Source organism: Methylomonas koyamae (assembly GCF_001644025.1).
GTDB lineage: Bacteria > Pseudomonadota > Gammaproteobacteria > Methylococcales > Methylomonadaceae > Methylomonas > Methylomonas koyamae_A.
In genome coordinates this window covers 1-57,671 of the sequence record NZ_LUUK01000155.1, presented here as the reverse complement: position 1 = coordinate 57,671, position 57,671 = coordinate 1, and the positions used below count along the sequence as shown (strand labels likewise).

50 protein-coding genes (1 of these 50 running past the window's edge) are annotated in these 57,671 nt (G+C 58.5%); 41 read left to right on the top strand and 9 right to left on the bottom strand.

Annotated features, from left to right (window positions below; translation table 11 throughout):
- From A1355_RS10760 to A1355_RS26605, 5 genes are all read left to right on the top strand, one after another.
- Positions 1-356: the 3' portion of a PQQ-dependent catabolism-associated beta-propeller protein gene (locus A1355_RS10760; protein WP_064027856.1), read on the top strand. Its footprint begins 610 nt before the window's first position; only the last 356 of its 966 coding nucleotides appear in the window; its start codon lies off the left edge, out of view; it ends in the stop codon at positions 354-356.
- Positions 353-1,096 (top strand): ABC transporter ATP-binding protein, encoded by a 744-nt coding sequence (locus A1355_RS10755; RefSeq protein ID WP_064027854.1) that lies wholly within the window; start codon positions 353-355, stop codon positions 1,094-1,096. The genes A1355_RS10760 and A1355_RS10755 overlap by 4 nt, the downstream gene beginning before the upstream one ends.
- Positions 1,093-1,899 (top strand): ABC transporter permease, encoded by an 807-nt coding sequence (locus tag A1355_RS10750; RefSeq protein WP_064027852.1) that lies wholly within the window; start codon positions 1,093-1,095, stop codon positions 1,897-1,899. The genes A1355_RS10755 and A1355_RS10750 overlap by 4 nt, the downstream gene beginning before the upstream one ends.
- Before the next feature lie 60 nt (positions 1,900-1,959).
- Positions 1,960-3,015 (top strand): hypothetical protein, encoded by a 1,056-nt coding sequence (locus A1355_RS10745; protein ID WP_064027850.1) that lies wholly within the window; start codon positions 1,960-1,962, stop codon positions 3,013-3,015.
- Between the two features lie 356 nt (positions 3,016-3,371).
- Positions 3,372-3,581 (top strand): addiction module protein, encoded by a 210-nt coding sequence (locus tag A1355_RS26605; RefSeq protein WP_082885487.1) that lies wholly within the window; start codon positions 3,372-3,374, stop codon positions 3,579-3,581.
- Positions 3,582-3,787: 206 nt separating this feature from the next.
- Here the strand turns inward: A1355_RS26605 and A1355_RS10740 are convergent, their stop codons facing one another.
- The 7 genes from A1355_RS10740 to A1355_RS10710 all read right to left on the bottom strand — a co-directional run bounded on the left by A1355_RS10740 (position 3,788) and on the right by A1355_RS10710 (position 9,051).
- The gene (locus tag A1355_RS10740) at positions 3,788-4,210 is read right to left on the bottom strand and encodes a hydrogenase (RefSeq protein ID WP_064027848.1); all 423 of its coding nucleotides are present in this window, start codon (positions 4,208-4,210) and stop codon (positions 3,788-3,790) included.
- Positions 4,207-4,503, bottom strand: coding sequence for a HypC/HybG/HupF family hydrogenase formation chaperone (locus tag A1355_RS10735; protein ID WP_064027846.1), 297 nt, complete (start codon positions 4,501-4,503; stop codon positions 4,207-4,209). The genes A1355_RS10740 and A1355_RS10735 overlap by 4 nt, the downstream gene beginning before the upstream one ends.
- Positions 4,494-5,186 carry a HyaD/HybD family hydrogenase maturation endopeptidase gene (locus A1355_RS10730; protein WP_064027844.1) on the bottom strand — a complete coding sequence of 231 codons (693 nt, stop codon included), beginning with the start codon at positions 5,184-5,186 and terminating at the stop codon, positions 4,494-4,496. Before A1355_RS10730 ends, A1355_RS10735 begins: the two co-directional genes overlap by 10 nt.
- 2 nt (positions 5,187-5,188) lie before the next feature.
- Positions 5,189-5,884, bottom strand: coding sequence for a Ni/Fe-hydrogenase, b-type cytochrome subunit (gene cybH, locus A1355_RS10725; RefSeq protein ID WP_064027842.1), 696 nt, complete (start codon positions 5,882-5,884; stop codon positions 5,189-5,191).
- Complete coding sequence (locus A1355_RS10720) at positions 5,881-6,096, bottom strand: hypothetical protein (protein ID WP_064027840.1); 216 nt, start codon at positions 6,094-6,096, stop codon at positions 5,881-5,883. The genes cybH and A1355_RS10720 overlap by 4 nt, the downstream gene beginning before the upstream one ends.
- A gap of 70 nt (positions 6,097-6,166) precedes the next feature.
- Complete coding sequence (locus A1355_RS10715; RefSeq protein WP_064027838.1) at positions 6,167-7,963, bottom strand: nickel-dependent hydrogenase large subunit; 1,797 nt, start codon at positions 7,961-7,963, stop codon at positions 6,167-6,169.
- Between the two features lie 2 nt (positions 7,964-7,965).
- Entirely contained in the window at positions 7,966-9,051 is a 1,086-nt protein-coding gene (locus A1355_RS10710; protein ID WP_269454754.1) for a hydrogenase small subunit, read from the bottom strand.
- Between the two features lie 320 nt (positions 9,052-9,371).
- On the opposite strand from A1355_RS10710, the gene A1355_RS10705 reads away from it, so the two are divergent.
- The 7 genes from A1355_RS10705 (at position 9,372) to A1355_RS10675 (ending at position 22,847) form a co-directional block, all read left to right on the top strand.
- Positions 9,372-9,971 (top strand): histidine phosphatase family protein, encoded by a 600-nt coding sequence (locus A1355_RS10705; RefSeq protein WP_197471783.1) that lies wholly within the window; start codon positions 9,372-9,374, stop codon positions 9,969-9,971.
- A 41-nt stretch (positions 9,972-10,012) separates the two neighbouring features.
- Positions 10,013-12,814: a class I adenylate cyclase gene (locus A1355_RS10700; protein WP_064027836.1), complete on the top strand. Its 2,802-nt coding sequence runs from the start codon at positions 10,013-10,015 to the stop codon at positions 12,812-12,814.
- 49 nt (positions 12,815-12,863) lie between these two features.
- Entirely contained in the window at positions 12,864-13,904 is a 1,041-nt protein-coding gene (locus A1355_RS10695; RefSeq protein WP_064027834.1) for a hypothetical protein, read from the top strand.
- Positions 13,905-14,332: 428 nt separating this feature from the next.
- Entirely contained in the window at positions 14,333-16,318 is a 1,986-nt protein-coding gene (locus A1355_RS10690; protein WP_064027832.1) for a TonB-dependent receptor plug domain-containing protein, read from the top strand.
- A 74-nt stretch (positions 16,319-16,392) separates the two neighbouring features.
- A complete protein-coding gene (locus A1355_RS10685; protein ID WP_139306230.1) occupies positions 16,393-16,932 on the top strand; it encodes a YfiR family protein in 540 nt (179 codons plus the stop codon).
- 13 nt (positions 16,933-16,945) lie between these two features.
- Complete coding sequence (locus A1355_RS10680) at positions 16,946-22,012, top strand: EAL domain-containing protein (RefSeq protein ID WP_064027828.1); 5,067 nt, start codon at positions 16,946-16,948, stop codon at positions 22,010-22,012.
- Entirely contained in the window at positions 22,002-22,847 is an 846-nt protein-coding gene (locus tag A1355_RS10675; RefSeq protein ID WP_064027826.1) for an HDOD domain-containing protein, read from the top strand. Before A1355_RS10680 ends, A1355_RS10675 begins: the two co-directional genes overlap by 11 nt.
- Positions 22,848-22,912: 65 nt before the next feature.
- Here the strand turns inward: A1355_RS10675 and A1355_RS10670 are convergent, their stop codons facing one another.
- Positions 22,913-24,205, bottom strand: coding sequence for a PepSY-associated TM helix domain-containing protein (locus A1355_RS10670; protein ID WP_064027824.1), 1,293 nt, complete (start codon positions 24,203-24,205; stop codon positions 22,913-22,915).
- Between the two features lie 267 nt (positions 24,206-24,472).
- Here A1355_RS10670 and A1355_RS10665 point away from each other — a divergent pair, with 267 nt between their 5' ends.
- From A1355_RS10665 to A1355_RS10540, 26 genes are all read left to right on the top strand, one after another.
- A complete protein-coding gene (locus A1355_RS10665) occupies positions 24,473-25,711 on the top strand; it encodes an RNA polymerase sigma factor (RefSeq protein WP_064027822.1) in 1,239 nt (412 codons plus the stop codon).
- Between the two features lie 79 nt (positions 25,712-25,790).
- Positions 25,791-26,165, top strand: coding sequence for a YciI family protein (locus tag A1355_RS10660; protein WP_064027820.1), 375 nt, complete (start codon positions 25,791-25,793; stop codon positions 26,163-26,165).
- Between the two features lie 158 nt (positions 26,166-26,323).
- Positions 26,324-26,689 carry a YciI family protein gene (locus A1355_RS10655; protein WP_064027818.1) on the top strand — a complete coding sequence of 122 codons (366 nt, stop codon included), beginning with the start codon at positions 26,324-26,326 and terminating at the stop codon, positions 26,687-26,689.
- A 46-nt stretch (positions 26,690-26,735) separates the two neighbouring features.
- Positions 26,736-29,033 (top strand): DNA internalization-related competence protein ComEC/Rec2, encoded by a 2,298-nt coding sequence (locus tag A1355_RS10650; RefSeq protein WP_064027816.1) that lies wholly within the window; start codon positions 26,736-26,738, stop codon positions 29,031-29,033.
- Positions 29,034-29,092: 59 nt separating this feature from the next.
- On the top strand, positions 29,093-29,479 hold the full coding sequence (locus A1355_RS10645; protein ID WP_064027813.1) for a PilZ domain-containing protein: 387 nt from the start codon (positions 29,093-29,095) through the stop codon (positions 29,477-29,479).
- A 2-nt stretch (positions 29,480-29,481) separates the two neighbouring features.
- The gene (locus tag A1355_RS10640; protein ID WP_064027811.1) at positions 29,482-29,673 is read left to right on the top strand and encodes a YbdD/YjiX family protein; all 192 of its coding nucleotides are present in this window, start codon (positions 29,482-29,484) and stop codon (positions 29,671-29,673) included.
- 260 nt (positions 29,674-29,933) lie between these two features.
- A complete protein-coding gene (locus A1355_RS10635; protein ID WP_064027809.1) occupies positions 29,934-31,532 on the top strand; it encodes a phage tail sheath family protein in 1,599 nt (532 codons plus the stop codon).
- Positions 31,533-31,544: 12 nt separating this feature from the next.
- Complete coding sequence (locus A1355_RS10630) at positions 31,545-32,069, top strand: phage tail protein (RefSeq protein WP_064027807.1); 525 nt, start codon at positions 31,545-31,547, stop codon at positions 32,067-32,069.
- A 2-nt stretch (positions 32,070-32,071) separates the two neighbouring features.
- Positions 32,072-32,800, top strand: coding sequence for a hypothetical protein (locus tag A1355_RS10625; protein ID WP_064027805.1), 729 nt, complete (start codon positions 32,072-32,074; stop codon positions 32,798-32,800).
- Positions 32,797-33,594: a hypothetical protein gene (locus A1355_RS10620; RefSeq protein ID WP_064027803.1), complete on the top strand. Its 798-nt coding sequence runs from the start codon at positions 32,797-32,799 to the stop codon at positions 33,592-33,594. The genes A1355_RS10625 and A1355_RS10620 overlap by 4 nt, the downstream gene beginning before the upstream one ends.
- Positions 33,591-34,862: a DUF4255 domain-containing protein gene (locus A1355_RS10615; protein WP_064027801.1), complete on the top strand. Its 1,272-nt coding sequence runs from the start codon at positions 33,591-33,593 to the stop codon at positions 34,860-34,862. Before A1355_RS10620 ends, A1355_RS10615 begins: the two co-directional genes overlap by 4 nt.
- Positions 34,859-36,913, top strand: coding sequence for an ATP-binding protein (locus A1355_RS10610; protein WP_064027799.1), 2,055 nt, complete (start codon positions 34,859-34,861; stop codon positions 36,911-36,913). Before A1355_RS10615 ends, A1355_RS10610 begins: the two co-directional genes overlap by 4 nt.
- A complete protein-coding gene (locus A1355_RS10605; RefSeq protein WP_064027797.1) occupies positions 36,910-37,167 on the top strand; it encodes a hypothetical protein in 258 nt (85 codons plus the stop codon). Before A1355_RS10610 ends, A1355_RS10605 begins: the two co-directional genes overlap by 4 nt.
- On the top strand, positions 37,160-39,115 hold the full coding sequence (locus tag A1355_RS24540) for an eCIS core domain-containing protein (RefSeq protein ID WP_082885485.1): 1,956 nt from the start codon (positions 37,160-37,162) through the stop codon (positions 39,113-39,115). Before A1355_RS10605 ends, A1355_RS24540 begins: the two co-directional genes overlap by 8 nt.
- Entirely contained in the window at positions 39,108-42,266 is a 3,159-nt protein-coding gene (locus A1355_RS10595) for a DUF4157 domain-containing protein (RefSeq protein ID WP_064027795.1), read from the top strand. Before A1355_RS24540 ends, A1355_RS10595 begins: the two co-directional genes overlap by 8 nt.
- A 74-nt stretch (positions 42,267-42,340) precedes the next feature.
- A complete protein-coding gene (locus A1355_RS10590) occupies positions 42,341-42,562 on the top strand; it encodes a hypothetical protein (protein ID WP_064027793.1) in 222 nt (73 codons plus the stop codon).
- A complete protein-coding gene (locus tag A1355_RS10585) occupies positions 42,559-43,209 on the top strand; it encodes a hypothetical protein (RefSeq protein ID WP_064027791.1) in 651 nt (216 codons plus the stop codon). The genes A1355_RS10590 and A1355_RS10585 overlap by 4 nt, the downstream gene beginning before the upstream one ends.
- A 9-nt stretch (positions 43,210-43,218) precedes the next feature.
- The gene (locus A1355_RS10580; RefSeq protein ID WP_064027789.1) at positions 43,219-43,584 is read left to right on the top strand and encodes a hypothetical protein; all 366 of its coding nucleotides are present in this window, start codon (positions 43,219-43,221) and stop codon (positions 43,582-43,584) included.
- Positions 43,577-44,704 (top strand): hypothetical protein, encoded by a 1,128-nt coding sequence (locus tag A1355_RS10575; protein ID WP_064027786.1) that lies wholly within the window; start codon positions 43,577-43,579, stop codon positions 44,702-44,704. The genes A1355_RS10580 and A1355_RS10575 overlap by 8 nt, the downstream gene beginning before the upstream one ends.
- Positions 44,701-45,258 carry a phage baseplate assembly protein V gene (locus tag A1355_RS10570; RefSeq protein WP_064027784.1) on the top strand — a complete coding sequence of 186 codons (558 nt, stop codon included), beginning with the start codon at positions 44,701-44,703 and terminating at the stop codon, positions 45,256-45,258. The genes A1355_RS10575 and A1355_RS10570 overlap by 4 nt, the downstream gene beginning before the upstream one ends.
- 1 nt (position 45,259) lies before the next feature.
- The gene (locus A1355_RS10565) at positions 45,260-45,583 is read left to right on the top strand and encodes a hypothetical protein (protein ID WP_064027781.1); all 324 of its coding nucleotides are present in this window, start codon (positions 45,260-45,262) and stop codon (positions 45,581-45,583) included.
- Between the two features lie 7 nt (positions 45,584-45,590).
- Positions 45,591-45,953: a GPW/gp25 family protein gene (locus A1355_RS10560; protein WP_231883636.1), complete on the top strand. Its 363-nt coding sequence runs from the start codon at positions 45,591-45,593 to the stop codon at positions 45,951-45,953.
- Positions 45,950-48,487 carry a putative baseplate assembly protein gene (locus A1355_RS10555; protein ID WP_064027779.1) on the top strand — a complete coding sequence of 846 codons (2,538 nt, stop codon included), beginning with the start codon at positions 45,950-45,952 and terminating at the stop codon, positions 48,485-48,487. Before A1355_RS10560 ends, A1355_RS10555 begins: the two co-directional genes overlap by 4 nt.
- Positions 48,484-51,825 (top strand): putative baseplate assembly protein, encoded by a 3,342-nt coding sequence (locus A1355_RS10550; protein ID WP_082885484.1) that lies wholly within the window; start codon positions 48,484-48,486, stop codon positions 51,823-51,825. Before A1355_RS10555 ends, A1355_RS10550 begins: the two co-directional genes overlap by 4 nt.
- Positions 51,826-51,832: 7 nt before the next feature.
- A complete protein-coding gene (locus tag A1355_RS10545) occupies positions 51,833-53,980 on the top strand; it encodes a hypothetical protein (protein ID WP_064027775.1) in 2,148 nt (715 codons plus the stop codon).
- A gap of 26 nt (positions 53,981-54,006) precedes the next feature.
- On the top strand, positions 54,007-55,380 hold the full coding sequence (locus A1355_RS10540; protein ID WP_064027773.1) for a DUF6519 domain-containing protein: 1,374 nt from the start codon (positions 54,007-54,009) through the stop codon (positions 55,378-55,380).
- A 138-nt stretch (positions 55,381-55,518) separates the two neighbouring features.
- Here the strand turns inward: A1355_RS10540 and A1355_RS26110 are convergent, their stop codons facing one another.
- Positions 55,519-55,743, bottom strand: coding sequence for a hypothetical protein (locus A1355_RS26110; RefSeq protein ID WP_064027771.1), 225 nt, complete (start codon positions 55,741-55,743; stop codon positions 55,519-55,521).
- A 66-nt stretch (positions 55,744-55,809) separates the two neighbouring features.
- Between A1355_RS26110 and A1355_RS25710 the strand changes: the two genes are divergently transcribed.
- The 3 genes from A1355_RS25710 to A1355_RS10520 form a co-directional block, all read left to right on the top strand.
- The gene (locus A1355_RS25710) at positions 55,810-55,998 is read left to right on the top strand and encodes a hypothetical protein (RefSeq protein WP_064027770.1); all 189 of its coding nucleotides are present in this window, start codon (positions 55,810-55,812) and stop codon (positions 55,996-55,998) included.
- A 713-nt stretch (positions 55,999-56,711) separates the two neighbouring features.
- On the top strand, positions 56,712-57,047 hold the full coding sequence (locus A1355_RS10525) for a hypothetical protein (RefSeq protein ID WP_064027767.1): 336 nt from the start codon (positions 56,712-56,714) through the stop codon (positions 57,045-57,047).
- Positions 57,048-57,126: 79 nt separating this feature from the next.
- A partial coding sequence (locus tag A1355_RS10520; protein WP_197471782.1) for a RelA/SpoT domain-containing protein occupies positions 57,127-57,671 on the top strand: 545 nt, incomplete at its 3' end.

Below are 57,671 nucleotides of genomic sequence, written 5' to 3'. Positions count from 1 at the left end.
TCATCGATACCGCGACCAAGCAGATTGCCCAGAACATTAAATTGGAGGTGCCGGGCTTGAGTAGCGATTTGGTGCAACCGGTCGGCATCGCCATCGACAAGCAGCGCCGCTACGGCTATGTGGCGATGGGGCCGGCCAACCGGGTCGCGGTCATCGATGCTCAAAATTACAAAGTGGAGAAATATCTGCTGGTCGGTCAGCGGGTTTGGAATCTGGCCTTCTCGCCGGATCAAAAGCGCTTGTACACCACCAACGGCGTCAGCAACGACATCTCGATCATCGATTTGGAAAACCATAAGGTGACTAAGTCGATCGCGGTCGGCCGTTATCCCTGGGGTGTGGCGGTCAAGCCATGAGCGCCGCGCTGCAAATCGACGGCCTGAGCTTTGCCTACGGCGCCAAGAAGGCGCTGGATAATGTGGCGTTTCAGGTTGAGCCGGGCGAATGCACGATTTTGCTCGGACCCAACGGCGCCGGTAAAAGCACGCTGTTCGCGTTGATCACTCGGCTTTACGACGCCAGGGAGGGACGTATCGCGCTGTGCGGTTTCGACGTCAAGCAGCAAAGCCTGCAAGCCTTGGCCAAACTGGGCGTGGTGTTTCAACAGACCACGCTGGACCCGGATTTATCGGTGACCCAAAACCTGCGCTACCACGCCGCGCTGCACGGCATCGGTAAAAAGCAGGCCGACAAACGGATCCAGGAAGAGCTGGAGCGTTTGGCTATGTATGAACGGCGCGGCGAAAAGGTTAGGCAACTGAACGGCGGCCACAAGCGCCGGGTCGAGATCGCCCGAGCCTTGTTGCACAAACCCAGCTTGCTGTTGCTGGACGAACCGACCGTCGGTCTGGACGTGCCCAGCCGGCAGGCCATCGTCAAACATGTGCACGACTTGGTCAAACAGCAAAATCTGGCGGTGTTGTGGGCGACGCACTTGATCGACGAAATCGATGCCGACGACAGCTTGGTGGTCTTGCACAAAGGCCAGATCAAGGCCAATGGCAGGCTTGCCGAGATATTGAAAAACACCGGCTGGGCCGATCCCGGTCAGGTGTTTCAGAAGCTTACCCAATCCGATAAAGGAGGGACGGCATGAGAATAGTGCATTACTGGCGGGCCACCGCCGGCATCGTCGGCCGCGAACTGCTGCGTTTTCTGCATCAGCGCGAGCGTTTCGTCTCGGCGCTGGTACGACCCTTGGTGTGGCTGTTCGTGTTCGCCGCCGGCTTCCGCGCCGCGTTGGGCATCGCGATCAGTCCGCCTTACGAAACCTATATTTTGTATGAGGTCTACATTACCCCCGGCCTGCTGGGCATGATCTTGCTGTTCAACGGCATGCAAAGCTCGCTGTCGATGGTCTACGACCGCGAGATGGGCAGTATGCGCATGTTGATGGTCTGCCCGCTGCCGCGCTGGTTCTTGCTGTGCAGCAAATTGATCGCCGGCACCGCGGTCGGCGTGTTGCAGTGCTATGCCTTCCTCGGCATCGCCTGGCTGTACGACATTCAGGCGCCGCTGCCGGGCTATTTGTGGATACTGCCGGCGCTGGTGTTGGGCGGCATGATGCTGGGCGCGTTGGGCTTGCTGCTGTCGTCGTTCATCAAGCAACTGGAAAACTTCGCCGGGGTGATGAATTTCGTGATTTTCCCGCTGTTCTTCATGTCCACCGCGTTGTATCCGTTGTGGAAGATCAAGGAATCCAGTCCGTTACTGGCGACCCTGGCCGAGTACAACCCGTTCTCGCAAGCCGTCGAACTGATCCGCTTCGCGCTGTATGAGCAGTTCAACCAATTAGCGCTGGTCTTTACCACCGCCGCGTTTTTGTTGTTTATCGGTGCAGCGATCTTGGGCTATAACCCGAGTAAGGGGATGATGGTTAGGAAGGGTGGCGGAGAATGAGCTTTCATCGTTTTCGACACGAAGAATGTAGTTTTTCGTAAATAACAATAAAGTATATTGATGCCCGATAAAAGTCTTGATAGATCAAAAAAAACCGCCACAACAATTGCTGAGCTTTTAGCGAAAGAAGGGCTGAGTTCGGTTATTCCGTTCGGTGGCTTGCTTTATGACGCAAGTAAAGCGCTAATATTGCATACCCGAAATTATATTTCTGATCGGACTAATGATCGGATGGAAGATTTTTGTGAGCACTTAATCAGTGGTCGAGCAAGTGATGAAGAGTTAAAAGTTTTTTTGGAAAAGAAGTTTGATATGGATGACTACTATGCCGTCTTGTCGTCTTGTATGCAAGATATAGAGAATGAGAAGGTATTAATATATTCGGAGTTAATGAAGGGGTTAATCGAAGGTGACTTCAGTCCGGAAATCAGAAGGTATTTTATCAAGTCATGTAAGGAGTTGACTTTTGCGGAATTAAGTTTTTTAAGAGAGATTTATATTAATAGCGAATATGTCATGATGCCTCATTCAGGTTGCGTAACTGGTACAGCTCATCAAGTGAAGCAGATTCTCACGACAAATGATCCGTTTCGTCGGATTACCATTGAAAGATTGATTTCGTTGGGATTCGTTAATAATCAGCTTAATGAAATGACTCCGTTAGGTAAAAAGTTTGGATTGGTTTTATTTCCAAGTGAATCTTTAACGCCAGAATCGATAAATAGGAAAAGATTTTCAGGGCATCATGTTTTGATCGCGAGTTATCAATTGTCCGATCAAAACCACGTTAGTTTAGCTATGCAGCTCCAGGATCGTTTTATACAGAAAAATATTCAACCACAGATAGCAGTGTTGAAGTATGGTGTTTTTCCGTTTAGTGCGGCTGTAGTATTAATGGATGGTAAACTGATTGAGCGTGAATACTTAGAGTCCCTTAGGAGATGCTCTAACTTAATACCGATAGTTCGTTTGAATTTAAATTCAACGGCTAGTAATTATTTGGAAGGGGTCAGGTTTTTGTCCGAATTGTGTTTGGAAGAGGATCCCGATGAGGCCATAAATAAAACAGTTGAAATTATATCTGGGTTGTTAATAACAACTAAATGTGATAATTGAATAAAATTTAGATATAGTATTGCCTGACAATAACGGGCGTACTAGAGATCGACAATCTCATATTAACAGGCTATTGAAATTTAAAAATCTACTCCACTTTTGTACCCAAAAACTCATTTTCCGCAAAATAAAGTTTTGTAAGTCATTGATTTTTAGTTGCAGCCAAATAGCATTTAGGGAACCTCTGATTAATTCGCAACCTAGAATTATATAACTAATTAAATCAACGGCTTATGTTTTTAAATGTTTTGAAAAACTGAATTAATCAGAGGTTCCTTAGCGACAAATTGGAGAATTTTGGAAGACTTTTTCCACTGAGTTTCTTTTTTCAACAACCTATTAGGGACTAAGTTCGTATAAACAACATTTCCATTTCCGATATTCTCGAACTACCGATCCAGGAACGTATTCAACTCGTGGAACTGATTTGGGACAGTATCGCGGCGGTTCCGGAGGCCCTGACGGCTTCACCGGCGGTAAAGGGATGGTGGTTAGGAAAGTGGCCGGAACTAGTGATCGGTAACAGGCACGAGAGTCGGATAGGAGCCGGTTTACCGGCAAGCTAACGATCTCGTCCGCGAGGTCCGTGCCTTATTTTGATTCGGACAATCTTCACCGAGCGCATTCCGGTTTGCAACGACGCATCAGGCGTATCACGATGGCTTGCCAATCCTCAAGTTGGTCGCCTTGATCCCGGCTGGGATTTCACTTTAAATTCCGGATATCCTGTTCAAACAAAGGATGCGATTTCCAACCCCGGCGCTATCGAGAACTAAGCGTGTCCGACACCGCAAACCGTCCCAAAATCAAACTGCGGCGGTTGCCCCGCTTCACTCGTCAAAATCCTGGAAAATTCCTGCCCGTATTCCGCCCAATCCTTAATCCCGGTAATGACGCCCAAATATTCGCCACCGCGCAAAAATACCAGGGAAGGCCAACTGGTAAACCGAAATCTGGCTTGCAATTCGCGCTCGATGGATTTGTCGATCAGCGCGCCGTGCAAACGATCGGCAAAGGCTTTTAACAGTTCCGGCAAAATCACTGCCACGTCATGACTTTCCGGAAACATCAGCGGATCGTTGGCAAAGAACAACACAACCGTGTCATGACCGTGTACGAATAAGTCGTAACTCTCCGCATCCAACAGCGGCAGGCCGTGGCGGGTTTGCAGCTGTTCCAGCAAGGGCGTACTCATGTTCGTAAAAACTCCGGCAGTTCGGGTTCGCGGTCGACCAGGTCGGCGAATAAATGGTCGAAATCGGTTTGGCCGGCCATCGCCAGCCGCATCGCTTCCAGCGCGTCGTTGATTTGCGCGGCGCGCTCGGCACTGAGCACTTCGCGGGCGGTGTCCAGAAACACCAGCAGCCAAGTGCCGGCCGCTTGTTCGCCGACCAGCATCATATCGATTTGACTATGCTGACCGCGATAAGCGCAGATCGCCGTCTCGCCGCGCGATTCGACGATCTGCATCGGAATGCCTATACACATCCGTATTTCCCCCGATAGTCGACATCGACTTGTAAACTCGGTTGCTCGGACGCTTGCGGCGGCCGCACTTCGAAGGCATTCGACAACACGACGCGTTCGTCGCCGAGTCGGCAGGCTTGTTCGGGTGCCGGGCGCTCTTGTTCGTAGCGCTGGATGTCGAGGATGGGGTCGGCCAAATCCCTGGGCGCGTCGACGCGATCGGCGACCACGCCGAACTCGGCCAGGTAGGCAAGGGCAATGTCGATCACCGGCTGGATTCGCGCCTTCACACTCGGCCGCAAACTGCCGCCGTAGTCTTCCAGCTCTTCCGGCTGCACGCCGATCAGCAGCAGACGTTCCGGATAGTCGCCCAACATCTGGGCCATGGCTAATACTTCTTGAAAGCCGGTCTGGTGTAGGCTCATTTTCTTGGCGCCGAGAAAGTTGGGGACGTCCGCGTCCTCGACAATTTTCAAGGTCGCAGGCGGCAGGCCGTAGTCGACCGCGTCGAACACCACCAGCACGTCGGCGTTTTGCACGTGGTCCACCAAATACACGCCCTGAGTGCCGCCGTCCAGCACCGTGACCTGCTCGGAGAATCGATAGTATTTCTGCAGATGTTCGACGACGCGAACGCCGAAACCTTCGTCGGCCCACAGTAGGTTGCCGATGCCCAGCAACAGAATTCGCGGCGTAGAGGTCATGCTCAATGGGCGTCGTCGATGGGTTTGTCGTCCTTGAAAACGCGCCAGCCGGTGACTATCGTCGAAAGCATGCTTTGGCCGGACAATTTTTCCTCGCGTACCGCCACGTATACGTGAATGACCACGAAACAAACGATGAGCCACATCACCAAATGATGCCAGGTATGCACGGTCTGACTGTCGCCGAACAAGGGCAGCAGCCAACTGCTGAACAGCGCGTATTGCCAACTGCCTTGACCTTCGCCTTCGCCGTACAACGCGAATCCGGTGACGATCATGAACAAGGCGCCCCAAACGAAGGCAAAATGCATCGCCAGGATAGCCAGCGGATTGTGACCAACATAATGGCGCGGCTGCTTTTCCAGAAAGCAATACCAACGGATTTCACACCACACGCCGTCCCAAAAATGCGCTTTCAGCAGCGGCGGCAGAAAGATTTGCCGAGCATGCTCGTTGCCGGCATAGGCCCAGTAAGCCCGGCCGGCAATGCCTATCGCCAGCACGTAGCCGGCGGCGAAATGCGCGAAACGGATATAGCCCATCAGAAAATGCTCGGACGCTTCGCCGGATGGCGATGCCAGCGGCGAGGCGATGAGATATCCGCTAATCGCCAACACCACGATGGCCAAGGCATTCACTGAATGCCACAGGCGAACCGGCAATTCGTAAACGTAAACCGGAGCCGTCGGCGTGCTCATTTCGAGCTCCGACGGCTGTTGGTCCAGCGTTTGACGGCCGCGATCGCGACCAAGCTCAACGAGCCAGCGGCCGCCAAATAGGGCAGCCAGTGTTGATAGGACAGAATTAAGTGTTCGAGGCTGTGGCTCAGGTTGTCGATGCCGGGATGGCTGTGAGCTTCGGCCTGGCTGAAAGTCAATAATAAGGCGGCGGAGGCCAAAAATTTGTTCATTGTGTTCTCCTGAACTGCGGCATTTGATGACGGCGGATGACGCTGCGCTGATCCGCCCTACATTGTTTAATCAACGCACCTTCACTTGGGTTAGTTCCTGTCCATCCGGACTCATCACATGAGTCGAACAAGCCAAGCAAGGATCGAAGCTGTGCAGCGTCCGCAAGATCTCGACCGGCTCTTCCGGGCGCTCGACCTTGGTGTTCATCAACGAAGCCTCGAAGGCGCCGATATTGCCGTGCTCGTCGCGCGGCGAACCGTTCCAGGTGGTCGGCACCACGCATTGGTAGTTGGCGATCTTGGTGTCTTCGATTTTCAGCCAATGGCCCAGCGCGCCGCGCGGGGCTTCGGTGAAACCCACGCCCTTGACGCTGCTTGGCCAGGTGTCCGGATCCCAGCGCTCGACGTTGGCGGTCGCCAAATCGCCAGCCTTGACGTTGGCGATCAGTTTGTCCATGAAGTAACGCATCTTGCCGGCCGCCCACTGGGCTTCCAGGCCGCGCGCGGCGGTGCGGCCCAGCGTCGAGAACAACGCGCTGACCGGCACGTCCAGCGTTTTCAATACGAAATTGATTTGTTCGGTGATTTCCTTATTGCCCTGGGCGTAGCCGATCACGTAGCGGGCCAGCGGGCCGACTTCCATCGCGTGGCCGCGCCAGCGCGGCGCTTTGATCCACGAGTATTTGGCCGATTCGTCCAATTCTTTAATATGGGTGCGATCGCCCTTGGTATTCGAGCCGAGCTTGTAATTGGGATCGGTGATGCCGTCCCAGGGGTGCAGGCCGGCGGCTTCGTCCGGGTATTTGTACCAGGAGTGTGGTACGAACTCCTGAATCTGTTTCGGGTCGGTCAGATCGACTTCGTGGACCTTGCTCAGATCGCCGTTGATGATCGCGCCGCGCGGCATCAGCAGATTAGCCGCCGAATAGTCGTTGGCTTTATCCGGGATATCGCCGTAGGACAGTAGGCTTTGGCCGGAAATGCCGCCACCGTACAACCAGCCTTTGTAAAACTGGGCGATCGCCAGTAAATCCGGGATGTAGATTTGGTCGATGAAGGTGATGGTACGGTCGATGATCGACGAAATCAGGTTCAAACGTTCCATGTTGACCGCACCGACCGCGCCGACGCCGTCGATATTGATCGCGCACGGTACGCCGCCGACCAGCCAGTTCGGATGCGGGTCCTTGCCGCCGAATATCGTGCGGATTTTCATGATGTCTTTTTGAAAATCCAGCGCTTCCAGATAATGGGTGACCGCCAACAAATCGGCTTCCGGCGGCAGCAAATAGGCCGGATTGCTCCAGTAACCGTTTTTGAACGGACCGAGCTGGCCGGATTCGACGAATTTTTTCAGACGGTTTTGGGTGTCACGGAAATAGCCGGGCGAGGACTTGGGATTGCTCGGCGAAATTTGTTGTTGCAACGCGGACGTCGCGACCGGATCGGCTTTCAGCGCGTTGACCGGGTTGACCCAATCCAGCGCGTGCAAATGATAGAAATGCACCAAGTGGTCGTGCGCCTGCAAACTCAGTTGCATGATGTTGCGGATTGAGTTGGCGTTTTCCGGAATCTTGATTTTCAACGCGTCCTCGACCGCGCGCACCGAGGTCAAGGCGTGGGTGCCGGTGCAGACGCCGCAGATGCGTTGCACGAAGGCCCAGGCGTCGCGCGGATCGCGGCCTTTTAAAATCACTTCCAGGCCGCGCCACATCGTGCCGCTGGACACCGCGTTGCGAATAATGTTTTCCTCGTCGATATTGACTTCGCAACGCATGTGGCCTTCGATCCGTGTGACTGGATCGACCACCACGCGGCGGCCGGCGTCGTTCAGATGAAAACCGTTGGGGGTAGCAGTGACGGTCATGATTATTCGGCTCCGGGTTGTTTATCGGCTTGTTTGGCGCGGTTCAAGGCAGTCAGACCGGCATGAGCGGCGACGCCGGCGGTGACGATGCCGGCGGCGGTACCGCCGACCACGTCGGCATTGGCTTCGATGCCGAACTGGTTGATGCCGGTCAGGCGGTCGTAGAAACTGCCTTTATCCCAGAAACCGTCTTCCGAGCAGCCGATACAGCCGTGGCCGGACTGGATCGGGAATGAGGTACCTTCGTTCCATTTTACGGTCGAGCAGGCGTTGTAAGTAGTCGGCCCCTTGCAGCCCATTTTGTATAGACAATGGCCTTGGCGGGCGGCTTCGTCGTCCCATTGCTCGACGAACTGGCCGGCGTCGAAATGCGGCCGGCGGTAGCATTTGTCGTGGATGCGCTGGCTATAAAACATTTGCGGCCGGCCTTGTTTGTCCAAGGTGGGCAGCTTATCGAAGGTCAGCAGGTAGGCCACCACGGCGGTCATCACTTCGGCGATCGGCGGGCAGCCGGGCACTTTGATAATCGGTTTGTTGGCCAGACCCGGTACTTTATGCACCGGCGTGGCGCGGGTCGGATTGGGTTTGGCGGCCTGCACGCAACCCCACGAAGCGCAGGAGCCCCAGGAAATAATGGCCTTGCAACTCTCGGCGGCGTATTTGAGTTGCTCAACAAACGGTTTGCCGCCGATGATGCAATACATGCCGTCCTCGGCCAGCGGCGGATTGCCTTCCACGGCCAGGATGTAATTGCCTTTGTATTTTTCGACGATTTCATCAATGATGGCTTCGGCGTTATGACCGGCGGCCGCCATGATGGTGTCGTCATAGTCCAGCGATAGCATGGACAGGATCACGTCTTTCGCCAGCGGGTGGCCGGAACGGATGAAGGATTCCGAACAACAGGTGCATTCCAGACCGTGCAGCCACAACACCGGAATCCGCGGTTTGGTTTCCATCGCATGGGCGATTTTCGGCGCGAACGCCGGACTCAAACCCAGCGAGGCGGCGGTCAGGCTGCAAAACTTCAAGAAGCTGCGGCGGGTGATGCCCTGCCGGCGCATCACATCGTAAAAGGTTTCGATCATGGACACTCCTGGCGTTGCCATACGCGATCCGCGCGCGGATCGGCGGATTCGGCCGTCCCGGCTCGAATTCGCGGTTATTGTTTTTTCCGGCGGCGCTGCGGCCGGCCGGTTGAAGCCCGCAGAGCTTACGCAACATCCATGCCGGTCGATTTTTGGCGAGATTACCTTGAAGTTCCCGTGGGAAATACCGATGAGCTTGTCGAGATTACGACAAAATCGACAATCGACAGCGCTTAATGATGTGTATACGACAAGCTGGCTGGCGAAGTTAAGGTTGACCGCTTAGGGTAGAATCTCGAATTTTTGCGAGGAAGCGAGCGTTGACCGTCGAGATCACCACCGTCGATTTACTCCGGCACGGCGAGGCTTGCGGCGGCGCGGTCTACCGGGGTAGTCGCGACGACGAATTGACCGCGCTTGGTTGGCAAGCCATGGAAGCGCGCTGCGCTAGCGGCGATTGGGAAAGCGTGGTCAGTTCGCCGTTACTACGGTGTCGGGGGTTCGGCGAAGTCTATGCCGCCCGTCGAGCCTTGCCGTTTCATACTTTGCAGGAGTGGCGGGAGATCGATTTCGGGGCATGGGAGGGACGGTCCGCCACCGAAATTCAAGCGTCCGACCCCGCGCGCTGGGCGGCATTTTGCGAACGCCCGCACGCCTGCCCGCCACCCGGCGGCGAAGCCTATGCCGATTTCGCGGCGCGGGTCGGCGCGGGATGGCGGCGCGTGATCGACGACCACGCCGGTCAGCGGGTGTTGGCGGTTTGCCATGCCGGCGTGATTCGCTGCTTGTTCAGCGTTTTGCTGGGTTTGCCGGTGGAGCGCGGCTTCGCGATTTCGGTACCGCACGCCGGATTGACCCGTTTTACTTGTTACCGGGACGGCGGCGGCGAATTCGTTAGACTGGAAGCGCATCTGGCCTGAAGACTCTATACTAGACGGCAAACTCAGCGAGTTCGGCATCCGTGATCAATCGACTTCCCGCTATTCAATTGGGCGCTCCCGGCGAAGACATCAGCCGCAAGGATTTGCAAGCCGTCGTCCAACGTTTCAAGCATTTCAATCAGCAGCGCTTGCAACGGGTGCAGAGTTTGCTGCAGCCGCGGCAACAAGAGTTTTTGAAATTGTTGCCGTTGTTGTTTCATCAAAATCACCCCTTGTTGCCCGGTTTCATCGCGCTGGATACGCCGGCCGGGATTCCCGACTACGCGCCGTCCAAACAAACGCTGGACGCGGCGAAGCAGTTCAGCAAGGGCTTTGCGTTCAAGCGCAAGGCCTTGCGCCAACATCCGATCGATGCGATCTATCTGATGGGCAGCGTTGGCAGCATGGCCTTTTCCAGGGACAGCGACATCGATATCTGGTTGTGCCACGCGCCGGGTTTGGCGGCCGACCAACTGGCCGAACTGGAACAAAAGGCCCGCGACATCGAAAAGTGGGCAGCTTCGCTAAAGCTGGAAACCCACTTTTTTCTGATGGACGCCGGCCAATTCGCGCGCGGCGAAAATACCCCGATTTCGAAGGAAAGCAGCGGGGAAACTCAACACTATCTGCTGCTGGAAGAGTTCTATCGTACATCTATTTATATTGCCGGCCGAATTCCGCTGTGGTGGCTGGTGCCGCCGGAACAGGATCATCAATATCCGCAATATGTAAAGCATTTGCTCGAAAACCGTTTCGTCTCCGAGCCTGAAGTGATCGATTTCGGCGGCATGCATCAAGTGCCGGTTGCGGAGTTCGCCAGCGCGACGCTGTGGCATATCTTCAAGTCCCTGACTTCCCCGCACAAATCGCTGTTGAAACTGTTTTTGATGGAAAGTTACGCCAGCGAATTTCCGACGCCGCAGTGGTTGTGTCTGGCTATGAAGCGCGCGATTTATCAAGGCGAGTTTAGCGTCGATAGCCTCGATCCCTATCTGATGATCTATAGCAAGGTCGACGCCTATCTGCGCGGCATCGACGGCGGACGGCGCCTGGAATTGGCCCGCGAATGTTTTTACCTGAAAATCGTCGGCACCGGCGCTGCGCCGATCGAAAACCGAGCGCGCCAGATGCAGCAGGACTTCTTGCGGGAGGTGGCCGAGCAATGGCAGTGGCCCGACGATTTGCTGGACAATTTGGCGACCGTGCGTTTTTGGGATATCGCCAAGGCCGGCGCCGAGCACGCGGTGATCCGTCAGCAGCTGCAGCAATGCCTAAAAATGATTCTGCAATTCGTCGGTATGCCCTTGGATCAAGCGCAGCGCGAAAATCAAGATTTGAAATTGGTCGGCCGTAAGTTGAAAGTCGAGTTGGATTTGCGTCCCGACAAGATCGAAGTGCTGTCCACCCGCCAGGCGGTGCAGAACAAACCGGATTTGCTGGTTGCGGCGGAAGTCACGGCGGGTTCCGACGCGCCCGTCTGGTATTTGTTTACCGAACGGCCGTCCGCCAAGCAATTAGCGCTGGGTCGGGCGATCAAACAGGGCGACAGTCTGCTTGAATTGCTGTGCTGGGCCGTGATCAACGGGCTGTATAAAAAGAGCATCAACCTGCACGTATTGGAGAGCGGTAGTGCGCAAGCCGGCGGCGAAGCTCAACAGTTGCTCAATGAGTTAAACCAGTTTCTGACCCGGCACTTGTTGAGCCGGGAAGCCGATCTGGCGATCTATAACCGCCCGAACCGCGTGCAAGCCACCTTGCTGCTGGTCAATTGGCGGGAAAAATTGCCGGTCGACAGCAGTCATGCCAAACAGCTGGTGATGAGCGAACGCGCCGATCCGCTCAGTTACGGCGACAACCGTTTGTGCTTCGTGCTGGGGATGCAACGCCTATCGATCAGCGTGTGGGGCGAGGCAACCTTACACCGTTACAGCGGCTTGGAGGGCGTCTTCACCTGCTTGACCGAGTTATTCAACGACGGCGTCAAACCGCCAGCGGCCGATCAACTGCAGGTATTGTGCTATACCCCGGTGCGCGGCCGCAGTATCGTCGGCCGCCTCGAAGCGCTTTTCGCCAGACTGACGGCCATCGCCGATCGGCCGGTCGCGCCCTACCAGCGTTACGTCACGGCGGCCGGGGGTGGGTACGCGATGTTTGCTATGAGCGGCGAGCGTTTGAGTTATTACTTGCTGGACACTCAGCCGCAGCTGTTACAAGAGTTGGCCAAGCCGCACGGCGGCTACGCGCCGGTGTTTTTCGACGATTACGTACTGGAGCAGACCTATATCCCGTTCCTCTATCAATATAATCAGCCGGATACGGTCCAATTGTTCTACCACGTCACCAGCAAGCATGTTGGCGTTTATATCGTCGACGAGCACGGGGCGCTGTATTTGCGTCAGCATGCCAACGCCGGCGCGGAGCACGTGCTGGCCCATTATTCGGTATTTTTCTCGACCTTGATTGCCCAGGATCGCTTACCCCAGGTCCCACTCCTGAAATACTACGAGATATACCGTAACTCGGCCGGCGTGATTTCGTGCCATCCGGCCCAGCCCAAATTAAAAGCCAGCGCGATGGAACTGAGCGTGCGCATCGCCGGCGAGACGCCTAGCCGGTTGGGGGTGTATTGCAACGAGCGCTGGTTTCCGCTCGACGATCCGAGCGGCTATGGCGCGGTTCGTCAGCACATACTCGGCTACCGGAAGGCCAGCGAGAATTATCCCTTCCACATCACCGAGATCGAGGTGCCCTGTCAAGCGATGGGCGCCGAAACGCCGGATCGATTGCAAACCGTGCACTTTCTGAACTTCAAACAAAAAATCGAGGATAAATTAAACATATAGGTCGGCCCGCCGATAACTGGATCACACCATTTTTGAAGTAGGGGGCTTTATGATCATTGACAACTCCACCATCAAAATGCAAGGCCGGCATCAGCAGCAGCAAGTCAGCAATCGCCGGGAAGTGTTGAACATCCGCCATCCGGACCGACGCTCGGACGAAGCGCGCCGCCCGGTCGACGATCGCTTGAGTCTCAGCCGAGCCGGTCAAGCTAAACAAGCCAAACAGGCTAGCGCGACCAAGGCGCTGGATACCGAGACACCGGTCGAGTCGAAAGACAGTTTGATGATGCAAATCATCCGGCGCATGGTCAAGGAAATCACCGGCCGCGATCTGAAAACCTTTAGTCCCGACCAATTGACCGCCGGCACCGACCAGCCGACCTACCAAGATCAACAACCCGCGCCGGCCGCGCAAGCGGATAACGGCGGTCTGACCTATCAACAGACGCTGAGTTATTTCGAAAGCGAAACCACTTCGTTCAGTGCCGAGGGCACGATTAACACCCAGGATGGCCGATCCCTTAGTTTTTCGCTGTCCCTAAACATGAGTCGGAGCTTTTACGCGGAAGTCAGCAACACGATACAGGTCGGCGACGCGCAAAAAAAAGACCCCTTGGTCATTAACTTCGACGGCACGGCCGCTGAGCTGAGCAACACGTCGTTCCAATTCGATATCGACGCCGATGGCACGCCGGATCAGATTGCCGGGCTTAAATCCGGCAGCGGATTGTTGGCGCTTGACAAAAACAACGACGGCAGCGTCAACGACGGTTCCGAATTGTTCGGCGCGTTGACCGGCAACGGCTTCGCCGAATTGGCTAATTACGATCAGGACGGTAACCAGTTTATCGATGCCGCCGATGCTATCTATCAAAAGCTCAGAATCTGGCAGCGCAACGCCGACGGCAGTCAGCAATTGCTGGCCTTGGGGGCGAAGAATGTCGGGGCGATCTACCTGGGGCATCTGACCACGCCGTTCCAACTGAAAGACGACAACAATCAGTCGCGCGCCGAAGTTGCCAGCAGCGGTTTCTATTTAACCGAGCAGGGCCAAGCGGGTAGCGTGCAACAATTGAATTTCCTAGTTTGACGGGCTGTCGCTCCCGGCCGCCGTCGGGAGCGATTCACGCCGATTCGGGTAAAACAACCGCTTGAAGAGGCTTCCAACCGGCTTATCGACACAACAGAACTTCTCGCCAACGGACAAAAGGTTGGTCTAAGAGGTTTTCCTAGGTCTACGGTTTTCCGACCGAGCGGCCGTCGAAGAGGCCGCATTCTTTCTCGCACTGTTCTCCAATGCGTCGCTGTACGTCGTTTGAATTGATCCGCAACAAGGTACCCCCCAACCGACGCACACCGCATCGCTGCGGATCAAGGCATCCAGTCTCAAACCGGCCTGTAAGCGCTAACTAATTCGCATTTTTTTCACTATGCTTGCTATGTTGTTAGGGATTTTCTAAGTTTTTGCGGACGTGGACGGACCAAGCATTTGTCAATCTCGCTGGTAAAGTAATGGCTATGAGAAAAATAATCGCCGGTTTTCTGTTGGCAGGGGGGCTGGCGGTTGAAGCCGCAACAGAAGGTAAAGATGCGCTGGAATTGAATGTCGAGGATCTGCTCAATGTCGAAGTGACATCGGTGTCGAAAAAAGCTCAAGCGCTGAACGATGCCGCCGCCGCGATTTTCGTGATCAGCAACGAAGACATTAAACGGTCCGGCGCCACCAGCATACCGGAGGCTTTGCGGATGGCGCCGGGTCTGGACGTGGCGCGGATCGATGGCAACAAATGGGCGGTCAGCGCGCGTGGCTTCAACGCCCGCTTCGCCAATAAGCTGTTGGTATTGATCGACGGGCGCAACACCTACAGCAGGCTGTTTTCAGGTACCTACTGGGAAAATCAAGACGTCATGATGGAGGATGTCGAGCGTATCGAAGTGATACGCGGACCCGGCGCGACTCTGTGGGGGGCGAACGCGGTCAACGGCGTGATCAACGTCATCACCAAGCACAGTTCTAAAACCCAGGGCGGTTTGGTTGCGGCGGGCGGCGGTACCGAGGAGCAGGGTTTCGGTGCGTTTCGTTACGGCGCGGCGTTGGGCGAGAACACCACCGGTCGAGTCTTCGTCAAGGGCTTCAAGCGCGACCAAAACACCGATGCGCGCGGCAATGGCGCCGGCGACGATTGGGACCGAGTCCAGGGCGGGTTTCGTATCGATTCCCGGCTGACGCTGGCCGACGATTTTAAATTGCAGGGCGATCTCTATCACAGCCATCTGAATCAAACCCTGCTGGTGCCCAGTGTCGTTCCTCCCTATGGCGACCTGGGTCGCGACAAGGCCGAAGCCTACGGCGGTAACGTTTTGGGCCGCTGGCAGCACACGTTTTCCACCCAGTCCGATCTGTCGTTGCAGTTGTTTTACGATTACTACCGGCGTAACGAAAGTTGGATGTCCGAAGGCCGCGATACGCTGGATTTGGATTTCGAGCACCGCCTCAACGTCTTCGACAAGCATGAGTTGATTTGGGGCTTGGGTTATCAACTCACCGCCGACAGGCTCGGTTCCAGCGTAATTTTCAATATGTCGCCGGCCCACCGAAAAAATCAACTCTATAGCGCTTTCGTCCAGGACGAGATGGAGCTGATCGATCAAACCCTATGGTTTACGCTGGGTTGCAAATTCGAGCACAATGATTTCACCGGCTTCGAAGGTCAGCCGACCGCGCGCCTGATGTGGGCGCCCGACTTGAATCATCGGTTTTGGGCGGCCATGTCGCGAGCGGTGCGTACGCCCTCTCGCGGTGAAGCGAATATGCGCTTGACGACTACCGTGGCACCGCCGACCGCACCTTTCTTCGTGCCGGTGGACTTGACGCTGCAAGGTAACCGAAATCAGCTTAGCGAGGATGTACTCGCCTACGAGATTGGCTACCGAACGACGATGATTAAGTCGTTGTCGGTGGATGTGACGGCGTTTTATAACGACTACGCCCATTTACGCGACGCCGTGCAGGGCACGCCTTATTTCGATCCGTTGCGCGGCGTCGTAGTCCAACCCTTGCTGTTCAGCAACAATATAAAAGCCAAGACTTACGGCGTCGAGCTAGCGATGGTCTGGCAAATGTTGGATTGGTGGCGCTGGGACGCCAATTACAGTGTGTTGAAAACCGAATTGCCGTCGGCGGCAACGGCGGTGATCGGTGTGAGTCCGCAACAGCGGGTCAATCTGCGCAGCGCAATCAACGTTATCCCGGAGCTGGACTTCGATGTCTGGTTTCGCTACGTCGATACCAATGCCTCCGCGACGTCCGGCGGCGACCGCTATATTCGCGACTACGTGACCATGGACGCCCGGTTGGCTTGGCGGCCGGCGGCCGGATTGGAAGTCTCGCTGGTCGGACAAAACTTGTTAACGAGCAGTCATTTGGAATATGTACAGGAGAATTTGGTGGTCCCGACGCTGATCGATCGCGGTATGTACGGCAAAATCAGTTGGAGTTTTTAAAATGCGTCACGTGGCCAATATCCCCGCGTTTGAATATTTTAAACCGATTTTTGGACGCCGATTTTAAGCGCGATATGTCGAATATCACTAGAACTTGTGCAATCGCCGTGATGCTGGGCTATCTGCGTATCGCGTCCGGGGAGCCGGTTGCGTTCGAACAATATGCGGTGTTGGCGGCATTGACATTGAATTTCGCTCGTTTTACGCAATGGCCCGATCAGGCCTTCACGGATTCCGACAATCAATTGAAAGTCTGCCTGGTTGGCGATAATGTGTTATTGCAATCTTTCGATTCCATAAACGGTAAAGCGGTCGGGAATAAAGCGATTAAGACGTTAAACTCCGAGAAATTGAGGAATCTAAACCAGTGTCATATTTTGTTTATTAGCGAGATTTCCAACAGTCTACTTTCTCAAGTATTTTTGGATATTCAAAACAGGCGGATTCTGACGATTGGAGAAAGCCTGGATTTCGTCAATGCCGGCGGAATGGTGGCGATGCTGAACGTCGACGGTAAAATACAATTGTACGTCAATAATCACGCCGTCAAGGCCGCCGGACTGGCGATCAGCTCCAATCTGCTGCGCTTGGCGAAGATAGTCGGCGAAAATTAAACAGGGCGACAGCATGTTCAAATGGTTTAACAATGCGCCGATCAAACTGAAATTAGTGTCGATCTTGACGGCGATCGCTATGATGACCTTATTTTTAGCGACATCGGTCATCGTAATTAACGAATATTTTGCCAGAAAAATTGAAACGGAACAGCAATTGGTATTAATCGCCAATATTGTCGCTTCGAATATTTCCGCGTCCTTGGTGTTCGACGATCCCGTGACCGCCAACGAAATGCTCAAGAGCTTGAAAACCCGCGACAGTATTCTAAATGCCGAGTTATATAATCGAAGCGGCAAATTATTTGCCGATTATCACTCCGAGAAAAATCCAGCCAGCCATTGGAATTTCGACCAGGCTTACGCGGTTTTGCGAGAAGCCGGACCCGCCGATAAATCCGTTCATCCGTTCAAAATCTTGATGACGCTTTTTTCCGAGTGGTACGACAGTCTGTTTCATTATTTTAGTGTCGCCGATGTCGGCGGAAAATATGTCGTCGAATATGACGCGGAGAATAATCTGCATTTTGTCAGGCCAATTTATTTGGACGGCGACATGATAGGCGTATTGCATCTGGTGGACGATCAGAGCGGGTTTTACGCCATATTGAAAAGTTTTTATTTGATTATCGGGCTGATCGTGGTGTTCACGATGTTGTGGATCGCCATGCTGACGTCCAAGCTGCAACATATTTTCTTGGCGCCGTTATTGAATTTGATGCAAGCGATGAAATCGGTGGGCAGCGAAAAAGCCTTTTACCATCGCATAGAAAAAACCAGTACCGATGAATTCGGCGATTTAGCCGAGGTGTACAACGCGATGCTGAGCGAAATTCAGGTACGCGACCAGCGTCTGGAACGGCACCGGAATGAATTGGAACGACAGGTCGCCGAGCGCACTGCCCAGCTCGCCGAAAAAAACGAGGAACTGGAACGAACCGTGGTTGAAACCGTCGCCGCCAAGGAACTGGCGGAGCAGGCGAGTCTAGCCAAGTCGCAATTTCTGGCGACGATGAGTCACGAGATCCGGACGCCGATGAACGGCGTGTTGGGGATGATGGAACTGTTGCAGTCTTCCGGACTGGACGCCAGGCAAGTCCGATTCGCGGAAACCGCTTACCGTTCGGCCAACTCGCTACTCGGTATCATCAATAACATATTGGATTTTTCCAAAATCGAAGCCGGTAAGATGCAATTGATCGTTCAGGAGTTCGATTTGCGGCGCTTGTTGGAAGATACCCTGGAATTGTTGGCCGAACCGGCGCATCGCAAGGGCATCGAGTTGATCCTTAACATTCCGCACGATTTTAACTACGTGATTCAGGCCGATGCCGAGCGCTTGCGCCAAGTCCTGATCAACTTGCTGGGCAATGCGATCAAATTTACCGAGCGCGGCGAGGTGCAACTGAAAGTCTCGACGCTGGCGGAGGTCGCCGGAACCGATACGATCGAATTGTTGTTCGAGGTTGTCGATACCGGGATCGGTATCCCGGACGACCGCCAAGCCAAAATCTTCGACAGCTTTACCCAATCCGACGGCAGCATCACCCGTCGCTACGGCGGTACGGGCTTGGGCTTGACGATATCCAAGCAACTGGTGGAATTAATGGGCGGCAAGTTGGCCGTGGACAGCAGGGTCGAGCGCGGGTCCCGATTTTATTTTTCGTTGCGCTTGGGTTTGGGGATACAGTCCGGCATCGATCGCGCCGAAAGCCATGAACTGTCCGGCGTCAACATTTTGGTGGTCGACGACAATCCGACCAATCGGGAGATTTTGTTGGACCAATTGACGCTGTGGGGCGCCAACGTCACGACCGTCGATAGCGGACCCAGGGCCTTGAAGCTGTTGACCGATGTCTCGGCCAATCCCCATCAGGCTTTCCGGATTGTGTTGCTGGATTGGCATTTGCCGATCATGGATGGTTTAAGTTTGGCGAAAACGATTCAAAACGACACTCGAATTGTCAAACCCGCGTTGGTGATGCTCAGCTCGGAAAGCATATCGTTGCAAGCCGACAAACTTCAGGATTACGGCATTAGCTTTTATTTGAACAAGCCGGTATTTCAACGCAAGTTGCACCAGTGTCTGTTGGAAATTCTGGCCAACAAACCTGTCGCGGCCATGCCGTCTGCTAAAGCGGAGGCCGAAAAACTGTCCGGCACGGTGCTGGTGGCGGAAGATAATCCGGTCAATCAGGAAGTCGTCAAAAGTTTCTTGGTGGGCATGGGCTGCGCTGCCGATGTCGTCGCCGACGGCGCGGCGGCTGTCGAGGCCGCGCGCGACAAACGTTACGACCTGATTTTGATGGATTGCCATATGCCGGTGATGGACGGTTTTGCGGCGGCTGTCGCGATTCGCGCCGAAGAATGCGCGGCGGGACGCTCGCGTACGCCGATCGTTGCGTTAACCGCCGACGTCCAAAAAGGCGTGCCCGAACAATGTCAGGCCGCCGGCATGGACGCCTATCTCAGCAAACCGTTCCGCCGCGATCAATTGCGCGCCGCGTTGGCCGCTTGGCTTGGCGAGGCGCGGATGCCGCCAGAGACCGCCACCGCGACTAGGCCGGTAAATTCGCCGGCGATTATCGATTTGAGCGCGCTGCAAGGCTTGACCGACCCCGACGGTAACGATTTATCGAGCAAAGTGGCGCGAGTTTATTTGGACACCACGCCCAAATTAGCCGAACGGCTTACGCCGCTTGCCGAGACTCGGGATTTCGACGCACTCGCCGATACCGTGCACAGCTTGAAGTCGGCGAGCGCCAACATCGGCGCGGCCGAGCTGGTGGCCGCTTGCGCCGCATTGGAGCGCGCGGCCCGGCAGTCGGATGCCGCCGATCTGCAGGCGTTGGCGGCGACGGTTACCGAGTGTTGGACTGCGGCGATTGACAGTTTAAGGCTGGCGCTGGGAGCGGAATCGGTCGGCGAAGCTCGGTCGTCGGAGTCGGATTTTGCCGACGTAGCGACGGACGGCGAGGTCGCTCGCATCTTGTTGGTGGACGACGATCCGGGTTTTCGGATGGTGACCGGCGCCAAACTGCGGACCGCCGGCTATCGAGTGGCCGAGGCCGATAGCGGCGAGGCGGCTTTGGCATGGTTGGACCGGGAAACGCCCGATTTGGTGATACTGGATGCCATCATGCCGGGCATCGACGGTTTCGGAACTTGTCTGGCCATGCATGCCGTGCCGGCGATGGCCGGCGTCCCGATCATTATGTCCACCGGCTTGGACGACATCGAATCGATCAATCGTGCGTTCAGAGCCGGCGCCGCCGATTTCATCGTTAAACCGATCAATCACGTGGTGCTGATACATCACATCAAATTTTTGTTGCGCGCCAGCCGGACGACAGCCGAGCTGAGACATAACAAACAGCAATTGTCCGCCGCGCAACGCGTCGCAGGCTTGGGTTACTGGACTTGGGAACCCAGGCTGCGGCGGTTCGGGACCTCCTCTTATCTCGCCGAGTTGTGCCGATTGGAGCCCGACTATTTTCAGGGCAATCTCGATCGCTACATCGATTTGATCGAGACCGATAAACGGCCGACGGTGAGGGCGCTGATCGATGCGGCGGCGGTTGGCGAAGTGGTCGACGATATCGAATACCGCTTACGCGTCGATTTGGATGAGCCGATCACGGTGCGCCAGCATACCGCGTTGGTCGAGGGCGGACCGAATGCCTACGTTACAGGCACCGTGCAGGACATCAGTAAGCAGAAAGCTTCCGAGCAACTGATTCACCAATTGGCGTATTTCGACGCCTTGACCGGTTTGGCGAGCCGCGTGCATTATCAAAAACGCATCCAGCAAACCATCAAGGCCGCCCAGCGCAGCCAACAACAGTTTGCGTTTCTGTTTCTGGATTTGGACGAATTTAAATACGTTAACGACAGCTTCGGTCACAACGTCGGCGACCAGTTTTTGACGGCGATCGCGCAGCGTATCCAGCGGGTGATGCGCGATGAGGATTTTGTCGCTCGCCTTGGGGGCGACGAATTTTGCGTGATCGCCAACCATATTACCGAGGAGTTTCAAGCGATGGAGATTGCCGAACGCTGCCTGGAGGAAATCAATTTGCCGCTGATCCTGGGTAGCCATCACTTAAATCCGCGCGTCAGTATCGGTATAGCCATCTATCCGAAGGACGGCGACAACGAACACGATTTGATGAAGGCCGCCGACACCGCGATGTATTCCGCGAAAAGCGCCGGCAAACAGCGCTACGCCTATTACCGGCCGGAAATGACCGGGTTGGCGATCAAACGCCTGCAAGACGAACAAATGCTGCGGGAAGCGCTGGAAAACGAGGAGTTTGAATTGTATTACCAACCTCAGGTTAGTATGGTGACCGGCCGGATGATCGGGGTCGAAGCCTTGTTGCGCTGGCGACATCCGCACCGCGGCTTGCTCGGGCCGGCCGAATTTATCGGGCTATCGGAAACGCTGGGTTTGATTCATAAGCTCGGCGGTTGGGTGATCGGCGCGGCGTGCCGCCAGCTCAAGGCTTGGCACGATCTGGGCTTGACACCGCTCACCGTCGCGGTCAACGTCTCGGCCAGCCAGTTTCGCGATCCGCAATTGCTGGAGATTCTGAATGCCGCGTTGAAAGCCTCGGATTTGCCGGCCGAAGCGCTGACGCTGGAAGTCACCGAAAGCGTGATGCAAACCGAAGCGGATATGGCGATTTTCCGTCAATTGAAGGCGATGAACTGCAAGATTGCCATCGACGATTTCGGCACCGGCTACTCGTCGCTGGCGTCGCTCAAGCATATGCCGGTCGATTGTTTGAAGATCGATAGAGTGTTCGTTCAGGATGTACTGAGCAATCCGCAAACCCCAATTTTGTTGGGCACCATCATCGGCATGGCCAACGCGATGGCGTTCAAAATGGTCGCGGAAGGTGTCGAAACCATCGAACAAGCCATGGTCATGAGCGGTTTGGGTTGCCAGATCATCCAGGGGTTTTATTTCAGCCAGCCGTTGCCGGCCAACGACTTGCCGGCGTTGTTCGAGAAGGACTTTCGGCTGGAACAGGCGGAAAACCGGCTGGCTTCGGGAGTGCCCGGCGATGGTCACTGATGCGCCGCCGCTGTGGCGGAGCGGCTTGGAAAGGGTGTTGGTGTTGCCGCATGATGTTCATCATTTGTTGAGGGCATTGGTCGACGACGATTTGGACTACCCGGCGCTGGCCAAGGTATTGGCATACCATCCGACGATCTGTGCCCGTCTGCTGGCCTTGGCGAACTCCGCTTGGGCCAACGGTCACGGCGAAGCGGTGACCTCGATAGAGCGCTGTTGTCTGAAATTGGGCATGAATGTGGTCAGGGCGGTTGGTATCGGCCTGGCGGTAATGAAGCCGTTTTATCCCGGCAAATGTCGGGAATTCGATCTGCGCCGCTATTGGGTGAGCGGCATGTTGACCGGCCAGGCGGCCGCGCAATTGGCCGAACCGCTCGGCGGCCGGCTGGCGCAAACCGTCAGAACAGCGGGGATTTTGCACAACATCGGTATCTTATGCCTGGCCGATACGATGCCCGAGCAAACCCAAGCCGTGTTGGAATATAAGCGGCGCCATCCGGAAATCGCATTGAGTCGATTGCTGCGGCAAGCCTTGGATTGCGATTATTGCGAAGTAGGCGGCTATTTGGCCGAGCATTGGGGATTGGCTCCGGAATTGGTCGCGACTATCGCCCAACACGGCGAGCCCGAATATCGTGGCTGTCACTGGCAGTTGGCCCAAACGGTACACGCCGCCGCCCGCATGGCTTGCCGGGCCGGCAAGGACGAGGAATGGCAGACGCTGAGCGGCTTGTGCGAGATCGGTATTAGTGCCGAACGGCAGGCCGATGTGTATCGGCGCTTGGGCGAGCAGGCGCCGGCGGTTCGGGAGTTGGCGGCAACCTTGTTTCATTAACCGCCATCGAGGCGTTCCGGATGGCGGCGGCATTGGGTTCCATGGCGCGGCCCGACACCCCCCGGTCAGCGTCGCCATTTGGCGCTGAAGTCGCGTAACATCGGTAGTAAGCGGTTCGCCAGCCAGCCGCGCATACGGCTGGCGCCGGCGCGGCAGGCGTTTCCGTAGCGTTCGGCCAAACCCGGCCAATCGATCGCGCGGTCCGCCAACCAGCCGCGCCGGTACGACCAATGCAATAGACCGCTGATGTAGAGCAGGGCGGGCGTCAGGCCGGTCAGGAACCATAGAAACCGGCCGGTCGCGCCGAAAGCTTCCCCGGTATGCAGCGGCCACAGCCAAGTCGTGAAACGCTGGCCCGCCGAGAACCGGTGCGGGTTGCGCACGTCGCGGATCTGCCCGCTCCAACGGTCTACCCAGACCGTCGTGAACGGATGATGTTGGTTGATTTCGTCGCGCTGGCGCAGATTGATCCGGTAGGTGCCTAGTTCGCCGACCGGGGTCGTCACCCGCCGCACTTCGGATTTTGGAAACGGTCCGCGCGCCACCAGCACGGCTTCGGCTAAGTTAACCGGCCTGTTGTTCGGTACGCCGGTGCTGCGTACCGCCGGACCGTCGTCGCCGTGGCCCATGCCGTCGGCGGCGGTAATGGTTTCCAGCAGACGAGGGTAGGCGAGGTGAAAACCGGTAAACGCCAGTATCAGCAAGCCGCAGGCACTGATCAGTCCCAGCCAGCGGTGTAAATCGAAGGCCAGCTTGACCAGACTGGCGTGGCGCAATCGGAATACCTCGCCGAGTCGGTCGCGGCCCGGCCACCATAAACCCAAGCCACTGATGACCGACAACATCAGCAGGCCGCCCAGCCACGCGACGACAGTGCGACCGGCGGCGGCCAAGCGCAGATGGGTGTGCAAGTCCATGATCCAGGTGGTCAGGGTTTGCCCCCAGAAGCGTCGGTCCAGAACTTGACCGGTGTAAGGGTCCAGCGAGACCATCAGCGGAGCGTAGAATTGCTCGTAACTTTCCTTAGGTTTTTCGAACCAAGCGGTGATCGGACCATCGGCCGCGCGCGGCATTTCCAGGGTCCAGGCGCCGTGGCGATTGGGTTCCGCGGCACGTAGCATGGCGTACAGTTTATCGATAGGCAGTACTTCCGCGCCTTCGGCTACCGTGACGCGCAGTTGCGGGTTCAGTAGGCCTTCGAGTTCCTCTCGATATACGCTGAGACTGCCGGTCAGGCCCAGCAGCGCGAACAGTAGTCCGGCCGTCAGCGCCAGCCAGACGTGGCAGTTGACCCAAATCCGGCGCGCGGCGAATCGGAAACGGGGGCGAACGATGATCGGGTATTGCAATTCGGACATGGCGACGAGAGCAAAAAAGTTAACCTGCTATTTTGCCGGAATCGCCGGACCGGGGCCAGTCCGACCCTTGCCGCGAATTTTTAGCTAGACTCGGGCGCCAGAGGTAATATGCAGGCGAGACCAAGACCGCGTTCCGGGCATGCGCTCATTTCAAGCGCGGTCGCTTGTGTTGGATATCAGCCGCGCCGCGGAAGCCTTGGCGCTTAGGCCCGGTTTTGAACGCATGACGCGAATTCCGCCTTCGAATGGGCTTTTAACGGACTCACGATGAACGACACTGCCGTACACAGGGCGGTACAGGCCTTATACCGCGACGAATCGCGCCGAATTTTGGCGACCTTGATCCGGCTGCTCGGCGACTTCGACCTTGCCGAGGAAGCCTTGCACGATGCGTTTCGCGCCGCGTTGGAACAATGGCCCGGCGATGGCGTTCCGGCCAATCCCAAGGCCTGGTTGGTGTCGGCCGGTCGATTCAAGGCCATAGACCGGTTGCGCAGGCAATCCCGCTTCGAGCAACGCGAGGATATCGAAGCGTTGGCCGATCCGCTGGGGGATGCCGCGCCGGACGATACCGAAGATTGGCCGGACGACAGTTTGAAGCTGATTTTTACCTGCTGCCATCCGGCGCTGGCGCCGGAAGCGCATCTGGCCCTGACTTTGCGGGAAGTTTGCGGTTTGACGACCGAAGCGATCGCGGCGGCATTCTTGACGCCGGTGCCGACATTGGCGCAACGGATCGTTCGCGCCAAGGCCAAGATTCGCGAGGCCAAGATTCCGTATCGGGTGCCGCCCACCGAAGAGTTGCCGGATCGTTTGGCCTCGGTGTTGCGGGTGGTCTATTTGGTCTTCAACGAAGGTTATTCGGCGTCGTCGGGTGCCAGCCTGACCCGGCCAGACTTGGCCGGCGAAGCCTTGCGCTTGGGTCGGCTACTGGCTGAGCTGTTGCCGGAGCCGGAAGTGTTCGGCCTGTTGGCGCTGATGCTGTTGCACGAGGCGCGGTGCATGTCCAGAACCTCGGCCGACGGGGAGCTGATATTACTGGCCGATCAGGACCGCTCGTTGTGGCATCGGGAGCAAATTGCCGAAGGCCGACGTTGGGTGGAGGCTGCCTTGCGCGGTGGACGGCCCGGCGCCTACGCTCTGCAAGCGGCGATCGCCGCGTTGCACGCCGAAGCCGAGCACGCGGAAGCCACCGATTGGCCGCAAATCGTCGCGTTGTACGTGCTGTTGCTGCGGGTGCAGCCGTCGCCGGTGGTCGAATTGAATTTCGCCGTCGCGCTGGCGATGCGCGACGGTCCGGCCGCCGGTCTGGCCGTGATCGACGCCATCTTGGCGCGCGGCGAATTGGCGGACTACCATTTAATCCACGCCGCCCGCGGCGACTTATACCGGCGCCTGGGGGACGCCGCCGACGCGGTTGCCGCCTACCGGCGCGCGCTTGATCTGGCCAAACAGGAGCCCGAGCGCCGGTTTTTACAGCGGCGGTTAGCCGAATTGGCGGGCTGAAAATTTTTGGCGGCGATGTCGAATCGGGCTGTCGCCAATCGACTAGCCAACATCCGAAACCCAATGTAGGGAGAAACCGATGAAATACCTTTGCCTGATTTGTGCCGAAAAGGTCATGGAGGACATGGAGCCGACCGCCGCCGACCGCCATTTTGAAGAGTATGCCGAGTTTACCGAAGCCATTCGCGCCAGCGGCCATTACTTGGCTTGCAACCGATTGTTGCCGGCCAGCGCGGCGGTAACGGTGCGGGTCCGCGACGCCAAAGTGACCACGACGGATGGACCGTTTGCCGAAACCAAGGAGCAACTGGGTGGCTATTATTTAATCGAGGCCACCGATTTCAACGAGGCGATCAGGATCGCCGCCGGAATTCCCGGCGCGCGCTTCGGTTGCGTCGAAGTCCGGCCGGTCGCCGAGGACAGTCAAACGTTAGCCGCGTTGGGTTTGCGTTAAATCTGCGGTATTCGACGACTGTTACGGTTTGGCGAATATGTCTGACCGCGCCGGCGCGACGGAGCGATCATCCGGCAATGCCCAGTCCGCTAACTTTCGAATCCAGGGCTTCGCGGTCCGCATCCCGGATCCGCCGAGCGCTTTTATTGGGAGACAAGATGAAATATTTGCTATTGATCTATTTTGCCGAGCAGACGCTGGCCGAGGACGATCGTCAGGCCTGTTACCGGGAATCCTTGCAATTGGCGCGCGATTTGGCCGAGCGCGGCCAATATCTGGCGGCCAGTCCGCTGCAACCCACCGTGTTGGCGACCAGCGTGCGGGTGCGCGACGGGCAGTGTTTGGTGACCGACGGCCCGTTTGCCGAAACCCGCGAGCAACTGGGCGGCTACTACTTGGTGGAGACCGCCGATCTGGATCAGGCGATCGCCATCGCCGCGCGTATCCCGATGGCGCGCAAGGGCACGGTCGAAGTCAGACCCTTGATCGAGTTGCCGGGGCTTCCGGCGGACGATCAGGCCTAGCGTGACAAGACCTCGCACCGCTACCGCGAACGCGTGGGCGTAGCCGATGGCGGTTGCGGTATTGGCGGCGCTGGCCGGCATCGTTTGGGTGCAACAATGGCAGCGGCTGCCGCAGGGCTGGGAATGGCCGGCGCTGACGGCTTTATTATTGCTGTGCGCGTGTCGCCGTCAGATCGGCTTGGCCGCGCTATTGGCCGGCGCGCTGTGGGCGGCCGGTTTCGGGGCCTGGCGGTTGGCGCAGCAATTGCCCGATGAGTTGCAGAATCAAGCGGTCGACGTCGAAGGTTACATCGCCGGCATGCCCAAGCACATGGACAACCGTATCGGCTTCGACTTCGCGGTCACCCGTCCGGCCGGCGATTTTCCAAGCAAACTGCGATTGAACTGGTATCGAACCACGGCGGATGTGGCGGCGGGGCAGAGCTGGCGTTTGACCGTCAAGTTGCGACAGCCGCACGGCCGCTTGAATCCGGGCGGTTTCGATTACGAAGCTTGGTTGTTTGCCAATCGCATCGGCGCCACCGGTTATGTGCGCGACGAGCAGGCGCCGTCGCGCTTGGCCGACGATGGGCGCGTGGGAGCAGTCTTGGCGCGCGCCAGACAAAGTATTTCGGCAAGGTTGGATCAGGCCTTGCCCGGCGGCTCCAACCTCGGTTTGATCAAGGCGCTAACGATAGGTAGCCAGGATGGCATCAGTCAAGCGCAATGGCAGGTGTTTCGTAAAACCGGCACCGTGCATTTGATCGTGATTTCCGGTTCGCACATCAGTTTGGTGGCGGGCTTGGTATTTCTCGTCGTACGGCGAGCCTGGGCCTGGACCGGCAATCCGCGTTGGTCGCCGCAACGGTTGGCCGCGCTGACAGCCTGGCTGGCGGCGGCTTTTTATGCCGGATTGGCCGGCTATTCGGTTCCGACGCTGCGTGCGGTCGTGATGCTGGCCGTGGCGTTCGCGGCCTTGAGTTGGCAGCGTCACGTCGGGGCCTGGCGCATCCTGTTGCTGGCCTTGCTGGCGGTGTTGATCGTCGATCCGCTGGCGGTGCAAGCGGTCGGCTTTTGGTTGTCGTTCGCGGCGGTCGGACTGTTGATTTACGTTTCCGCCGGCCGGCTCGGCCGGCCGGGCTATTGGCGCGAGGCGGCGTTGGCGCAATGGGCGACCGCGGCCGGGTTGGCGCCGCTGCTGATCCTGTTTTTTCAGCAAGTATCGCTGATTTCGCCGCTGGCCAACTGGCTGGCGGTGCCGGCGATCGGCATCGTCGTGGTGCCGTTGGCCTTGGCTGCTGTGGCCTTGCTGTTCGTTTGGCCAATGTTCGCGCAATTTTTGTTGCAACTGGCGGATTGGATACTGCAAAGCCTATGGTGGACCTTGCAAGCTCTGGCGGAATTGCCGCTGTCTAACGCGACTTTACCGGAACCGGCTTGGCCGGCCTTATTGGCGGCCGGCATCGGCAGCGTCCTGTTGCTGGCACCGCGCGGATTTCCCGGTCGTTATTTGGGCGCTTGGCTGTTGTTGCCGGTGTTGGTCGCGGACGTGGCCAGACCGCCGCCCGGCGAGGTCCGGCTGGCGCTGTTGGATGTCGGCCAAGGGTTGGCGGCGGTCGTCGAAACCGCCGAGCATCGCTTGCTGTTCGACACCGGCGCGCGTTATTCCGAAGACTCCGACATGGGCGACTCGGTGATTTTGCCTTATTTGCGTTCGCGGGGTATACGCCGGCTGGACGGCTTGATCGTCAGTCACGACGATATCGACCACAGTGGCGGCGCGGAATCGGTGCTGGCCGAGGTCGCGGCGGACCAAGTATTCAGCAGCGTGCCGGCCTGGGCCGAGCGGCTGGAAGGCCGATATTGCCGGGCCGGCCAGACTTGGAATTGGGACGGCGTCGAATTCCGGATGTTGGCGCCGTCCGACCCGCGCCTGCCGGGCGACAACGACAATTCCTGCGTGCTGCAAGTCCGCACCGCCAGCGCTAGCCTGCTATTGACCGCCGACATCGAGCAGGCCGGCGAACGCCGCTTGGTGGAGCTATACGGCGATCAACTGGCCAACACCTTTTTGGTCGCGCCGCATCATGGTAGCAAGACCTCTTCGACGCTGACGTTTCTGGAACAAGTCGCGCCCGCTTGGGTGCTGATTCCGGCCGGGTATTCGAACCGCTTCGGCTTTCCGCATCCGCAAGTACTGGAACGCTATCGCCGGATGGGCGCAAACTGGGCGAATACCGCCGAACAAGGCGCGATCATCGTCGACACCGCCGAGATACCGGTCGCTATCCACGGCGAACGTTGCCGGCATCGTCGCTATTGGATGGCGGACGACGCCTGTCCGGCGGCGGAAGCCGGCCGATAACACTTAACGGCGCCGGAATTTCTGCCTATACTCTCGAAATTATTCGCGGGAGCTTATGCATGGAAATTGAAAAACGCAGTCATCGGCGGTTTTGCCCCGAGGGATTGGCGGCGCACATCATCATCGACCCGCCGCCGCCCGGCGGTGAAATCGTCATCGACGGCTTGGTCGTGGACATGAGTTACAGCGGCATCAAAATCCGTTTGAAAGAACCGTTGGCTCAAACTGTCGAGGAAGCCGAGCTGCGGATTTCCATCGTGCTGCCCGAATCGAAAGTGCCGGTGTCGATACACGGCATGATCAAGCATTTACGCGACGAGCGTCAGGAATGCGGCTTGCAATACGACTGCGGCTTGCAATACGACTGCGAGCGGCATGCCGAACACGATCTGGACGACTTGATGTTCGAGTGCGTGAAATTCGCGCCGCCGGCCGACGAAGATTGAGGATGGCGCGGACCACCTCGGCCGGCATGCTCCGGCGAATCTGGGACGCGCTGAACGGCGAAACCGCCTACCGCCGTTACTTGCAACACTGGCAAACCCACCATGCCGATAGCGAATCCGCGCCGCTGAGCCGCAAGGCTTTCTTCGCCGCCGAAACGCGCCGTAAATGGAGCGGCGTCAAGCGCTGCTGCTAGTAGGCTATTTTTGGCAATCGCCTTTACAGGCGGAGACGACAATAGAAGCGATGCAGTACATTTGTACTGGCACAAATGCGTCATTGTTTGTTGCCGGAAATACGCTCAACATGATGTTCAACGAAAGCCGCCAGCTTAGGGCGGCTTCGCAGCCTTTTTCGGTCCGCGGCCGCCTAGTCCGCCCGCGCCGCATCGTCGCACTAGATTAAGCATCCACGGGGTGGTAATCCGGTTCCAGTAGCGTTTTAAAGGAGCACGTCATGCCTGTAGCACTTTCTTATCCCGGCGTTTACATCGAAGAGGTCCCCAGCGGCGTTCGCACGATTACCGGCGTCGCCACCTCGATTACCGCGTTTCTTGGCCGGGCCTCGCGCGGACCGACCGATGAGCCGATCACCGTCAACAGCTTCGGCGATTTCATCCGGGTGTTTGGCGATTTGTCGCCGGATTTTCCGCTGTCCTATGCGGTACGCGACTTTTATCTGAACGGCGGCCAACAGGCCTTGATCGTCAGGCTGGCGAAAAACGCCACGGCCTCGAAAAACGCCGATCTGAAACTGGAAGCCGCCAGCGTTGGTTTGCGCGGCGACAAGCTCACTTACACGATAGACGCCAAGGGCATTACCGCCGAAGTCGCCGGCCGTTACGGCATTGCGCAGGCCGATTTATTCAATATGACGGTGTACGAAGAACCCGGCAAGGGCCGCGTCGAACGCTTCCTGAATTTGGCTGTCACTGTCGGCGCTGGCGCCCGCCGCCTGGATCGAGTGTTAGCCGCGGAATCCAATTTGATCCGCGTGCAGAAGAAAGCCGACGGCAGCGCCGATCTGGTGGCCGGCCGGCCCACCGACTCGACCGCCGCCGAAGATCCGGCCGATCCGGCGGCCACGCCGGCCAGCTTTAAAAAATTTACCGGCGGCGGCGATAGTGCGTTGTTGACCGCCGAAGCCGACGTGGTCGGCGACAAAAACAACAAAACCGGCCTTTACGCGCTGGATAAGGCCGATTTGTTCAATTTGCTGTGCATACCGCCCGACACCCGCGAGGGCGATACCTTGAAGGAAGTCTATCAAAAGGGGATGAAATACTGCGCCGACCGGCGCGCCGTGCTGATCGTCGATCCGCCGGCGGCGTGGGGCGCGAATAAGGATACCGCCGCTGCAACGGCTCGCGACGGATTGAGCGGCTTGGGTCTGTCCGGTGTCGAAGCTCGTAACGCAGCGCTGTACTTTCCGCGTGTGATTCAAAGCGATCCCTTGCGCGAAGGCCAGCTCGACGTGTTCGCGCCCAGTGGCATGATTGCCGGCATCATGGCGCGCACCGATACCGCCCGCGGCGTTTGGAAGGCGCCGGCCGGGCTGGATGCCTCGCTGAGCGGGATTCAAGGTTTGCAAGTAAATTTGAATGACGCCGAAAACGGCATGCTCAACCCGTTGGGCATCAATTGTTTGAGGGCGTTTCCGGTCAACGGCCGGGTGGTCTGGGGCGCGCGTACCTTGCGCGGTGCCGACCAGTTGGCCGACGAATGGAAATACCTGCCGGTGCGCCGCACCGCGTTGTTCATCGAGGAAAGCCTGTATCGCGGCACGCAGTGGGTGGTGTTCGAGCCGAACGACGAACCGCTGTGGGCACAAATCCGTTTGAACGTCGGCGCCTTCATGCACAACCTGTTTCGCCAGGGCGCTTTTCAGGGCAGTACGCCCAGGGAGGCCTACTTCGTCAAGTGCGACCGGGAAACCACGACGCAAACCGACATCAATTCCGGCATCGTCAATATCGTGGTCGGCTTCGCGCCGCTAAAACCCGCCGAATTTGTGGTCATCAAACTCCAGCAAATGGCTGGACAAATCGAAGTCTAAGGAGAATCCGCCATGGCTCAGTTCAGCGTCAACGCACAACGGTTCGATCCCTATAAAAATTTCAAATTCCGGGTCAAATGGGACGGCAAATACGTCGCCGGCGTCAGCAAGGTCGGTGCGCTCAAACGCACCACCGAAGTCGTCAAGCACCGCGAGGGCGGCGATCCGAGCAGCAGTCGCAAGTCGCCGGGCCGCACCGAATACGAGGCCATCAGCCTGGAGAGGGGCGTCACCCACGACAAGGAATTCGAGCAATGGGCCAACAAGGTGTGGAATTTCGGTTCCGGACTGGGCGCGGAAGTGTCGCTCAAGGATTTTCGTAAGGACATCATCATCGAACTCTACAACGAGTCGGGCCAGCTCGCGGTGGCTTACAAATTGTTTCGCTGCTGGGTGTCCGAATTCCAAGCCCTGCCGGATTTGGATGCCAACGCCAACGCCGTGGCGATCCAGCACATCAAGCTGGAAAACGAAGGCTGGGAACGCGATTACGAAGTCGCCGAGCCGGCCGAGGAAACCTTTACCGAGCCGCAATAGCCATGAGCGCGGGCATCGCCTCGACCTTGCTGGCCGCCTGGGAACGCTGTCTGCTGCAGACCGATACCGAACGCGCACTGACATTGCTGGTCATGTTGGATACCGAACTCAGCGAAACCACGTTGAGAAGCCTGCCGCTCGGGCAACGCAACGGCCGGCTGTTGGCGCTACGCGAACGCTTGTTCGGCGCGCGAATGGCCAGCTTGGCGGCCTGCCCTAACTGCGCGGAGACGCTGGAACTGAATTTGAATGTCGCCGATCTGCAATTGCCGCCGCCGGCCGAGGCGCCGTTGGTACTGGTGCAAGACGGTTTCCGCATCCAATTGCGTTTACCGGATAGCCGCGATTTATTGCATATTCAAACATTGGCTGACGTCGATGCCGCACGGCGGACTTTGTTCGCCCGCTGCTGCGTTGAAGTGTTAGCCAGTGGCGAGCCGGTTATCCCGGAAACCGTCCCGGAAGTCTTGATTGCTTCGGCTGAAGCTTTACTGGCAGCCGCCGATCCGCAAGCCGACATCAGCCTGGATTTAAATTGCCCGAGTTGCCGGCATGCGTGGCTGGCGGCTTTCGATATTGCCGGTTATTTGTGGCGGGAAATTCAGGCCTGGGCGCAACGCTTATTCAACGACGTGCATTTGCTGGCCCGCGCTTACGGCTGGAGCGAAGCGGACATCCTGGCGATGAGTCCGTTGCGCAGGCAATGCTACCTAGAACGGGTGCGGCAATGAACGGCTTTCTGGGACAACTCGCGGCGCTGACGCTGCATCGAATAGAAGCCTTGCCGCCGCGTTTGCCGGGGCGTTTCGAGCCCGATTCAAGCGAACCGTTCGCGGCGGACCCGTTCGATCCGTCGACCGAACCGTTGCCGCCCAGCCCGACCCTGGGGCCGGCTATCCGCGAACCTATACCCACGATCCCAAACACCGCAGTCGGGCGGGATGACGCAGTCGGACAAGGGGCGCCAAATCTCGATCCACCCTTCTCCTGGCAGGCGCAAACGCCTGCCGAACAGCCAGCGGCGCAACCGTTGTTGACGCCCGTTCCGCCGGCAATCCCGCCCTTGTCCAGCCGCCGCGAAATACCGGTCGAGCCTCGGACACCGACCAATAGCGGCACCAACGCGGCCGCGCCGGCGGTCGAGCGGGAGATGACTCGAATCGAGGAGCGCGTCACGATGCTGACCGAGCGCGAGCGTGTGCTCGATCCGGATGCAACACCGGTCATCGCGGCCGCCAGCCGGCAACACCAACCAGAATCCGAACCGCTTAAGCCGATGAATCCGCTCGTGGCCGAGCTTAAACCCATCGTCCCGGCATTGACCGGTTTCAAGGACGCCGCTGCGCGGCAACCCGCCGATGTCCGGCCGGAGCCCACGCCAATGCCGACGATACAGGTTACGATAGGCCGCATCGAAATCCGCGCTACCCAAACCAGCGAAAAATCCGCCGCCAAGCCGCGCCCGGCTCAGGCGACGATGAGTCTGGACGATTATCTGAAGCAGCGCGACGGAGGCCGGCGATGAGCAATTCACTGGCTGTCGCCACGGTAACGGCTGCGTTGGCGACGCTGATTCAAAATGCCGCGCAACAGGCCGTCAGCGGCGCCGAAGTGGTGCTTGGCAGGCCGCAAACCGCGCCGCCGGCCAATGCCTTGCGCTGGGTGCAACTGTGTTTGTATCAGGTCACGCCGAATCCGGCTTTGCGTAACGCCGATCTACCGACCCGCGATCCTAGCGGACGGATTAGCCAGCGCCCGCAAATCGCCCTGGATTTACATTATTTATTGGCGTTTTACGGCGACGAAACCGCCTTCGAAGCGCAGCGCATGCTGGGCGCGGTGGCCCGCGACCTGCATGCGCATCCGATCTTGACCCGCCAAGCCGTCCACAATGCCGCGCTCAGTCATGCCCCGCTGAACGACTCCAACCTGGACCAGGCGCCGGAATTGGTCAGATTGATGCCGCTGCCGTTGAACCTCGACGAATTGTCCAAGTTATGGTCGGTGTTCTTCCAAACGCCCTACGCCTTGTCTATTGCCTACCGCGCCAGCGTCGTGCTGATCGAATCGGACGACGCGGTAAATCCGGCGCCGCCGGTGTTGCAACGTGGCCAGGACGACCGTGGTGTCGAGACGCTGCTGGGCCGGTTTCCCCGCCTGGAAACAATCCGGATTGGCTTCGCCGACAACCGCGATGTGCCGCTGCCGTCCTTGCCTAATGCCTGGCCTGGCCTGGTTTTGACCTTCGGCGGGCAGGACTTGCAAGGCGACAGCGTAACGCTGCGCTTTCAGCATCCGCGTCTGGGCAGCCGCGACGTGGCGATCCCGGAAGCGGACCGCGATGCCACCAGTCTACGCTTTACCTTGCCCGACGATGCGGCGGCGCAAACCGACTGGGCGGCAGGCCTTTACGAAGTCGCCGCCATCGTCAGCCGCGACGGCACGGAACGCACCACCAACCGCTTGAGTCTGCCGCTGGCGATCCGCGTCGACAGCATCTTGCCGGCCAATCCGGTGGCCCGCGCGGCCGGCGACGCCACGCTGACGATGGCCGCGACGCCGCAAGTATTAACCGAGCAAGCGCCGCTGCTGCTGTTGGGCGATCGCGAAGTCGCCGCGCAAGCGCGCATCAATCCCAGCGATCCGCTGGTGTTCGTCATCGAAAACGCCGCGCCGCTCAGTTTGCAACCGGTGTATATCCGCGTCGACGGTGTCGACAGTTTGCCGTTCGCGTTTTTGGATCATCCGCCGCGCTATGCCTTCGCCGACAGCCAACGGGTGACCATCGTATGAACGAGCATCAACGCTGGCTGCAAGCCAATAACGATTATCTCGGCGATGCGATCGCCTGGCTGCACCGCTTGCTGGAGCGGCAAATCGCGGAACTGACTCATGCCGCGCCACCGGCCAAACGTGGCTGGTTCAAATGCCGGGAGCCTGAAACGGAGCAAGGCTCCGACGACGCCGAAACCGCGATCCGCGCGCTCGGTAAAAAACTGGCGGCCGCCGAAAGCGCCGATCCGCCGCCGGCTTTGATTATCCTGAGCCGCCAGCTTGGCCTGGATCGCTTCGAGCAACAAATTTTGCTGTTGTGCGCGGCCATCGAGCTGGACGGCAAAACCGCCGCCTTGTGCGCCAAAGCCCAAGACAATGCTTATAAACCTTATCCGACCTTCGCGTTGGCGCTGCGTTTGTTCGAGCAACCCAACTGGCAAGCCTTGTCCGCCGACCGGCCCTTGCGCTACTGGCGCCTGCTGGAGATCAACCAGCCCGGCGCCGAAGCGCTGACCACCAGCGCGTTGCGGGCCGACGAGCGCATCGTCAATTTTCTGGTCGAACCCAGACACAATATCGACGACCGTTTATTGCCGTTCATGGCCCCGCTGCTCGGTGCCAGCGATGCCGCCGCGCTGGCGCCGTCGCAACGGCGGGTCGTCGGGGAGATTGCCGCTTATTTGCAAAGCCGGGCCAGCGGGCTTAGTCAGCACGTGTTGGTGCAATTGGCCGGCCCGTCGGCCCGTGTAAAAGCGGAAGTGGTCAGGCTGGCCTTGGCGGAACTGGGACTCGGCGGTATGGCGACGAGTTTAGAGAGTCTGCCGACTCAGACCGCCGACCTGGAAAACTTGTTGCGGTTGTGGGAGCGCGAGCGCTTGTTGCTGCCGGTGGCTTTGTATCTGGACGCTGGCCATGCCGACGAGCACACCCATGCCACGTTACTGAGACGTTTGCTTGGCGCCTGCAACGGCGTATTGATTTTGGGTGTCCGCGACCCGCAACCGGAATTCGACGGCTTGATCGTCGAAATCGCCAAGCCCGATGCCGAAGAACAACAAAACGTCTGGCGGGAGGCGCTCGGCGACGATGCCACTGTGTTGGCCGCGCAACTGGCCGGCCAGTTCAGCCTGGAATTGCCCGCGATCCGCGAAATTGCCGATTCGGTGGCCGGCGAGCCGGCGGCTGGCGAACGCCGCGACCGGCTCTGGCAAGCCTGCTTGCGTAAAACCAGCCCCAAGCTGGATCAATTGGCGCGGCGTATCGACGTCAAGGCCACTTGGCCCGACATCGTGTTGCCCAAGGAGCCGCAGGTATTGCTCAAGCATATCGCCGGCCAGATCGAGCGGCGCGGCCTGGTTTATAACGACTGGGGCTTCGTCGATAAAATGAATCGCGGTCTGGGGCTGAGCGTGCTGTTCGCCGGCGAAAGCGGCACCGGCAAAACCATGGCGGCGGAAGTGATCGCCAACGCCTTGCAACTGAATCTGTACCGGACCGACTTGTCGGCGGTGGTCAGCAAATACATCGGTGAAACCGAAAAAAACCTGCGGCGCTTGTTCGATGCCGCCGAAGACGGCGGCGCGATTTTGTTTTTCGACGAAGCCGACGCGCTGTTCGGCAAGCGCAGCGAAGTCAAGGACAGCCACGACCGCTACGCCAACATCGAAATCAATTACTTGCTGCAACGCATGGAAGCCTATCGCGGTCTGGCGATTCTGGCGACCAACATGAAAAGTGCGTTGGATCAGGCCTTCATGCGGCGTTTGCGTTTTATCGTCAATTTTCCGTTTCCCGGCGCCGCCGAGCGCGCCGACATGTGGCGCAAGGTATTTCCGCCGCAAACGCCGTTGGCCGAGCTGGATTATCAGCATCTGGCCCGCTTCAATCTGACCGGCGGCAGCATCCACAACGTAGCCTTGAACGCGGCATTTCTGGCAGCCGCCAGCGATGCCCGGCAGGTGACGATGGCGTTGATTTTCGAAGCGCTACGCGCCGAATTCCGCAAGCTGGATAAACCGGTCAACGAAGCCGAGTTTCGGCTGTTGGGCCTGGTCGGGAGCGCGCCGTGAACATTCAATTGCACATCGAACGGCTGGTGCTGGACGGTGTCGATTTGGCCGGAGATAGTCGCGGCGAACTGCAAGCCGGTTTGACGACGGAATTGACCCGCTTGCTGAGCGAGGGCGGTTTGGCCGGCCAATGGAGTAACGGCGTGGCGGTGCCGCGCTTGCAGTTGTCCGGCTTGCAATTGGTTGGACAGCAGCCGACCCGCTTGGGCGAGCAGATCGCGCAAACGGTTTACCGAGGCCTAGGCCATGAATAAATCCCGGTCGGTAGAACGTCCGCCGCTTTCCGCAACGCCATTGGTCGGATCCATTAAACCCGAGCGCGGCAAATTTTCCGAGCAGCCGGCCAGTTTGCCGGCCAATAGCGAACGCGGCGCACATGAATTTGGCGCGATTCCGCTCAGCCCGGCCCGGCCGGGCAGCTGGCAGGCCAAGCTGGTGTTAGGCCAGCCCGGCGATGTGTTTGAGCGCGAGGCCGATGCGGTTGCCGATAAGGTGACTGGCGGCGGTCGTGATCGAGCGCTGACGTCGGTCGGTCAGGATGGCAATACCTTGAGACGGGCTCCACAACCGGCCAGCGATAACATGGACGCGCACGCCGCCGAATCTGAAATGGCGCCGCAAGCCGAAACCGCCAAGCCGGAAAGTGTGGATAAGCAGGCCGAGGAGGGCGATCCGGCCCAAGTGGCGTTGCTATTGCTGGAAAGCGACGATTTGGAGGGCGATCAGCAGCCCAGCGGCGGCGAGCAAGCCGAGTCTGACGACGCGGATCAAGCCGGTGAAACGGAGCCAATGCGGACCAGTCCGCAAGCCGGCCAGACGCCCAGCGTGTCGCCGCGTCAGGAATCGCGTATCCAGGCCTTACGCGGCGGCGGTCAACCGTTGGCAAGCCCGGTCAGACGTTTTTTCGAGCCGCGCCTGGGTCGCGACCTTAGTCAGGTCCGGGTTCACACCGGCGTCGACGCCGGCAAATTGGCCGATTCGGTCAGGGCCCGTGCGTTTACCGTCGGTCGCGATGTAGTGTTCGGGGCCGGTCAGTATCAACCCGCTAGCGCAGGCGGGCGCTGGTTGTTGGCGCACGAACTGACTCACGTCTTGCAGCAGCAAAGCGGTTTGGCGCGTATGCCGCTGGCGCCGATTCGAGTGCGCGAAACCAGCGAACCGCGGGTGCAGGGCGGTTTTTTCGGCAAATTGTGGAACGGCATTAAAAAAGGCGCGAGAGCGGTCTGGGGCGGTATCAAAAAGGGCGCCGGCGCGGTTTGGGGTGGGATCAAAAAAGGCGCCAGCGCGGCGTGGCGAGGCGTCAAAAAAGCCGCCGGCAAGGTGTGGGACGGTACCAAGTGGGTGGCGGGCAAGGTTTGGGGCGGCATCAAAGCCTTCGCCGGTTGGGGGTGGAATGTGTTGAAAGCCGGCGCGGCCTTGGCCTGGCGGCAAGTCGTCAATTTCCCGAGCCGTATCTGGCGCTTGATCAAGCATTTGGGCAGCGGCATCGCCGGCGCGGCCGGTTGGTTGTGGGACGGCTTGAAACTGGCCTGGCATCTGGATTTCAAAGGCCTTGGCAATTGGTTTCTGGACGGCATCCTGTCCGGTGCGGCCTGGATCGGCCGCTTGATCGGCAAATTGGTGGACATCGCCGGCATCGGCGAGGTCTGGGACTTGCTGTTTCAAATCATCAAATTCAACACCCGCACGCTGAATTCGACCGAAAAAAGCGAAGCGCAAAAAACTTTTCAGGACAACATCGCGTACTGGCAAGTACGCATAGACGAATATTCGCTGATTTCCGCCATCGGCGCCTTGTTCAAGGGCGGCGGCGGGATGGGCGTGACGACTTTCCACACCATCAATTTCAATCAAAAGATCAGCGCCAGTCCGGGCAGCAACGATATGCACTGGCTGACGCACGAGCTGACCCATGTCTTCCAATACGAACGCGTGGGTTCGCAATATCTGGGCGAAGCGATCCATGCCCAGGCCACTGCCGGCTACGATTACAAAGGTCCGGACGCGTTGTGGCGACCGGCCACCAACCCGTCGCCGAATATGCTCGGCAAACACTTCCGCGAATTCAATCGCGAGCAACAGGCCGATATTGCCGCCGATTACTACTACTCGCTATACAGCCAAACTACCGCCGGCGGCATCACCCCGGTCACCAGCGACTACCAACCGGTGATCGACGAAATGAGGGCAGGCGATGTCTAGCCTAACCAAAACGCCGGCCGCGTCCGGCAATAAAGTGGCGTTAGCCACGCAAACTCGACCCGCCGTCTGCCTATTGCAGCGTCGTTGCGCTTGCGGCAATCACTCGCCCGCTGGTGGAGAATGCGCGGCCTGCGCGCGCAAGAATAAGCCGATACAACGTCAATTAGCGATTGGCGCCAGCAACGATCCGATGGAACGCGAGGCCGATCGGGTTGCCGATCAGGTATTGGCTAGCCATAGCGCGTTACCGACGTTATCCGCCGCCGGTGCCGAGACCATTCGCCGCCAGGAAGCGCCCAAGGAAAAAACCGACGCGGAAAAATATCGGGAAGGCCTGGAAAAACTCGGCGAAGCGTTTTTACAAACCCCGCTCGGCAAAACCTTGGTCGAGAAGCTGAAACAAGATGCCTTGGTGAAAGGCGCTACCCAGTTTGGCAAGGATATTCTCGCGACTTGGCCGGGCAGAATTTACACCGGCGAAGCCGCCGTAATAACCGTGGCGACACTGGCGGCGAACCACAAGGCCTTGCCGGTTCAGATACCCGAAATCCCGTTGGACATTATCACGCCCGGCTTGAGTGTGAAGCTGACCTACAAAGGCCCGGTGGATAAGCCGACCGATGCGATGATTACCTTTAGCTACCGCGAGCAAGCGGCCAAAAACGACGCTGGGAAAACACCGCTCAGCGCGGCCGACAAGTATCGGGCGGAGACCGCCAAAATGGCGGCGGATCAGGCCAAGTTCCGCGCCAATATGCGTTTTACGCCCGGTTCCCCGGAAGACTTAAGGCAAAGGGCGGAAGATGAGGCACTCAGACAGGCCGCGCTGAAGTATCGTGGCGGTCCGGATATTTCAGAGACTCTAAAAAAATATCCGTGGCTGGCGGCACCGCAACCGAAAAACGGTTTACAGCTGACGCAGCCCAATTGGTCGCCGGGTAAGGAAAGGCCTTCGTTGTTTGGCGATCAAATCAAATTGAGAATTCTCAGCGAAGAAGAGCAGGACGAACGTCCGGCCTTGCAGAAAAAACTTCGTATCGGCGCCAGCGGTGATCCCCTGGAAACGGAAGCGGATCGCGTCGCCGAACAAGTGCTAACAAATTCGTCAAACCCGCCGCTCAAGTCGGCCACGCCCAGCATTCAACGCGTAAGCGGCAACGGTTCGGCCGCCGCGGAAGCGGTGCCGGACAGCGTCGATCAGGTGCTGGCGAGTTCGGGTAGGCCGTTGGATGCTCCATTGCAGCAGGATATGGAGGCGCGTTTCGGACAGGATTTTTCTCGGGTGCGCATCCATATCGGCGGCGCGGCCGAACAATCGGCGCGCGAGGTTCAAGCCAAAGCCTATACGGTCGGTCACGATGTCGTGTTCGGCGACAACCAGTTCCAGCCCGAGACGCGTGAAGGTCGGCATTTGCTGGCTCACGAACTGGCTCACGTGGTTCAGCAACGCGGTGAATCGAGAGGGTTGCATAAAAAGGTCATGGGTGATGATGATCCGATACATAGACCGCTGATAGAGCGATTCCGCCGCGAAAACGGATTTCCTCCGAGCGGTGAGGACGAATACGGACATCAAGTAGGTCCGTCGGACGCCCAAATCAAATACGGCGGTTTATTGATACCTGCGGCGCGGCCAGCTACTCCGGCGGAACAGCGCGAGTTCGTCGAGGGTGCCATACGCTTTTTGCGGGAGGCTGCGGATTTTTATCGAGATGTGACGCGAATCGATCAGACGTGGCTGGCAACGATTTTACAAGGTTGGCGAACGGCATATACCAGTAATCTGAGGATTATTCAGCAGATGCTGAATAACGATGCCGCGTTAGCAAGCCTTCTTGTCGGAGCCTATCAGGCGGCCGTCGCGTCGTTGATTACGAAAGCCGCTTCCTTGCTACGCAGAACCGAACAGGATTTGTACCAGCAGCTCGTCGGCGCGATAGACGAGGTGGCTTGGCCGCGCGGCAGAGCCGACCCCACGGGCGCGGAACTCACTAACGCGCTTCCGGAAGCGGAGCGTCAACAACTGCGCGTGATTACGCTGAGAGTCACTTTGGCTAATCTGGACGCCTATTTTCAGCCACGGGCGACGATGATCCCGTTACCGGCGAACGTAGTCGTGCGCTTCTCCAGCGGCGTTATGCAAGTGTTGCGTAGGGGCTTGGAAAATATCGCCGGCACGTTGACAAATCCCGCCAGCTGGACCAGCGGTCCGCCGCCGCTCGAACCGAATTCGACGTTGACGCTAGCTTTGCACTTGGAGAACGTCGGGGGCGGGTATTCGGCCTTTCGCTTTACCTATGTCAGACGTCAAGTACAAGGCGGCGCGGCCAACGGTGAAATATTGGTCGAACATTTAGGCGGCATAGGCATGGAAACCCTGCATCCGGATCAGGCCAAGAGAGCGCAACAACGTTTCGACCGCTACAATTTTCGCCGTGGTGCAGGTTGGAGCGACCCGCAATTTCAGGAAGTATTGGCGGCATTGGAGCAAGTGCCAGACACCACCTTAAATCTGGTTGCCGGTTATACCTTCAATCGCGGCACCGTACACCAGACCCATCCCGAATGGTGTGGCGAACATCAATCCGGGACCCGCGTCATCACTTTGTTCGACTGTGCCTTTACCGCGTCGCTGACTCGGACCGGCGTTCCCGGACAAGGGTTGGCGAACGTCGCGCGGCAAGACGTATTGCACGAGTTGGGGCACGCACTCGATTTAAGGATATTGTCGCAAGTCATCGATCCCGTGAATCAAGCGGTTAACGCGCAACGCAACGCCTTTCGCCGTTACGAAACTCAGCCGGGTTCCAATCGCTACTCAATTCCCGCCTCGATGCAAGCACGCTGGAATCAAATACATGCGCAAATAACCGCAGCTCAACGAACGCGCGACGCGGCTCGCTCCTTGTCGGGTTCGCAATGGCAAGCGCAACCCGGCAGCAACGACTTGACGATTGTGGAAGGCGCGGACAACGTGGCTTTCCGGCAAGCCGCACAGCAGGATGGCGGCCCAGGAATCACGCACTATTCGGATACCAGTTGGCAGGAACACTTTGCCGAATCCTACGCTTTATACATGGTTGACCCGGATGGCTTGCAACGCTTGCGTCCGCACGTATTCGCTTTCCTCCAGAGCAACTTTCCGCGATGACCACGAACTGCGGCGAAAGGCTAGCGACTAGCCGCCCCACTATTGAGTAACGCAACATTTAACGAGAAATAACGATGCGCTCAGCCACCTCCAAGTTAAAAGATTTCGGCGATGATCTTAAGGATGTTCTGAACAAGCTGATTCCGCTCATGGTTCGACAAACTCTCCGCGAACCGAATCAAGCTAATGCCGTTAATCCCGAACCTGTCGAAGCACTTAATCCTAACTTCCTGAAAACAGCTGATGCGTCGGTCATACCGATTGGCGCGACGCCACCGCCAGGAGCTTTCTCATGAGCGGTTTCCCAGGTTCTCCGAAACTGATCAAGGGTGGCGTGGTGCTGATCGATCCCGGCAGCGGCGCGGTGCGGCGCATCATCGCCTTGCAGTACAACCCGGACACCATCACCCGCTCCTTGCAAGTGCAAGGTATCGGCGCCGATAGCGGCGACCGTTCCGAAGCGCTGCGCCTGAAAGGTCCGCCGGTGGAAACCATCAAGCTGGACGCAGAAATCGATGCCGCCGAGCAGTTGGAAATCGCCGACGGCCTGGCGACTCAAGTGGGTTTGCATCCGCAATTGGCCGCGCTGGAGTTGATCGTCTATCCGAGCAGTGCTCAGCTCCAGGCCGCCAATAGTCTGGCCCACGCCGGCACCCTGGAAATCGCCCCCTCCGAAGCGGCGTTGATGCTGTTTATCTGGAGCAAGCAGCGCATCGTGCCGGTACGGCTGACCGAGTTCAGCATCACCGAGGAAGCCTTCGACGCGGCCTTGAATCCGATCCGCGCCAAACTCAGTCTGGGCCTGCGGGTGTTGAGCGTCAACGACATCGGCTTCGATCACAAGGGCGGCAGTCTGTTTATCAGCTATCTGCAAAACAAGGAGCAGTTGGCGCAAAAATTTGCCGGCGGCGCGTTCGCGGCGCTGGGCATCAGCGGTATTTAGGAGACGACGATGACCGATCCGAATCTGGCTTTGCAACAACTCCTGCAACCCGGCGGCACTGCCGGCCCGTTTCCGCCCGGCAGCCGTTACTACGGCATTCCGACCGCGATTCTGGAAAGCGCCGACGGTCGCAAGACCGCCTATCTGCGGCGCCGCTTCGTGCCGGCGCCGGAGCGCTTCGAGCTGCTGCAGGAACATACGGTCAGTCAGAACGAGCGGCTGGATAACACCACCGCCCGCTACCTCGGCGACCCGGAACAGTTCTGGCGGCTGTGCGACGCCAACCGCGCCTTGCAACCGCGCGAGCTGGAGCAGGTTGGCCGCAAACTGCGCATCACCTTGCCGGAAGGCATCCCAGGGCCCAGCAATGCTTAACGGCATCAACCTGACCTTGCTGATTGGCCCGGCGCTGCCGATACCGGCGCCGACCGCGGTGATCGAAGCCTTGATCAGCGTCCAGGTCAATAGTGGCGGCGAGCGCAGCGGATTTCAGTTGGTGTTTGCGGTCAGTTCCCAGTCGTTGCTGACCAACACGCTGTTGCCGGCGGGTTATTTCGATCCGATCACGACGCGGGTGATGATCATCGTCACGCTGAACGGCATCCCCAACGTGTTGATAGACGGCATCGTCACCCGCCAGGAGATGTCGCCGAGCAGCGAGCCGGGCCAGGCCAAGCTGACCATCACCGGCGAGGACTTGAGCGTGCTGATGGACATCGTCGAACTGAAACGGCCATTTCCGGGCATGGACGATACCTTGCAAATGCTGACGATACTGGCGCCGTACGCCGCCTTCGGGGTGATTCCGCTGGTGACGCCGCCGCTGTTTTTGAATTTCATGTCACCCACCAAGGGCTACAAATCCCAGGACTCCACCGATCTGGCGCATATCAAAAAATTGGCGGCGCGCAACGGCTACGTGTTTTACGTCGAATCCGGGCCGTTGCCGGGCCAGAATCTGGCTTACTTCGGCCCCAATATCCGCTTGCCGATTCCGCAGCCGGCGCTGACCATCAACATGGACGCGCACAGCAATGTCGATAGCCTGAGTTTTTCCTTGAACGGTCTGGCCAAGGAAGTACTGATCGTCACGGTAATGGACCCGATCACTCACAAAATTCCGATTCCGGTGCCCATCCCCAATATCAGCATTTTTCAACCGCCATTGGGTGCACGGCCGACGCCGCCGGCCAAGGTCAGGTTCGCCAAGGAAGTCGCCGGTGAAGATCCGCCGGGGGTGGTCAATCTGATGGTCGGGCAAATGTTGAAAGGCTCGGCGAACGCAATTACCGGCAGCGGCTCGCTGGATGTGTTGCGTTACGGTAGAGCCTTGCGGGCGCGGATGGTGGTCGGCGTGCGCGGCGCCGGTCTGGCTTACGACGGTTTGTATTACGTCGATAGCGTCACGCATAACCTGAAACACGGCGAATACAAACAAAACTTCACGCTGTCGCGCGACGGGCTGATTTCCAACACGCCGAGGCTGCCGGTATGAACGAAGAGAACAAATATTGGGGCAAGTATCGCGGCACCGTGATCAACAACGTCGATCCGGAACAGCGCGGCCGGATTCAGGCGCTGGTGCCGGACGTCAATTCGTTGATTCCGACCACCTTCGCCGAACCCTGCGTGCCGCTGGCCGGACCGACCGGGCCGCCAATGGGCGTGTACATGGTGCCGCCGATCGGCGCCGGGGTATGGATAGAGTTCGAGCACGGCGATCTGGACAAACCGATCTGGGTCGGCTGCCGCTGGGGTTTGCAAACCGATATTCCGCTGGCGGCGCTGGCCGGCAACCCGGCCGATCCCAATATCGTGATTCAGTCCTTGCTGCAGCAAGGCATTATCGTCAGCGACCTGCCGCCGGCTCCGCCGCCGCCGGTGATGCCGCCGATCCCGACCACCGGCGGGGTGATTTTACGCAGCACCACCGGCGCTTACATTGTGGTCAACGACGCCGGTATCTTCATCAGTAACGGCAAGGGCGCCAGCCTGGAAATGCTGGGGCCGGCGGTGATGATCAACAAACTGGCGCTGGTGGTGACTTGAGATGGCCGGCTTCTTAGTACATGTCGGCGCGCAGGTGTTATGCGCCCACGGCGGTCAGGCGACGCCGACCGTGCCAAACCCGCGCGTCATGGTCAGCGGCCAGCCGACCGTGCTGATGACGGCGCCCTATATCGTGGCCGGCTGTGCGTTGCCGCCGCCGCCCGCTGCCAACGGACCTTGCGTTACCGGGCAATGGTTGATGGGTACCACGCGGGTCACGTCCAACGGCCAACCGCTGGTGGTGCAAAGCAGTCAGGCGATATGCGCGCCAACCGCGACGCCGCTTTTGATTTTATTAACCCAAACCCGCGTCAGCGCGCTGTGAGGATGCCATGATAGCCGTCGATTTTCCGTTGCATTTCGACCAGCGCGGACGCACCGCCGTCACCGCTTACGACGAGCATATCCGCGACATGATCGAACAATTTCTGTTCACCAACAACGGCGAACGCGTCAACCGACCGGATTTCGGCAGCGGCTTGCTACAACTAATTTTCGCGCCGAACAGCGCCGAATTGGCGGCGACGCTACAATTCACGATTCAGGCCGGCTTACAGCGCTGGCTGGGCGATGTGCTGGATGTACTGGCCTTGGAAGTGACCAGCCAGGACTCGACCTTGCAGGTGCAGGTGCAATACCGGGTCAAGCGCAGCGGCGAGGTTCGCAGCGCGGAATTCCTCAGGAGTCCGACATGAGCGCCTCGGCATTGCTGTGCCGCGAGGATAGTCGCCGAGCGCTAGTCCGGGCCAGCGAGAGTTTGAACGGCTTCGATTACTTGGAAGTCGGCGACGACCAACTGAGCTTGACGGTGTTTTTTCTGCGCAAGGCCCCCGATCACCTCGACGCCGCGAATCTGCGTATCGTCGGTGGCGAGCGGATTACCGGCATCCGGGTGGTCTCTGTAGAGATTGTTCGCGACGAAGACCCGGAGCGCGACGACTACATGCTGGTCGGCCTGGACCGTTACGGCGATTTTTCCAATTATCGCTTGTGCGCGGTGGCGCTGGACGAACAAGGCCGGCCCACCGAGCGCAGCATGCCCGGCTTCGATCCGCGTTACGCGAGTCTGGAATTCAATTTCAAGGTGGCCTGCGGCGGCGACATCGACTGTAAGCCGGCGCAGGATTGTGCGGCGTCGGCGGCGGAATTGCCGGAAATCAATTATCTGGCCAAGGATTACGCCAGCTTCCGGCAATTGATTTACGACCGCTTGGCGCTGGTACTGCCGGATTGGCGGGAACGCCATGTCCCGGATTTGGGCGTGACGCTGGTCGAATTGCTGGCTTACGTCGGCGACCATCTCAGTTACTATCAGGATGCGGTCGCCACCGAAGCGTATCTGGACACCGCGCGGCGGCGGATCTCGGTCAGACGCCACGCCCGCTTAGTCGATTACCGCTTGCACGAGGGTTGCAACGCCAGGGCCTGGGTGTGTCTGGAGGTCTCGCAAGATTTGGCCGTCGAAAGCGCCGATGTGTTTTTTATCACCGCGTTCGATTCCGGCGACGACACGGCTTTGCTCAAGGCCGAGGATTTGCCGCAAACCTTGCCGCAACCCTATTTGGTCTACGAACCCCTGCTGGTGCCGGCCAAGCAAACCCTGCACTGGTACGCGGAGCATAATGCCATCGATTTTTATACCTGGGGCGATGCTAAATGCTGTCTGCTCAAGGGCGCAACCTCGGCGACCTTGCTGGACCCCGGTATCGAAAGCCGGCAATTGCGTTTGCAAGTCTGCGACGTGTTGATTTTCGAGGAAGTGTTGGGGCCGCACACCGGCAACCGCGCCGATGCCGATCCCAAACATAGGCATCCGGTGCGGCTGATTGCGGTCGAGGAGGGCGTCGATCCGTTGACCGGTCGCTTCATCGTCGATATTCGCTGGAGCCGGGCCGATGCGTTGCCTTTTGCGTTGTGTTTGTCGGCGGTCAAGGACGAAGATTGTTCGCCGCTGACCGGCGTCAGCGTGGCGCGCGGTAACGTGGTGCTGGTCGATCACGGCGAAACGGTGACCGAAACGCTGGAAGTGGTGCCCGGCAGTTGGCATTGGCCGGATTGCGACGATTGCGGGGTGCGCGAACCGACGGCGTTGCCGCTGCGTTTTCGGCCACGTTTGAGCAAGCCCGAATTGACCCACGTCCAGCCGCTGCCGGCCTGCCGTCAGCCCGATCCGTGCGGCGCACAACCGCTAGTCATCGCGGCCAGCGGTTTAGCGGATCAGGATGTACGTCTGGCATTGCCATGGCTGGCATTGACCGAAACCGATCTCGGCGCTTGCGATACGCCGGAGGTATGGTCTGCGCAAGCCGATTTGTTGAACAGCAACGCCGGTGACCGGCACTTTACTGTCGAAATTGATGACGATGCGGTTGCCTGGCTGCGCTTCGGCGACGGCCAACAGGGCCGGATGCCCAAGCCCGGTACCCGTTTCGCGGCCCGCTACCGGACGGGCAACGGCCCGGCCGGTCTGGTCGGCGCCGAGACCATCACACGCATCGTATTTCGTAATCGCTTTCCCAGCGGCGCGACCCTTTCAGTGCGCAATCCCTTGCCGGCCCAGGGCGGCGTGGCGGCGGAGCCGGTGGCTCAGGCGCGCTTATTGGCGCCGCACGCGTTTCGGCAAGTGTTGCAACGCGCCGTCACTTGCGACGATTACGCGCAAATTGTAATGCGCGATTTCGCCGCCGAGGTACAAAAAGCCGCCGCAACGCTGCGCTGGACCGGCAGCGGCTACAGGGTGTTGGTGGTGGTCGATGCCTACGCGGCCAGTGCCGACTGCCGAAGCTTGCTGTGCCGCATCGACCGGCATTTGCGGAGCTACCGGCGCATCGGTCACGACCTGGAAGTGGTTGCCGCGCTGCAAGTGCCGCTGGCCTTGATCTTGAAAGTCTGCGTTCGGCCCGGCTTTTTGCAAAGCCAGATTAAAGCGAGCCTGCAAACCATGTTCAGCAACCGCGTTTTGGCCGATGGCCAGCGCGGCTTTTTTCATCCGGACAATCTGAGTTTCGGCGACGGCGTGTATTTGAGTCGCATCGTCGCGGCGGCACAAAAGGTGGCCGGCGTCGCCGGCGTCGAAGTCAGCGAATTGCGGCGCTTGTTCGAAGCCGCCGACGATGCAATCGCCACCGGCGTGTTGACGCTGGCGCCGCTGGAAATCGCCCGTCTGGATAACGATAAAGGTTTTCCGGAACACGGCTTATTGACGCTGAATATGGAGGGCGGACGATGAATACCATCTCATCTTGCGGCTGTTGCTCGGGCATCTCTGTCTCGGTGCCGGCGGCCATCGAGAACCGGCCCGGCTTGCCGGCCTTACACTACCGGATTGGCGATTACCACGGGTTTCTGGAATCGGCGCTGGCGCGCCTGTCCACGCTGAATCTGGCCGAGCCGGGCGAAGCGGGCCGTTATCCCTTGCAGGCCTTGACCAGTCGCCAGCCCGATGACTTTTCGATTGCGCTGCTGCAAGCTTGGGCTAGCCTCGCCGAAGTGTTGAGCTTTTATCAGGAACGCATCGCCAACGAAGGCTATTTGCGCACTGCCACCGAGCGCCGCTCGGTGTTGGAACTGGCCCGGTTGATCGGTTATCAGCCCCGGCCCGGCGTCGCGGCCAGCGTGTTTTTGGCCTATGGTTTGGACGATAAATTCGAAGGTCCCAGCCTGATAGCCAAAGGCGCGAAAGTACAGAGTCTGCCGGCGCCCGGCGAGTCGCCGCAAACCTTTGAAACCAGCGACGACCTGGAGGCGCGCGCCGCCTGGAATACGCTGAAGCCGCGCCTGAGCCGCCCGCAAACGTCGCTGTCGATGTTCTTCGATCCCGGCGGTCCGCGCGTCTATCTGAAAGGCATCAGTACCAAGCTGAACGTCGACGATCCGCTGCTGATCCAGATCGGCGGCAACGAGCCAGCGCTGCTACGGGTCGGCGAAGTCCTGCCGGAACCCGAGCACGACCGCACCCTGGTGCGTTTGCAGATTGGCGTGACGCCGATTGCCGCCGTCTTAAATTGGCAAGATGTACTGAACGATCAATACGCCTTGTTGCTGCTCGACGACGGCAGCGGCCAGCCGGGGTTTTTCGATTTTCGTTTCGACGTGGACATCGAACAGGTGGAGGCTGACGGCTTGACGCTGTATTCGCTGGCCGACGGCGGGGCCTGGTTGCTGCAGATCGGCGCCGAAGGTCACCAAATCGTGTTAAGCCGGAACAGCCGGCAACTGGGCTATGCGGTCAAGTCGGTGGACGGTATCGGCGCGACTGGACTGAGCTATCTGCGTATTTCCCTGGAAGGCTTGCAGGATTACCGGCAAATCATCGCCGGCTTGACGCAGTCTCCGTCGCTTCAGCCCCGCAACCAGGCGACCTTGACGCGCAATTTGGCCGGTCAGTTCTTTGCCGCACCGCTATTGGATCCCAGTGCCGGCGGCGGCGCGGGCGGCGGGGATACCGGCGGAAATGGGGGCGAACTTCGCTTCCGTGCCCGACCGTTAACGGTCGATGTCGCTGCTCGCTACGCGACCCAGGGCTTGAATGCGGTGGCCGACGCCAACAACGCCATCGCCAAGCGCTTCAGTCCGGCCTTACGCACGCATCTGGCCGCCGCGACCGCCAATACCCGGATCACGCTGGATGGGCCGGTGACGGTGTATGCGCTGCGCGGCAAGGCATCGCCGTTCGGGCATAACGCGCAGTTGCGGCAGACGGATTTCGCGAACGGTAATTACACGCTACGAGAATGGCAAATAGCCAACCCGTATAACACGCCAACCACGTCTAATACCGGTTCGGTTACCGGCGCGGTATTCCACCAGCCGACCACGCTATATCTGGACGCCGATTATCCATTGACCACCGGCGGCTGGATCGTCATTGCCAAAGCCAACGGCAGCGAGATCGTGGTGCGCCTGGATAAGGACACCCTGCAACACCGCTCGCTGGCCGCTTACGGGCTGAGCGGTAAAAGTCTGGCTGTCAGCCTGCCGAGCGATAAGGCCTGGATCGGCGAACCGACCGGCAACAACCCGGAGCCGTTCGCCACGGTGCGTACCACGACGGTTCACATTCAAAGCGAAGCCCTGGCCCTGGCCGAGGAGCCGATCAGCACGCCGGTGTGCGGCGGCGATAGCGAGTTGCTGGAGTTGGACCGCTACCACGAGGATTTGCAAGCCGGTCGCTGGGTCATCGTCAGCGGCGAGCGCGCCGATCTGCCGGGTACTTCCGGCGTGCGTTTCAGCGAATTGGCGATGCTGTCTTCGGTGCGCCAGGATTTGTATCGGCAGACCTATTACAGTTTGGCCGGCCGAGACGGCGGCGTCGATAAACTGGAGTACAGCTTGCCCGGCGACCGCATCCACAGTTTCGTCAAGCTAGCCAAACCGCTGGCCTATTGCTTCAAACGCGACACGGTGAAGATACACGCCAACGTGGTCAAGGCCAGCCACGGCGAGACCCGCAAGGAAGTGCTGGGCAGCGGCAACGGCGCCCAGGCCCTGCAACGGTTTACGTTAAAGCAATCGCCGTTGACCTTCGTCGCCGCCAACAATCCCGCCGGCATAGATAGCACGCTGGCGGTGTCGGTCAATGGCGTGCAGTGGCGGGAAGCCGAGGCTTTAAACGGTCTGAGCGCGACTGGCCGCGCTTTTGTAACTCAAACCGACGATGACGGTAAAACCTCGCTGATTTTCGGCGACGGTGTGCACGGTGCGCGCTTGCCGAGCGGGGTCGAAAATATTCAAGCGGTTTACCGTAGCGGCATCGGCAAGGGTGGCAATGTCAAGGCCGAGCAAATCAACCTGTTGCTGAGCCGGCCGTTGGGCGTCCGGGATGTGATCAATCCATTGCGGGCCTCTGGCGGCGCCGATCCGGAAAGCCGCGACCAAGCCAGGATCAATGCGCCGCTGACCCTGGCGGCGTTGGACCGGTTGGTGTCGGTACGCGATTACCAGGATTTTTCCCGGACCTACGCCGGCATCGGCAAGGCCTACGCGGTCGAGTTGTCCGACGGTCGCCGCCAAATCGTTCACGTGACGGTGGCCGGCGCCGAAGATATTCCTATCGACGAGACCTCCGACTTGTTTTTGAATTTGTGGCAAGCGCTGCACGACTACGGCGATCCGTTTCAGCCTATGCAATTGGCGGTGCGGGAATTGTTGTTGATCGTCGTCAGCGCCAGGGTTCGCATCGCGCCCGATTACCGCTGGGAAAACGTTGAGCCGGCGTTGCGCGGGGTATTGCTGGAAGCCTTTGGTTTCGAGCGCCGCGAATTGGGGCAGGGCGTTTGTCTGTCGGAAGTGATTAGTGCGATGCAAGGTGTGGCAGGGGTGGTGTATGTCGATGTGGACGCCTTCGGCGGCGTGCCGGAAAAAATCCCCGACGCGGCGGCGGGTCGGCGTTTGCAAACGCCCGCCGAAATCGCCGAGGCGGTGCAAGCCATCGCCGCGCAAACCCAACCGGCCCAGCATTTGGCCGTGAATCTGGCCAAATTCGAGAACGGCGCGATTCGGCCGGCGCAAATCGCGGTGTTGGCGACCGAGATTCCGGAAACCCTGAGCTTGAATCAGATACTGTGAGGCTGGCATGAACGCGACACTCGATAGACTCTACGAATTACTGCCGGCGATACACCGCATTCGCGATGCCGAACAGGGCGAACCGCTAAAGGCGCTGCTGCGGGTGATAACCGAACAGGCCGATCTGCTGGAGGCCGACATCGCCCAACTCTACGAAAACTGGTTCATCGAAACCTGCGACGACTGGGTGGTGCCGTACTTGGGCGATTTGATCGGCTACCGGCCGGTCGCCGAGGCCGGCCGGCCCGGCGATGCCGCCACGCCGCAAGGCCGGCTGCTGAACCGGGCCTTGACGCCGCGCAGGGAAATCGCCAATACCCTGCGCTATCGGCGACGCAAGGGCAGCCTGGCTTTGCTGGAAAGTCTGGCCGCCGACGTGGCCGGCTGGCCGGCGCGGGCCGTGGAATTTTTACCGCTGCTCAGCCGCACGCAGCATCTCAATTACCAGCGGTTAGCGCAGGGCCGTAGCGTCGATGTCCGGCAAGGCACGGCGCTGGACTTGCTGGACGGACCGTTCGACGCCATTGCTCACGGCGTGGACGTGCGGCGTATCGCGTCCATTCATTCGCCGGGCCGTTACAATCCGGCGGCGGTGGGCTTGTTCGTCTGGCGTATTCAAGCTTACTCGGTCAGCAAGACTTCGGCCTGTTGCGTCGAAGAGGTGGCGCCGCATTGTTTTACGTTTAGCGCGCTGGGCAACGACAGTCCGCTCTATCACCGGCCCCAGGCCGACGCCGCCGATACGATTGCCGAAGAAACCGCGTTGCCGGTGCCGATCCGCTGCCGCTTGTTTCATACCCAAACCGCCGCCGCGTCGCTCGATTACGGCGAAGGTCGCAGTTTTGCGATCTGGGCGCCGGGTTGGCCGAAGAAAGACACGCCGCAGCCCTTGCCCAGGGATTTGCTGGTCAGCGCCGATCTGAGCGACTGGCGCTTCGTGCCGGCCAAGGGCCAATTGGCCATCGATACCGAACGCGGTCGGTTGGCGTTTCCCGCCAAGCAGTTACCCAAAAAAGTTTGGGTGTCCTATCACTACGGCTTCAGCGCGCCGCTCGGCGGCGGCGAATATCCGCGCGAACTGCGCCAGGCCGACGCCAGCCAGTTGATCCGGGTGTGCGGTCAGGACGAGTTGCAAAAAGCCCTGCTGCCCTGGCAATCCGGCCAAGCCGCCGGGCAGCAACCGGCCCGCGCCGTGGTCGAGATTGCCGACAGCGGCGTCTACGTGCTGCCGGTCAATCTGGAACTGGCGCTCGGCCGCGTGCTGCAGATTCGTGCCGCTGACGCCAGCCGGCCCATCATCCGCTTGCTGGATTGGCAGACCGACCAGCCCGACAGCTTCAGCATTCGCGGCAGCGCCGACAGCCATCTTGTATTGGACGGTTTGTTGATTGCCGGGCGCGGCGTGCTGGTCGAAGGCCCTCTGGGCAGTTTGGCGATCCGCCATTGCACGCTGGTGCCGGGCTGGTCGCTGGATTGCGTCTGCGAACCTTGCCGGCCGGCGGAACCCAGCCTGACCGTGATCAACAGCCTGGTTTGTATCCGCATAGAACACAGCATCGTCGGCTCGATACAGATCGGCAACGACGAAGTCAATGCCGAGCCGTTGGCACTGCACATCAGCGACAGTATCGTCGATGCCACCGGCTGGGACGGCGACGGCCCGGAAAGCGAAGCTATCGGCGCGCCCGGCGCCGGCTTTGCCCATGCCAACGCGACCGTGGTTCGCACCACCGTGTTCGGATGCGTCAACGTGCATGCGCTGGTTTTAGCGGAGGACAGTATTTTCATGGGCACGGTCTGCGTGGCCCGGCGACAACTGGGCTGCATGCGCTTTTGTTACGCCCCGCCGATCTCGCGAACCCCGCGCCGTTACCACTGCCAGCCGGACTTGGCGACCGCCGAGTTGAGCGGCGACGCCAAACTGCTCGAACAACGGCGAGTCGTGCCGCACTTCACCAGTAGCCGTTACGGAACGCCGGCCTACGCGCAATTGGCCGCCGATTGCGCGGCGGAAATCGTGCGCGGCGCCGAAGACGAATCGGAAATGGGCGCGTTTCACGATTTGTTTCAGCCGCAACGTCTGGCCAACTTACGGACGCGGCTCCAGGAATACACTCCGGCCGGCACCGATGCCGCCATCATTTTGGCGAGCTAAGCCGCCGCATAATTGAGGACAACGATATGAAAGGCGATTTTTCGAGAATGACCTTTACCCCGGACAAGCAATTCCTGCGGGTATTGATGCAACAAGGCCGGGTGCAACTCGATGCCGACTGGAACGAGCAAAGCGCGATCCTGCTGCACTATTTGCAGACGCTGGCCGCCGATTTGATCGGTCCCTACGGCGGGCCGGCGGCGGCGTTCGGCTTCGAGATTTTTACCAAGCCCAAACCCAAGGCCGGCGACTTCAACATTGGACCTGGGCGCTATTATGTTGATGGCCTGCTCTGCGAAAACCCAGCACAGCGGCTGACCTATCTCAGCCAGCCCAACTATCGTCTGGACGAAAAAGCCGGTCCGTTGCAGTTTGGCAGCTATCTGGCGTATCTGGACGTTTGGGAACGACATATCAGCTATCTGGAATACGACGATATCCGCGAAAAAGCCCTGAACGGCGCCGATACCGCCAGCCGCTCGCAATTGATTTGGCAGGTCAAAACCTTGGAGCTGCAGGATGGCCGCGACTGGCGGGAGGCCTTGGATAGCCAATTAATCGTCAGTCAAGCCTGTCTGGCCGCGCAAGTCAAACCGGCGGACGCGCCGACCGATGCTTGTTGCCAGCCGTCGGACGCCCGCTATCGGGGCCAGGAAAATCAGTTGTACCGGATCGAGATTCACAGCCCAGGCGGCGACGAAAGCCCGGCGACCTTCAAATGGTCGCGGGAAAATGGCGCGGTGGCCTTCCCGGTTGTAAACATCGTTGCCGACGCCGCAGGCCAAACTTTGACCGCGACGCTGGAGCATTTGGGCCGCGACGATAAACTAACCTTAAACGAAAAGGATTGGGTGGAATTGCAGGACGACGACAGCGTGTTACTGAATGCTGGCTATCCGCTATGCCAGATTAGAGCAATCGATAGGGTCAATCATACCGTCACCTTGGCCGGAATCAGTCCGCTGATTTTTCGGGCCGACCGGCATCCGCTGCTGCGACGCTGGGACCAGCAGGGCGATGCCGACGGTCTAGCGATCAAGCCGGACGAATGGCTGCCGGTCGAAGCCGGCATCGAAGTCCGATTTACGCTCAACGGCGAATTGCGCGGCGGCGATTACTGGCTGATACCGGCGCGCACCGCCACCGGCGACATCGAATGGCCCCACCAAGACGACGGCCAGGGCAACCGCGTCGCGTTGTCCAAGCGGCCGGCCGGCGTCGAGCACCACTACGCGCCGCTGGCGCTGATCGAGGTCGGAGAAGGCGACGTCGTAGCCGTCACAGAAGACTTGCGCTGCGATTTCTCGCCGCTGTCCGCGAACTGCAAAAACAGCCTCGGCCGGCGGCTGGGCGACGGCGCCGGGATCGATGCGTTATGCCAGGACAACCGGGATCGCTAGTCGGGGCGTGGCAATCGTTCCGGGCCTGATGCTTGCTTCCGGTCTTACGCGACCGCTTCGACCATGCCAATAGTTCCAGCACCGGCGCCGAACCGCGTTGCTGCAAATGACTGGTGCTTTGCTTGGCGGTATAGGCCTTTACCCTGCTTTGCAGGATTTAAGCAACGCCGTCATGTCCGCCGGGACGCAGGCATCCAGTGCCTTGGAAGGCAAGCTTCGATCCGTCCGTGGGGTCTGGATTTCGGCAATCCCTGCCGAAATGACGAGAACTAAGCGCGAATCCGACCAATAAGAATTAAACCGCTGCATATCCCGGCTCAAATCCGCCGACGCGGCGATCAGGTGCAAGCGATTTTCCATCATCACGTAACCGTAAAGCTGAAACCCGCTGTCGTACGGTAAAGTTCGTCAGGAATCCAGTCGCGAACTATGTGCTTCACGTTGTTCAGCACATCCACGGCTCTGATCGACGTCGGAGAACGCAATGCTGTGAGTCGGGTCGTCGATTTGCGTTGTAGCTTCACGTCGTTGTCCAGTGCTTGCCAATTCGACGAGCGGGGACATTTGGGTAGCGGTGTCGGCATCGATGAATTGTGTCGGGAGAACGGTAACAACTAGTGAGCGTAATCTGAATGCGGCTGAGCTGAATCTGCCAATGCCGTTAAGTTAATCACGGGACATATTGTAGGGTCGAATTTATTCGACCTTTAGCGCCTATAGTGCGAATAAATTCGCACCTACTAGTTCTTAACTATACGGCATTGGCGGAATCCGGGAGATCATTCAACATCAGGCTTCCGTTCCATTGAATGCCGGCTGCGCTTTCTGGCTGGGGCGGCGGAAAATCACGGCACTCGCCTCCTTCGCCCAGCGAACCGTGTAGCTATGCTGAGCCCTATTTGCTAGCTGTTCTGTTTTGCCTCAGGTTCGATAAATATTTTCGGGATCTATGTGGACTTGCGTATGAATTGAAATCGCCAACCGCAGTCACGGACGATGAGTAAATGATGGTTGGATGACCGGCAAAAATAGCGACCCTAAGCAGCCCGATTGCGTGTGGTTTTGAGTGGCTGCCAGTTTCACGCTGCAGACCCAGGCGGCCTGAAAGAAACCAAACAATATTCCTGACTTTATTGCCTAGAGTGTGGTTATCATGGAAGATATAGTCGTTTTTGGGCTTTCGTCGGAATGTGTTTTTATCAACACCACTTGGGGTGTTAAAATCAAAGACAGGCTGCAAATCAATTGCTTAAAATTAATCACTTGAGTTATACGACAGATGAACCAAATTATAAGACATCAGATGTCGTATATTTTACGTTAAGCATCCTATGAAATTAAGCCACCAAGAATACATAGAGAAAAATCGAAAGCGTGCAGTTGAGGTGGCAAGCGGAATGCTTGAGGGTTCTACGCCTTATCTTGAAGGCGCTATTGAGTTGTCCTCACTGAGGTTTGAAGTTGGTTTGCCAGAAGACGACAAAGACTTTCTGGCATTCACTCTGGTTTCCACGGAAATTGATCATTTGCCAGTTGGTGCGCCGAGGCAGTTTTGGTCGCGAAAAGCTCTTTCTCGTCTTGAGCCTGAAATACAGCGGTCTATAAAGTGGGCACAAGAAGTTTCTGTATCTGAATGTAAGTCTATTTTGGCAAGGTTCAATGCTTAACAAACGGGTCAACTTGACCGGCCAAAGCTACGCTCCTATTGTCGCTACGCTTTCGCCGTCAAGTTACCCTTATCGTTAGATGTTGGAAATACCAATCCCCACTCCCGCCAATTATGAGTTCATCGTCGAACCTCATCGACGAGCACTCAAGACACTTGAGCTTGAGTGGGACTTCTTTATTCGAGACGTAGGGGAACTCAATCTATTCTCTGTATCGAGTCGCATCAAGCAATATGATCGAGCGGTTAAAAAGGCATCCTACCTCGGTATTCCGGTCAGCGAACTTGACGATCTCGCCGGCCTACGTATCGTTGTAGGAACATTGGTCGAGATTCCTATTGTCACGCGCTTCCTCACCCGCCAAGAGATCAGCAAAGACCTAAAGATCGTCAAGAAACATCAGATTGCCCGTGACTCTGGGTATCGAGCGACCCACGTTGTGATCGAGAAATGCTCTAGCTACCATTCTTCGGTCTTTCCGGGCCGAGTTGAAGTCCAGATTCAAACAATTTTCCAGCATGCATTCAACTTCCTTTCTCGCAATTGGAGCTACAAGCAGCCCTGGAAAACATCACCTGAGTGGTCTATCAAGTTCACCGAGTTGTGTAAGCGATCTTTGAAGGA

Bases quoted from the DNA above. Each gene is read 5' to 3' on its own strand.
- A1355_RS10620 (WP_064027803.1), top strand. From the start codon at position 32,797: ATGAACGGCTTTCTGGGACAACTCGCGGCGCTGACGCTGCATCGAATA.
- A1355_RS10680 (WP_064027828.1), top strand. From the start codon at position 16,946: ATGTTCAAATGGTTTAACAATGCGCCGATCAAACTGAAATTAGTGTCG.
- A1355_RS10630 (WP_064027807.1), top strand. From the start codon at position 31,545: ATGGCTCAGTTCAGCGTCAACGCACAACGGTTCGATCCCTATAAAAAT.
- A1355_RS10540 (WP_064027773.1), top strand. From the start codon at position 54,007: ATGAAAGGCGATTTTTCGAGAATGACCTTTACCCCGGACAAGCAATTC.
- A1355_RS10635 (WP_064027809.1), top strand. From the start codon at position 29,934: ATGCCTGTAGCACTTTCTTATCCCGGCGTTTACATCGAAGAGGTCCCC.
- A1355_RS25710 (WP_064027770.1), top strand. From the start codon at position 55,810: ATGTGCTTCACGTTGTTCAGCACATCCACGGCTCTGATCGACGTCGGA.
- A1355_RS10525 (WP_064027767.1), top strand. From the start codon at position 56,712: ATGAAATTAAGCCACCAAGAATACATAGAGAAAAATCGAAAGCGTGCA.
- A1355_RS10670 (WP_064027824.1), bottom strand. From the start codon at position 24,205: ATGTCCGAATTGCAATACCCGATCATCGTTCGCCCCCGTTTCCGATTC.
- A1355_RS24540 (WP_082885485.1), top strand. From the start codon at position 37,160: ATGAATAAATCCCGGTCGGTAGAACGTCCGCCGCTTTCCGCAACGCCA.
- A1355_RS10690 (WP_064027832.1), top strand. From the start codon at position 14,333: ATGAGAAAAATAATCGCCGGTTTTCTGTTGGCAGGGGGGCTGGCGGTT.
- A1355_RS10645 (WP_064027813.1), top strand. From the start codon at position 29,093: ATGGAAATTGAAAAACGCAGTCATCGGCGGTTTTGCCCCGAGGGATTG.
- A1355_RS10545 (WP_064027775.1), top strand. From the start codon at position 51,833: ATGAACGCGACACTCGATAGACTCTACGAATTACTGCCGGCGATACAC.
- A1355_RS10665 (WP_064027822.1), top strand. From the start codon at position 24,473: ATGAACGACACTGCCGTACACAGGGCGGTACAGGCCTTATACCGCGAC.
- A1355_RS10735 (WP_064027846.1), bottom strand. From the start codon at position 4,503: ATGTGTATAGGCATTCCGATGCAGATCGTCGAATCGCGCGGCGAGACG.
- A1355_RS10655 (WP_064027818.1), top strand. From the start codon at position 26,324: ATGAAATATTTGCTATTGATCTATTTTGCCGAGCAGACGCTGGCCGAG.
- A1355_RS10585 (WP_064027791.1), top strand. From the start codon at position 42,559: ATGAGCGGTTTCCCAGGTTCTCCGAAACTGATCAAGGGTGGCGTGGTG.
- A1355_RS10595 (WP_064027795.1), top strand. From the start codon at position 39,108: ATGTCTAGCCTAACCAAAACGCCGGCCGCGTCCGGCAATAAAGTGGCG.
- A1355_RS10565 (WP_064027781.1), top strand. From the start codon at position 45,260: ATGGCCGGCTTCTTAGTACATGTCGGCGCGCAGGTGTTATGCGCCCAC.
- A1355_RS10740 (WP_064027848.1), bottom strand. From the start codon at position 4,210: ATGAGTACGCCCTTGCTGGAACAGCTGCAAACCCGCCACGGCCTGCCG.
- A1355_RS10750 (WP_064027852.1), top strand. From the start codon at position 1,093: ATGAGAATAGTGCATTACTGGCGGGCCACCGCCGGCATCGTCGGCCGC.
- A1355_RS10730 (WP_064027844.1), bottom strand. From the start codon at position 5,186: ATGACCTCTACGCCGCGAATTCTGTTGCTGGGCATCGGCAACCTACTG.
- A1355_RS26110 (WP_064027771.1), bottom strand. From the start codon at position 55,743: ATGATGGAAAATCGCTTGCACCTGATCGCCGCGTCGGCGGATTTGAGC.
- A1355_RS10555 (WP_064027779.1), top strand. From the start codon at position 45,950: ATGAGCGCCTCGGCATTGCTGTGCCGCGAGGATAGTCGCCGAGCGCTA.
- A1355_RS10570 (WP_064027784.1), top strand. From the start codon at position 44,701: ATGAACGAAGAGAACAAATATTGGGGCAAGTATCGCGGCACCGTGATC.
- A1355_RS10640 (WP_064027811.1), top strand. From the start codon at position 29,482: ATGGCGCGGACCACCTCGGCCGGCATGCTCCGGCGAATCTGGGACGCG.
- A1355_RS10550 (WP_082885484.1), top strand. From the start codon at position 48,484: ATGAATACCATCTCATCTTGCGGCTGTTGCTCGGGCATCTCTGTCTCG.
- A1355_RS10610 (WP_064027799.1), top strand. From the start codon at position 34,859: ATGAACGAGCATCAACGCTGGCTGCAAGCCAATAACGATTATCTCGGC.
- A1355_RS10685 (WP_139306230.1), top strand. From the start codon at position 16,393: ATGTCGAATATCACTAGAACTTGTGCAATCGCCGTGATGCTGGGCTAT.
- A1355_RS10695 (WP_064027834.1), top strand. From the start codon at position 12,864: ATGATCATTGACAACTCCACCATCAAAATGCAAGGCCGGCATCAGCAG.
- A1355_RS10745 (WP_064027850.1), top strand. From the start codon at position 1,960: ATGCCCGATAAAAGTCTTGATAGATCAAAAAAAACCGCCACAACAATT.
- A1355_RS10720 (WP_064027840.1), bottom strand. From the start codon at position 6,096: ATGAACAAATTTTTGGCCTCCGCCGCCTTATTATTGACTTTCAGCCAG.
- cybH (WP_064027842.1), bottom strand. From the start codon at position 5,884: ATGAGCACGCCGACGGCTCCGGTTTACGTTTACGAATTGCCGGTTCGC.
- A1355_RS10650 (WP_064027816.1), top strand. From the start codon at position 26,736: ATGGCGGTTGCGGTATTGGCGGCGCTGGCCGGCATCGTTTGGGTGCAA.
- A1355_RS10575 (WP_064027786.1), top strand. From the start codon at position 43,577: ATGCTTAACGGCATCAACCTGACCTTGCTGATTGGCCCGGCGCTGCCG.
- A1355_RS10710 (WP_269454754.1), bottom strand. From the start codon at position 9,051: ATGATCGAAACCTTTTACGATGTGATGCGCCGGCAGGGCATCACCCGC.
- A1355_RS10580 (WP_064027789.1), top strand. From the start codon at position 43,219: ATGACCGATCCGAATCTGGCTTTGCAACAACTCCTGCAACCCGGCGGC.
- A1355_RS10560 (WP_231883636.1), top strand. From the start codon at position 45,591: ATGATAGCCGTCGATTTTCCGTTGCATTTCGACCAGCGCGGACGCACC.
- A1355_RS10660 (WP_064027820.1), top strand. From the start codon at position 25,791: ATGAAATACCTTTGCCTGATTTGTGCCGAAAAGGTCATGGAGGACATG.
- A1355_RS10715 (WP_064027838.1), bottom strand. From the start codon at position 7,963: ATGACCGTCACTGCTACCCCCAACGGTTTTCATCTGAACGACGCCGGC.
- A1355_RS10615 (WP_064027801.1), top strand. From the start codon at position 33,591: ATGAGCAATTCACTGGCTGTCGCCACGGTAACGGCTGCGTTGGCGACG.
- A1355_RS10675 (WP_064027826.1), top strand. From the start codon at position 22,002: ATGGTCACTGATGCGCCGCCGCTGTGGCGGAGCGGCTTGGAAAGGGTG.
- A1355_RS10755 (WP_064027854.1), top strand. From the start codon at position 353: ATGAGCGCCGCGCTGCAAATCGACGGCCTGAGCTTTGCCTACGGCGCC.
- A1355_RS10625 (WP_064027805.1), top strand. From the start codon at position 32,072: ATGAGCGCGGGCATCGCCTCGACCTTGCTGGCCGCCTGGGAACGCTGT.
- A1355_RS10590 (WP_064027793.1), top strand. From the start codon at position 42,341: ATGCGCTCAGCCACCTCCAAGTTAAAAGATTTCGGCGATGATCTTAAG.